The 57,326-nt window shown below is 59.5% G+C and carries 51 protein-coding genes and 10 pseudogenes; 24 read left to right on the plus strand and 37 right to left on the minus strand.

Annotation, left to right across the window (positions count from 1 at the left end):
- The first annotated feature begins 138 nt into the window (after nt 1-138).
- Both AC1D3C_RS04625 and AC1D3C_RS04630 read left to right on the plus strand, forming a co-directional pair.
- Nucleotides 139-321 carry a hypothetical protein gene (locus tag AC1D3C_RS04625; protein WP_477482089.1) on the plus strand — a complete coding sequence of 61 codons (183 nt, stop codon included), beginning with the start codon at nt 139-141 and terminating at the stop codon, nt 319-321.
- Nucleotides 322-585: 264 nt separating this feature from the next.
- Nucleotides 586-744 (plus strand): hypothetical protein, encoded by a 159-nt coding sequence (locus tag AC1D3C_RS04630; RefSeq protein WP_477482090.1) that lies wholly within the window; start codon nt 586-588, stop codon nt 742-744.
- A 540-nt stretch (nt 745-1,284) separates the two neighbouring features.
- On the opposite strand, the gene AC1D3C_RS04635 is transcribed toward AC1D3C_RS04630, so the two are convergent.
- The 6 genes and pseudogenes from AC1D3C_RS04635 to istA form a co-directional block, all read right to left on the minus strand.
- A complete protein-coding gene (locus AC1D3C_RS04635) occupies nt 1,285-2,115 on the minus strand; it encodes an NmrA family NAD(P)-binding protein (protein WP_477482091.1) in 831 nt (276 codons plus the stop codon).
- Between the two features lie 595 nt (nt 2,116-2,710).
- Nucleotides 2,711-3,154, minus strand: a complete 444-nt coding sequence (locus tag AC1D3C_RS04640; RefSeq protein WP_477482092.1) for a YybH family protein — start codon at nt 3,152-3,154, stop codon at nt 2,711-2,713.
- A gap of 12 nt (nt 3,155-3,166) precedes the next feature.
- Nucleotides 3,167-4,135: an alpha/beta fold hydrolase gene (locus tag AC1D3C_RS04645; RefSeq protein ID WP_477482093.1), complete on the minus strand. Its 969-nt coding sequence runs from the start codon at nt 4,133-4,135 to the stop codon at nt 3,167-3,169.
- A gap of 140 nt (nt 4,136-4,275) precedes the next feature.
- Entirely contained in the window at nt 4,276-4,767 is a 492-nt protein-coding gene (locus AC1D3C_RS04650; protein ID WP_477482094.1) for a DUF305 domain-containing protein, read from the minus strand.
- A 415-nt stretch (nt 4,768-5,182) separates the two neighbouring features.
- A pseudogene (locus AC1D3C_RS04655) lies at nt 5,183-5,432 on the minus strand (ATP-binding protein); the annotation flags it as partial.
- A pseudogene (gene istA, locus AC1D3C_RS04660) lies at nt 5,422-6,955 on the minus strand (IS21 family transposase). The pseudogenes AC1D3C_RS04655 and istA, both read right to left, overlap by 11 nt.
- 59 nt (nt 6,956-7,014) lie before the next feature.
- Between istA and AC1D3C_RS04665 the strand changes: the two are divergent.
- Nucleotides 7,015-8,013, plus strand: a complete 999-nt coding sequence (locus tag AC1D3C_RS04665) for an ABC transporter ATP-binding protein (RefSeq protein ID WP_477482358.1) — start codon at nt 7,015-7,017, stop codon at nt 8,011-8,013.
- Between the two features lie 198 nt (nt 8,014-8,211).
- Here AC1D3C_RS04665 and AC1D3C_RS04670 read toward each other — a convergent pair whose 3' ends face one another.
- Nucleotides 8,212-9,132 (minus strand): LysR family transcriptional regulator, encoded by a 921-nt coding sequence (locus AC1D3C_RS04670; RefSeq protein ID WP_477482095.1) that lies wholly within the window; start codon nt 9,130-9,132, stop codon nt 8,212-8,214.
- Between the two features lie 278 nt (nt 9,133-9,410).
- On the opposite strand from AC1D3C_RS04670, the gene AC1D3C_RS04675 reads away from it, so the two are divergent.
- The 9 genes and pseudogenes from AC1D3C_RS04675 to AC1D3C_RS04715 form a co-directional block, all read left to right on the plus strand.
- A complete protein-coding gene (locus AC1D3C_RS04675; protein ID WP_477482096.1) occupies nt 9,411-10,814 on the plus strand; it encodes an MmgE/PrpD family protein in 1,404 nt (467 codons plus the stop codon).
- A 56-nt stretch (nt 10,815-10,870) separates the two neighbouring features.
- Nucleotides 10,871-12,451, plus strand: coding sequence for an ABC transporter substrate-binding protein (locus tag AC1D3C_RS04680; RefSeq protein WP_477482097.1), 1,581 nt, complete (start codon nt 10,871-10,873; stop codon nt 12,449-12,451).
- A 63-nt stretch (nt 12,452-12,514) separates the two neighbouring features.
- On the plus strand, nt 12,515-13,489 hold the full coding sequence (locus AC1D3C_RS04685; RefSeq protein ID WP_040125273.1) for an ABC transporter permease: 975 nt from the start codon (nt 12,515-12,517) through the stop codon (nt 13,487-13,489).
- Nucleotides 13,489-14,403 carry an ABC transporter permease gene (locus AC1D3C_RS04690; RefSeq protein ID WP_040125271.1) on the plus strand — a complete coding sequence of 305 codons (915 nt, stop codon included), beginning with the start codon at nt 13,489-13,491 and terminating at the stop codon, nt 14,401-14,403. The genes AC1D3C_RS04685 and AC1D3C_RS04690 overlap by 1 nt, the downstream gene beginning before the upstream one ends.
- Nucleotides 14,403-15,404, plus strand: a complete 1,002-nt coding sequence (locus AC1D3C_RS04695) for an ABC transporter ATP-binding protein (RefSeq protein ID WP_477482359.1) — start codon at nt 14,403-14,405, stop codon at nt 15,402-15,404. Before AC1D3C_RS04690 ends, AC1D3C_RS04695 begins: the two co-directional genes overlap by 1 nt.
- An 8-nt stretch (nt 15,405-15,412) precedes the next feature.
- A complete protein-coding gene (locus tag AC1D3C_RS04700; protein WP_040125863.1) occupies nt 15,413-16,429 on the plus strand; it encodes an ABC transporter ATP-binding protein in 1,017 nt (338 codons plus the stop codon).
- A 2-nt stretch (nt 16,430-16,431) separates the two neighbouring features.
- Nucleotides 16,432-17,679, plus strand: coding sequence for a M20/M25/M40 family metallo-hydrolase (locus tag AC1D3C_RS04705; RefSeq protein WP_040125270.1), 1,248 nt, complete (start codon nt 16,432-16,434; stop codon nt 17,677-17,679).
- A gap of 16 nt (nt 17,680-17,695) precedes the next feature.
- A complete protein-coding gene (locus AC1D3C_RS04710; protein WP_051900579.1) occupies nt 17,696-19,156 on the plus strand; it encodes a M20 family metallopeptidase in 1,461 nt (486 codons plus the stop codon).
- Nucleotides 19,157-19,862: 706 nt separating this feature from the next.
- A pseudogene (locus tag AC1D3C_RS04715) lies at nt 19,863-20,151 on the plus strand (IS6 family transposase); the annotation flags it as partial.
- Here the strand turns inward: AC1D3C_RS04715 and AC1D3C_RS04720 are convergent.
- From AC1D3C_RS04720 to AC1D3C_RS04745, 6 genes and pseudogenes are all read right to left on the minus strand, one after another.
- A pseudogene (locus AC1D3C_RS04720) lies at nt 20,148-20,985 on the minus strand (IS110 family RNA-guided transposase); the annotation flags it as partial. The pseudogenes AC1D3C_RS04715 and AC1D3C_RS04720 overlap by 4 nt on opposite strands.
- A 270-nt stretch (nt 20,986-21,255) precedes the next feature.
- Nucleotides 21,256-22,440: a M20 aminoacylase family protein gene (locus AC1D3C_RS04725; protein WP_040125267.1), complete on the minus strand. Its 1,185-nt coding sequence runs from the start codon at nt 22,438-22,440 to the stop codon at nt 21,256-21,258.
- Between the two features lie 69 nt (nt 22,441-22,509).
- Complete coding sequence (locus tag AC1D3C_RS04730; RefSeq protein ID WP_477482098.1) at nt 22,510-23,289, minus strand: amino acid ABC transporter ATP-binding protein; 780 nt, start codon at nt 23,287-23,289, stop codon at nt 22,510-22,512.
- The gene (locus AC1D3C_RS04735; RefSeq protein ID WP_040125263.1) at nt 23,286-24,212 is read right to left on the minus strand and encodes an amino acid ABC transporter permease; all 927 of its coding nucleotides are present in this window, start codon (nt 24,210-24,212) and stop codon (nt 23,286-23,288) included. The genes AC1D3C_RS04730 and AC1D3C_RS04735 overlap by 4 nt, the downstream gene beginning before the upstream one ends.
- The gene (locus tag AC1D3C_RS04740) at nt 24,209-25,096 is read right to left on the minus strand and encodes an ABC transporter substrate-binding protein (RefSeq protein ID WP_046606595.1); all 888 of its coding nucleotides are present in this window, start codon (nt 25,094-25,096) and stop codon (nt 24,209-24,211) included. Before AC1D3C_RS04740 ends, AC1D3C_RS04735 begins: the two co-directional genes overlap by 4 nt.
- Before the next feature lie 59 nt (nt 25,097-25,155).
- Nucleotides 25,156-26,124 (minus strand): substrate-binding domain-containing protein, encoded by a 969-nt coding sequence (locus AC1D3C_RS04745; protein WP_477482099.1) that lies wholly within the window; start codon nt 26,122-26,124, stop codon nt 25,156-25,158.
- Nucleotides 26,125-26,227: 103 nt separating this feature from the next.
- Between AC1D3C_RS04745 and AC1D3C_RS04750 the strand changes: the two genes are divergently transcribed.
- Nucleotides 26,228-27,553, plus strand: a complete 1,326-nt coding sequence (locus tag AC1D3C_RS04750) for an aminotransferase-like domain-containing protein (protein WP_040125260.1) — start codon at nt 26,228-26,230, stop codon at nt 27,551-27,553.
- A gap of 207 nt (nt 27,554-27,760) precedes the next feature.
- Here the strand turns inward: AC1D3C_RS04750 and AC1D3C_RS04755 are convergent, their stop codons facing one another.
- The 5 genes from AC1D3C_RS04755 to AC1D3C_RS04775 all read right to left on the minus strand — a co-directional run bounded on the left by AC1D3C_RS04755 (nt 27,761) and on the right by AC1D3C_RS04775 (nt 30,517).
- Nucleotides 27,761-28,357: a hypothetical protein gene (locus tag AC1D3C_RS04755; RefSeq protein WP_477482100.1), complete on the minus strand. Its 597-nt coding sequence runs from the start codon at nt 28,355-28,357 to the stop codon at nt 27,761-27,763.
- A gap of 347 nt (nt 28,358-28,704) precedes the next feature.
- Nucleotides 28,705-29,079 (minus strand): periplasmic heavy metal sensor, encoded by a 375-nt coding sequence (locus tag AC1D3C_RS04760; protein WP_477482101.1) that lies wholly within the window; start codon nt 29,077-29,079, stop codon nt 28,705-28,707.
- 32 nt (nt 29,080-29,111) lie between these two features.
- Nucleotides 29,112-29,531, minus strand: a complete 420-nt coding sequence (locus tag AC1D3C_RS04765; RefSeq protein ID WP_477482102.1) for a hypothetical protein — start codon at nt 29,529-29,531, stop codon at nt 29,112-29,114.
- The gene (locus AC1D3C_RS04770) at nt 29,528-30,070 is read right to left on the minus strand and encodes an RNA polymerase sigma factor (protein WP_477482103.1); all 543 of its coding nucleotides are present in this window, start codon (nt 30,068-30,070) and stop codon (nt 29,528-29,530) included. The genes AC1D3C_RS04765 and AC1D3C_RS04770 overlap by 4 nt, the downstream gene beginning before the upstream one ends.
- A gap of 63 nt (nt 30,071-30,133) precedes the next feature.
- A complete protein-coding gene (locus AC1D3C_RS04775; RefSeq protein WP_477482104.1) occupies nt 30,134-30,517 on the minus strand; it encodes a hypothetical protein in 384 nt (127 codons plus the stop codon).
- A gap of 227 nt (nt 30,518-30,744) precedes the next feature.
- Here AC1D3C_RS04775 and AC1D3C_RS04780 point away from each other — a divergent pair.
- From AC1D3C_RS04780 to AC1D3C_RS04790, 3 genes and pseudogenes are all read left to right on the plus strand, one after another.
- Nucleotides 30,745-30,921: pseudogene (locus AC1D3C_RS04780) on the plus strand (cysteine rich repeat-containing protein); the annotation flags it as partial.
- 144 nt (nt 30,922-31,065) lie between these two features.
- On the plus strand, nt 31,066-31,773 hold the full coding sequence (locus tag AC1D3C_RS04785) for an alpha/beta hydrolase (protein ID WP_157885327.1): 708 nt from the start codon (nt 31,066-31,068) through the stop codon (nt 31,771-31,773).
- Between the two features lie 39 nt (nt 31,774-31,812).
- Nucleotides 31,813-31,908: pseudogene (locus AC1D3C_RS04790) on the plus strand (transposase); the annotation flags it as partial.
- An 804-nt stretch (nt 31,909-32,712) separates the two neighbouring features.
- Here the strand turns inward: AC1D3C_RS04790 and AC1D3C_RS04795 are convergent.
- Nucleotides 32,713-33,378, minus strand: coding sequence for a CBS domain-containing protein (locus tag AC1D3C_RS04795; RefSeq protein ID WP_040125247.1), 666 nt, complete (start codon nt 33,376-33,378; stop codon nt 32,713-32,715).
- A gap of 163 nt (nt 33,379-33,541) precedes the next feature.
- Here AC1D3C_RS04795 and AC1D3C_RS04800 point away from each other — a divergent pair.
- Nucleotides 33,542-33,692 (plus strand): annotated as a pseudogene (locus AC1D3C_RS04800) (IS66 family transposase); the annotation flags it as partial.
- A gap of 63 nt (nt 33,693-33,755) precedes the next feature.
- Here AC1D3C_RS04800 and AC1D3C_RS04805 read toward each other — a convergent pair.
- The 8 genes and pseudogenes from AC1D3C_RS04805 to AC1D3C_RS04840 all read right to left on the minus strand — a co-directional run bounded on the left by AC1D3C_RS04805 (nt 33,756) and on the right by AC1D3C_RS04840 (nt 41,110).
- Nucleotides 33,756-35,072, minus strand: a complete 1,317-nt coding sequence (locus AC1D3C_RS04805; protein ID WP_040125245.1) for a sensor histidine kinase — start codon at nt 35,070-35,072, stop codon at nt 33,756-33,758.
- Entirely contained in the window at nt 35,069-35,746 is a 678-nt protein-coding gene (locus tag AC1D3C_RS04810; protein ID WP_040125243.1) for a response regulator, read from the minus strand. Before AC1D3C_RS04810 ends, AC1D3C_RS04805 begins: the two co-directional genes overlap by 4 nt.
- On the minus strand, nt 35,743-36,309 hold the full coding sequence (locus AC1D3C_RS04815; RefSeq protein ID WP_040125241.1) for a cytochrome b/b6 domain-containing protein: 567 nt from the start codon (nt 36,307-36,309) through the stop codon (nt 35,743-35,745). Before AC1D3C_RS04815 ends, AC1D3C_RS04810 begins: the two co-directional genes overlap by 4 nt.
- A 3-nt stretch (nt 36,310-36,312) precedes the next feature.
- Entirely contained in the window at nt 36,313-36,579 is a 267-nt protein-coding gene (locus AC1D3C_RS04820; RefSeq protein ID WP_040125860.1) for a PepSY domain-containing protein, read from the minus strand.
- Between the two features lie 156 nt (nt 36,580-36,735).
- Entirely contained in the window at nt 36,736-37,230 is a 495-nt protein-coding gene (locus tag AC1D3C_RS04825) for an SRPBCC family protein (RefSeq protein WP_040125239.1), read from the minus strand.
- Nucleotides 37,227-37,412, minus strand: a complete 186-nt coding sequence (locus AC1D3C_RS04830) for a DUF2933 domain-containing protein (RefSeq protein WP_080719367.1) — start codon at nt 37,410-37,412, stop codon at nt 37,227-37,229. Before AC1D3C_RS04830 ends, AC1D3C_RS04825 begins: the two co-directional genes overlap by 4 nt.
- Nucleotides 37,409-39,630 (minus strand): annotated as a pseudogene (locus AC1D3C_RS04835) (copper-transporting P-type ATPase). The gene AC1D3C_RS04830 and the pseudogene AC1D3C_RS04835 overlap by 4 nt, the downstream one beginning before the upstream one ends.
- Nucleotides 39,631-39,640: 10 nt before the next feature.
- Nucleotides 39,641-41,110 carry a multicopper oxidase family protein gene (locus tag AC1D3C_RS04840; RefSeq protein WP_040125238.1) on the minus strand — a complete coding sequence of 490 codons (1,470 nt, stop codon included), beginning with the start codon at nt 41,108-41,110 and terminating at the stop codon, nt 39,641-39,643.
- Nucleotides 41,111-41,387: 277 nt separating this feature from the next.
- On the opposite strand from AC1D3C_RS04840, the gene AC1D3C_RS04845 reads away from it, so the two are divergent.
- From AC1D3C_RS04845 to AC1D3C_RS04860, 4 genes and pseudogenes are all read left to right on the plus strand, one after another.
- Nucleotides 41,388-41,627, plus strand: a complete 240-nt coding sequence (locus AC1D3C_RS04845; protein WP_157885326.1) for a hypothetical protein — start codon at nt 41,388-41,390, stop codon at nt 41,625-41,627.
- 104 nt (nt 41,628-41,731) lie between these two features.
- Nucleotides 41,732-43,240: pseudogene (locus tag AC1D3C_RS04850) on the plus strand (methyl-accepting chemotaxis protein).
- A 21-nt stretch (nt 43,241-43,261) separates the two neighbouring features.
- Nucleotides 43,262-43,822, plus strand: a pseudogene (locus tag AC1D3C_RS04855) (IS6 family transposase); the annotation flags it as partial.
- An 87-nt stretch (nt 43,823-43,909) separates the two neighbouring features.
- Complete coding sequence (locus AC1D3C_RS04860) at nt 43,910-44,665, plus strand: FadR/GntR family transcriptional regulator (protein WP_065814815.1); 756 nt, start codon at nt 43,910-43,912, stop codon at nt 44,663-44,665.
- Nucleotides 44,666-44,716: 51 nt separating this feature from the next.
- Here the strand turns inward: AC1D3C_RS04860 and AC1D3C_RS04865 are convergent, their stop codons facing one another.
- The 7 genes from AC1D3C_RS04865 to AC1D3C_RS04895 are packed head-to-tail and all read right to left on the minus strand — an operon-like array spanning nt 44,717 to nt 50,701.
- Nucleotides 44,717-45,481, minus strand: coding sequence for an amino acid ABC transporter ATP-binding protein (locus AC1D3C_RS04865; protein ID WP_040125857.1), 765 nt, complete (start codon nt 45,479-45,481; stop codon nt 44,717-44,719).
- Nucleotides 45,482-45,500: 19 nt separating this feature from the next.
- The gene (fba, locus tag AC1D3C_RS04870) at nt 45,501-46,523 is read right to left on the minus strand and encodes a class II fructose-bisphosphate aldolase (RefSeq protein ID WP_040125234.1); all 1,023 of its coding nucleotides are present in this window, start codon (nt 46,521-46,523) and stop codon (nt 45,501-45,503) included.
- 58 nt (nt 46,524-46,581) lie between these two features.
- A complete protein-coding gene (locus tag AC1D3C_RS04875; RefSeq protein ID WP_051900578.1) occupies nt 46,582-47,376 on the minus strand; it encodes a transporter substrate-binding domain-containing protein in 795 nt (264 codons plus the stop codon).
- A gap of 22 nt (nt 47,377-47,398) precedes the next feature.
- The gene (locus AC1D3C_RS04880; RefSeq protein ID WP_040125232.1) at nt 47,399-48,043 is read right to left on the minus strand and encodes an amino acid ABC transporter permease; all 645 of its coding nucleotides are present in this window, start codon (nt 48,041-48,043) and stop codon (nt 47,399-47,401) included.
- Nucleotide 48,044: 1 nt separating this feature from the next.
- Complete coding sequence (locus AC1D3C_RS04885; protein WP_051900577.1) at nt 48,045-48,716, minus strand: amino acid ABC transporter permease; 672 nt, start codon at nt 48,714-48,716, stop codon at nt 48,045-48,047.
- Between the two features lie 24 nt (nt 48,717-48,740).
- Nucleotides 48,741-49,865: a tagatose 1,6-diphosphate aldolase gene (locus tag AC1D3C_RS04890; protein ID WP_477482105.1), complete on the minus strand. Its 1,125-nt coding sequence runs from the start codon at nt 49,863-49,865 to the stop codon at nt 48,741-48,743.
- Complete coding sequence (locus AC1D3C_RS04895) at nt 49,790-50,701, minus strand: PfkB family carbohydrate kinase (RefSeq protein ID WP_477482106.1); 912 nt, start codon at nt 50,699-50,701, stop codon at nt 49,790-49,792. Before AC1D3C_RS04895 ends, AC1D3C_RS04890 begins: the two co-directional genes overlap by 76 nt.
- A 354-nt stretch (nt 50,702-51,055) precedes the next feature.
- On the opposite strand from AC1D3C_RS04895, the gene edd reads away from it, so the two are divergent.
- Together edd and AC1D3C_RS04905 are read left to right on the plus strand one after the other, a co-directional pair.
- Complete coding sequence (gene edd / locus AC1D3C_RS04900) at nt 51,056-52,870, plus strand: phosphogluconate dehydratase (RefSeq protein ID WP_040125226.1); 1,815 nt, start codon at nt 51,056-51,058, stop codon at nt 52,868-52,870.
- Between the two features lie 23 nt (nt 52,871-52,893).
- A complete protein-coding gene (locus tag AC1D3C_RS04905) occupies nt 52,894-53,901 on the plus strand; it encodes a Gfo/Idh/MocA family protein (protein WP_040125224.1) in 1,008 nt (335 codons plus the stop codon).
- A 353-nt stretch (nt 53,902-54,254) separates the two neighbouring features.
- On the opposite strand, the gene AC1D3C_RS04910 is transcribed toward AC1D3C_RS04905, so the two are convergent.
- Complete coding sequence (locus AC1D3C_RS04910) at nt 54,255-54,998, minus strand: SDR family NAD(P)-dependent oxidoreductase (RefSeq protein ID WP_040125223.1); 744 nt, start codon at nt 54,996-54,998, stop codon at nt 54,255-54,257.
- A 91-nt stretch (nt 54,999-55,089) separates the two neighbouring features.
- On the opposite strand from AC1D3C_RS04910, the gene AC1D3C_RS04915 reads away from it, so the two are divergent.
- Nucleotides 55,090-55,659, plus strand: coding sequence for a TetR/AcrR family transcriptional regulator (locus tag AC1D3C_RS04915; RefSeq protein ID WP_040125220.1), 570 nt, complete (start codon nt 55,090-55,092; stop codon nt 55,657-55,659).
- 381 nt (nt 55,660-56,040) lie between these two features.
- Here AC1D3C_RS04915 and AC1D3C_RS04920 read toward each other — a convergent pair whose 3' ends face one another.
- Together AC1D3C_RS04920 and AC1D3C_RS04925 are read right to left on the minus strand one after the other, a co-directional pair.
- Nucleotides 56,041-56,856, minus strand: a complete 816-nt coding sequence (locus AC1D3C_RS04920; protein WP_477482107.1) for an NAD-dependent epimerase/dehydratase family protein — start codon at nt 56,854-56,856, stop codon at nt 56,041-56,043.
- Between the two features lie 4 nt (nt 56,857-56,860).
- Entirely contained in the window at nt 56,861-57,310 is a 450-nt protein-coding gene (locus AC1D3C_RS04925; protein WP_040125216.1) for a MarR family winged helix-turn-helix transcriptional regulator, read from the minus strand.
- Nucleotides 57,311-57,326: the final 16 nt, after the last annotated feature.

Raw genomic sequence — 57,326 nt, forward strand, 5'->3', positions numbered from 1 at the left:
CTTTGTCGCTCGCGCTCCCGACATCCGACGACGTTTCTGCAGAACGAGACCGGCAGCTGAGAGCAGGCTTGCCTATGATTTCAGGGATGATCGCGGCGAGCATCAGATCGGCATCTGGGATGCCGATATCGGAGATGGATGGATGAGGTATGCGCGATCGCGCAAGCCTGCGTCAAGGTCGGCCAACCAAGCGCGACGACCGGCATATCGACAAAGACCGGCTGCGTTGACATCACGGCCATTGAGTGGCCGATGATCTTGCTTGCGGCCGGCGAAGATCGCCTGCCGCTCTATCAGGCGTGTTCGGTCTGCAGGCAATGAACTCGATCCTCGCGGACTTCGCGACCAATCCAGCTTAATGGCCGTAACTCGACAGTATGCGCTAATCCGCTCGGAAAATTTCGGTTTGTGCGAGGGCCTGCGCCGGTCCGCCAGGATGCAGGCCCTCAACCCGACGCAAGACCAACAGGTTCAAAAAGAAGAGGGCTCGCCCGTTTTTCCCGTCCGAGCCCTCAACAGTCTCTTGGCGAGTGGGAATATCTCACAACCTCTAGCTTAGTGCATCACCCAAACGGAGTACATCTTTTGGCCTATGCGGGGCGGACGCTGGGGCATCAATTGCCAGCCCCCATTCTTATCAGCCTTTCAGGCGTAAGCGGCTTCTCCGGAGCCTTTGTCTCAAAAATGATCCTGGCGGGTATCATCAGCAATGCGGCGAAAAACGCGACGAACGTATGCATGTGATCCTCCCTGAGCGGGCACCTCACGGCCCGATGCGGCGAGCATATGCTCGGCACCACAAATCAAGGTGAGCGAAGGCTGTTCCAGCGCCGGAAAACCAAAATCGATTAGAGTGGGCCATCTACGCCTAAAGGATGCGTTCCTCCAATCTCAAAGGACGTCACTCACGAAACTCGTAGCCGACTGGCGTCGGGTGCTTAAGCGCGCGTGGTCGATCCGGCCGATGATCCCCGCCGGCATCCTGTCCGGCTTTCAAGTGATCTTCTCGCTCCCTGACGTCGCCGACCGCCTCGGCTATCCGCCCTCCTCGGGATCGGTCTTTGCGCGTTTCCATATCTTGGTTTGATCCCTGGCGCTTTCAATCATGAGAAAATGCTCAAGAGCAAAAACGGATCGCTGCAACCTCTGCCATGAAGTCGGGAAAGGTCAAAGCTGTTCCGGACGTGCTCCCCCCCGATCCACCCTGCCGGGCAATTGGAGCAAATCGATCAGCCGACCGTAAATCATAGCGAGCCTTGATATCTTGCATCCTTCCGTCAGATACTACCCAGTGCCTGCGGCAAGCTCTTCGAAAAAGGCCCTTAGCGAACGCGGTTCGCGGCCGAGTATCGCGCGTAGGGTCAGCGGATTCCCGAGCAGGTCATGGTGGTCGTAATGCTCGAACATAGTCTTTTGACCTGGACCAACCTCGCCGAGCACACCTGGATCGCGGCGCTCCTTGATCTCCCGCCCGAGCACTTCACCCATCAAGGCGGTCACTTCGTGACGATTGTGCCAGCCAGGCGCGCACAGCTCGAACGTGCCGTAAAGCAAGCGATCCTCGGTCAGGGCGATGGCTGCGACCTCCGCGATGTCACGATAGTCCACGAGAGAGAACCGGGTCTCGGCCGACCAGGGCTCGGCCAGCACGCCGGTTTCGATGACTTTGTGCCAGAAAGCGTGATAGTTCTGATAAAAGCGGGACGGATGAAGAAAGGTATATTCCAGCTTCGAAGTTAGAATCGCTTCCTCGACCGGTGTCTTGGCAATGTGGTTGACCAGCACGGAAAGGATCGGGTGGATGACGGACGAGAAGACAAGCCGCCGAACTCCTGCACGGATCGCGGCATCGACCAAGCCTTTGCCGACTTCCGCTTCGTCCGGCATGAACGCCGGTGCGATGTAAAACACGACCTCGACATCCTTCAGCGCCGCATCCAGGCTCGCCCGGTCCCGAAGGTCGCCTACAACGGCTTCCGCGGCGCCATGCTCCCGCACTTGGGCGATTTCTTCAGGCTTCCGAACAAGGCCGCGCACACGAGCGTTGCGCTGCGCAAGCGCGGGAATGACATTGCCGGCAAATCGGCCGGCGGCGCCAACAGCAAGAATCGTCATTACCATCTCCTATGGTTTTCTCGTGTCCTGTGGTTTTCGCGGCCCTGTTCCAGTAGATTGTTGTGCGCCTTGAGCCGATCAAGATGATGGCTGCCGTTGCGGCAGACCGGCGCGGTAGATCGAGCGCCTGGCGTGACCGGACGTGACAGAACCTCCTCGCCGTTCGCTGCACGATCACCTTGGCAGCTGATTGCAATAGTTCGAGAACCTCTGTCGGTGCGTCAGTTGCTTCCATGCTGTGCGATAATGCCCGCAGCAATTTCTCGACAACGCCGGGATCGCGGCGAAGTTCAGTGAACAGAGCCTTGCCCATGTTGTTGATCAGCCGCCGCTGGCGAAGTACTTCAAGCCAGCGATCGAGCGTGTCCTTCATCAGGCGATGCACACGGCAATGTTCCGTACGCCCGAGACCGCTGCGCCGCCACGCCTTCGGCCGACGTCCTCAACGGCATAAAGACGGCCTTTGTCCACTACGAGCAAAAGAACGAGAGCACGTGGCGTTGAAGCCGCCAGCCCGGCTCACCTAGAGGTGTCGCTCGAAATGCGGAATAGGCATCTGCAATATCACATGCCCACTCGGCGGCCTTCCGAGATGTCACGGGGCAAGGCTCATGACTACATTTCCACCCTGTTTGTTGAACTCAAACGGCCACGAAATATGTTCGTGCGTAATCAGCCATTGCTGATCCGACCGTTGGAAGCACACAGTGGAGCGCACCCACATTTCCCCAAGTCCGGCCTTCGACAGGTGAATATTTCCCTTGTCCAGGTGAAGCATGTGGGCAAAGGCGACATCCCCGTCCATTGCAATCTCCAGGTCTCGGGTTTCCAGCCCGATCGGGCCCTCATATTCGTGAAACCACCGTAGAAAATTGCGCCGGACAGCATCGGTTCCGATAAAGCCTTGGAGAGGTGGCACGACATCAAAATACGTGACGTCAGGGGAATAAAGCAACATAAGCCTGTCAATGTCCTTCGTCTGACATGCTTCTTGTCGAGCGTCCAGAAGCGCTTTGATCTCATCTTGCTTGGAAGCCATTGCATCCTCCGATTAGCTGTGTTTGCCGAGGAAATCGATAAGTTGCTGCGATAGGAACTCGGGGTTTTCGTCGGGAAGCCAGTGCCCTGTATCAGGGGCGGTGCCGCCAATGACATTGGTGGCGAGGCCGCGCGCCATGGTCAGCTCGACCATGCCATTGCTCTTGTCGCCGGCAAGCGCCAGCACCGGCATTGGTAGCTTAGTCTTCTGAAACGAGGCGAAGCGGCGCTCGTCCGCGGGAAACGCGCGGTACAGCTCAAACCCGGCTCGCAAGCCGCCGGGCGCGGCATAGGCATCGGCGTAGACGCGAACGTCTTGGTCGGCGATCGGGCGGAATTCGCGGTCGTGAATAAAATCGCGAATGAACGCGAACTCGTGCCCCGTCATCAGCAACTCGGGAATATCTCTCTGCTGAAAGAAGGCGAAGTGCCAGAGTTCGGGGTCCGGCTTGTGTTTGGCTTCGTCCCATGCCTGGGTAGCGGGGATCGGCACGTCGAGCATTGTGAGCGTCCCGACTTCGTCCGGCCACTGCGCGGCGTAGGCATAGGCAATCATCACCCCGATATCGCGGCCGACAAGGTTAACCCTGGTGGCGCCGAGTTGCTGCACGAGCGCATGAATGTCCGCGGCCATGGTCGTTTTGTCATAGCCGCCTTGCGGCTTCTCGGAATCGCCGGCGCCACGATAATCGACCGCCACGACGCGATAACCTCGTTTGGCAAGTGCTGGCATAACGTTGCGCCAAGTGTACCAGGTCTGCGGCCAGCCATGGAGCAGCACTACCAGTGGTCCGTCAGCCGCGCCGCCAATCACGTAGTGCAACCTGACGCCTTTGGCCCGAGCGTAGTGATGCGAGAACTGCGTTTCGAAGTTGACGGGGACACCGCTTTGTCGCGCCAAGGTAGGCTGCGCCTCGATTGCAGTTTGCGCTGCAGCCGGCATGGCAGCGAGCGACGCGATGATAATCAATATACGGAGCATGGCATTCTCCTCAGCGATCATTGAATAGGTCAACTCAGCGATGAGCCGGCGGAGCGGCGTTGCCGGTCGCGATCACATTCTTGCCGGGAACGGCGCGGCAGTGTATTCGAGGCATCAGGCCGCGGCGGTGAGGAAGGCGATCAGTCGCGATCGTTAAGTCGAGCTTGGATCGCATTCATCTGTTCGATCTCCTCGCGCTGGCCGCGCGAAATTTCCGAGCATAGAGCAACGAGTTCCTGATCCTTGAGATCCGCATCCGCGCACATGAGGATCGCGCCTGAATGGTGAGGGATCATGGAGGCGATGAACTGCTTGTCTCCTATGAAGGCCTGGATGCGGGTCGCCGCGAAGGCGGCCGCGAACAGGATTACCAAGCCGATATGTATGAGAGCGTTCAGCCTCTTGTTCCGGTACATGCTGCCCATGGTCGCAAGCATGATGATGCCCATCGGCGCAACCATCGTCAGCGCCATATAGAGCATGTTGAGGTTATTCCGGAAGTCGCTCCATCCGTCGATCATCGAGAACATCACGAAGTACATGATAACGAGGCTAAGGAGCATGCTGACGGCGAACATCGCGTAGGGATGCCTGCTCATGCCCTGGTGCTCACTATGGTCGTGATGTTGCATACTGGCTCTCTTTGGCCCTCAGATGCTGGATGAGGGAAAATTTCTCGCTGGCGGTGCCTGGAAAAGGAATGTCTCCTAACCTTGCAGGCGCGGTTTGGTTCCCCGTCGCCGGAGCTGGCCCTCGGCAAACCTCAAGAGACTGCTTCCGATCGCAGCAAGTCCCACTCCATCGCCTTTTTTCGTCGGTTAACAAGCCGCGAAGGCGGGCACCAGATAACAGTATCCGTTCCACTCGAATGTCCCGCGCACCCAAACTGCGACGGCCTATCCGCTCACTGCACTTCGGGTCGGCTCGAGAATGGCCGCCGGTTCAGCATCCTCTCATGACCGCCGCAGGATACCTGCCGCATTTGGAGTGATCAGAATCCAGAGGAGCCGCTTAAGGCCGCTGTTCAAGTGCGCGAATTCGTGCCGGGCTGGCGGCGAAGTCGTATCCGGAGATGTCTTTGTAGGCCGGGAAAACGGGCAGCCTTCATGTGATAAGCGATGGAGCGAACCTCACGCTCGGCCATCTCGGCTTTCAGCAACTGGGAGAGGATCGGCACGGCTGCATCGAAGGCCGGAGCGCCTTGCTCGATGAGGTCCGTGACGGCTTGGGCCATGCCATACATCTTCAGGCTGCGCAGCATGATGACCACGGCAGCGCTGGCGGGATCATGACGCATGGCGACCTCCCGCGATCCGAACGCGCAGACCATCGTAGCGTTCGACATTGGCCTTGGGTTCGCGCAGCAAGGTCAGCGCCTGGGGCGTATCCACGTCGGGACCGTCGGTCGTCTTGCCGTCGATCAACAGATGCAACAGGTTCAGCACATGCGTCTTGATCGCCACGCCTTGATCCAGAGCCAGTTCCACAGCTCTGACGACGACCTGTTCGTCGTGATGAAGGACAAGAGCGAGTATGTCCGCCATCTCACGATCACCGCCGGGGCGGCGGAGCATCTGGTCCTGCAGTTGTCGAAAGGCCCGCGGCAATTCCAGGAAAGGCGCACCATTACCCAGAGCTCCGGGCTTCCGCTGGATGACCGCAAGATAATGCCGCCAGTCGTAAATCGTCTTCGGCGGTTTGTCGTGGCTGCGTTCTATGATCCGCGGATGTTCGCAGAGGATATTGCCTTCGGCTGCAACAACCAGTCTCTCGGGATAAATCCGCAGGCTGACGGGCCGGTTGGCAAAAGACGCAGGCACGCTGTAACGATTACGCTCGAAGGTGATCAGGCATGTCGGCGAGACGCGTTTGCTCTGCTCGACGAAACCGTCAAATGCAGTCGGCAACGCCATCAATGCTGCCCGCTCATCAGCCCAAACATCCGCGATCGTGCCTGACAAGGTGCCATGCGGCGTCTCCCGCCACAGGTCCTGGCAATGCTGTTCCAACCAGATATTCAACGCCAGCAAATCCGGGAAGTCCGGCATCTGCTGCCACAGCCGCGGTCGGGCATCTTGGACGTTCTTCTCGACCTGCCCCTTTTCCCATCCTGCCGCTGGGTTGCAGAACTCGGGCGCAAAGACGTAGTGGTTCGTCATCGCGAGGAACCGGATGTTGACCTGTCGCTCCTTGCCGCGGCCAACACGATCGACTGCAGTGCGCATATTGTCATAGATGCCACGACCAGGCACACCGCCGAAGACCCGGAAGCCGTGCCAATGGGCGTCGAAGAGCATCTCGTGCGTTTGCAGCAAGTAGGCCCTGACCAGAAACGCGCGACTGTGCGATAGCTTGATATAGGGCGACCTGCAGCTTCGTCCGCTCGCTGCCGATCACGGCATAGTCCTCACTCCAATCGAATTGGAATGCTTCGCCTGGCCGGAAAGACAGCGGAACGAATATGCCTCGGCCCGTCGTCTGCTGCTCACGTTGTCGATCCGCCCGCCAATCACGGGCGAAAGCGGCAACCCGGCCATAGGAACCAGTAAAGCCGAACGCCAGCAGATCGGCATGAACCTGCTTCAATGTTCGCCGCTGCTTGCGCGACTTCCCGGCCTCTGTCTTCAGCCACGCCGCTAGTTTGTCGGCAAAAGGATCAAGCTTGCTCGGCCGTTCCGGTACCATGAACGTCGGTTCGATCGTACCCGCGTTCAAATACTTCGCGATCGTGTTCCGCGACAGCCCCGTGCGCCGGCTGATCTCGCGCACCGATTGCTTCTCGCGCAGCGCCATCCGACGGATGATGTTTAAAAGTCCCATGTGGATCACTCCGTTGCCCCCGTCGCTCTCCGCGTTGGGGGGAAGGTTCACATGGCTCAATTCTCAATGGAAATTATGCGCCTAACCGGCTCAGTTCTGAGTGGAAACCAACAATTCCGGACGTTTCCCTGCACATCCCCGACGGATCGTTCACCGTCTTCGTCGGACCATCCGGCTGCGGAAAATCGACGCTCCTTCGGCTGACGGCACGGCTTGAGGAAACGACCGACGGCCATCTCTTCATCGACGGCTGCGACGTTACGGACGATCGGCCGACGGAGCGCGGCATCGCCATGGTCTTCCAGTCCTACGCGCTTTATCCGCACATGGACGTAGAGAGTAATATCGGCTTCGCGCTGAAGATGGCAAGGGTGTCGACCGCCGAGATCAAGCGGAAGGTCGCCGCCGCCGCCGACCTCCTGCAATTGACCCCGCTTTTGAAGCGCAAACCGGCAGAGCTTTCCGGCGGCCAGCGTCAGCGCGTGGCCATCGGCCGGGCGATCGTGCGGGAACCGAAGGTTTTCCTGTTCGACGAACCGCTTTCGAACCTCGACGCCGCCCCGCGTACCCAGATGCGCGTCGAGCTCGCCCAGCTTCACCAGCGTCTGGGCGCGACGATGATCTATGTGACACACGACCAGGTGGAAGCCATGACGCTTGCCGACCAGATCGTCGTGCTCAACAAGGGTCGTATTGAACAGGTCGGCGCACCGATCGACCTCTACAATCGCCCGCAGACCCTGTTTGTCGCCGGTTTCATCGGCTCGCCGAAAATGAACTTCTTTACCGGCGCTGTAGCCGAGGTCGCGGGAGCACAGACGCTCGGTGTCAGGCCCGAGCATATAACCGTGAGCCGGGAGAGTGGCGCCTTGCAGGGCCAAGTTCAGTTCACGGAGCGTCTTGGGAGTGACACGTTTTTACATGTTTTGGTTGAGCGCTTGGGAACCGTGATCGCACGCACTATCGGAGACGCAAATTTGTCTGCGGGGGAGCAGGTCTGGTTGTCCTATGAACCTGCCGTGACGCATCTTTTCGATGCTAACGGCAACCGTATCTGAGTGAGTTATCTAGACGTGAAGAGATCTGAGACGAAAAGCGGCCTCGCCAGGAGGCCGCACCGGCGTCGTGGCAGCGAGAAGATCGCCAGGCAGGGCGCAGTGATCGATGGAGTTTTCGAGTTTGTGAAAATGAATGCATGATCAGTCGTTTCTGTAGATTCAGTCGACACAATAAGCGAGTCGTCGGTTCGATTCCCTTCAGGATGAACGATAATCCTGGCCTGGTGATTTTGCGCAAAGTGCTTCCAGTTCCTTGGCGAATGACATCACCACGGGCCGCAAGACGCTCCGGCGTCGGTAGGCTATACCGATATTGCGGGTCCACGTCCGGCCATCGAGCTTCAGGGCCACAAACTGCGCATCGCGTCCCTGCACGAACACGCTCGTGCGAGTGAGATAACTGAGCCATTTTGAGCCGGCGATCATCGACATCTGGAAGGTCGACGACGTTGTTTCACAGATTGCAAGAGGGCGGGGAAGCTGCGCGGTAGCAAACAGGGCCTCGAGCGCCAACCGGTCCGGTTCAGGCCGGGCAGGGATCACCCAGCGATATTCTATCAGGTCGGCAATGCTGACTTTGGGAAGCTTCACCAACTCATGATCGCGATCAGCGACGATGTCGACTGGAATTTCAAGCAAATTGAGAAATTCGATCTCTTCGGAAATATCTTTTGGCCGGGCCATCACGGCAATGTCGATGGCGCCATTGAGCAGAGAGGCATAAAGCGCTGAGCTGAGCTCCTCGTTAAGTGAAACATCGACTTCCGGTTGGGCTTTGAGAAATCGCTTGATGGCAGTCGGTACGATTTCCCGCATTGCCGTTGTGACCGCACCGATGCGTAACCGGCCTCGGCGGGCACCGCGCATGGCGTCTAATTCGTTCCGCGCCTCGTCCGTCAGGGAGAGCACGAGCTCTCCATATTCGATCAGCCGCAGACCATAATCAGTTGGTTTGACGCCCCAGGGTCCACGATCCAGGAGCCGAACACCCAAGGACTCTTCCAGCGCGCGAATGCTCTTGCTGAGCGCGGGCTGTGTCACATTCAATCTCTCGGCTGCGACCCCGAAGCTGGCGTAACGCGCCACCAGAACCAGATTCCTCAGCTGTCTCAGATCCACTGTTTCTCCGATCGCATGTCCAATAACTTCCGGTTATCCAGCAAGCTTCTGCCATCGCCTCTGCACTCTCAGGCGGCAGCTTTTTGTCTCTGTCCGGTCCCGCGACGCGAGGGTAGAAGCCCGTCCGCGGCTATCCTATTATAACTAAAATTCATCATGGGCGACTAGTTAGTTTCTTGCCGATGCCTGTCCCTTTGGCCATCATCGACCGCAATAACCGGCAACAATGTCGGGTGGGAACGACGATGCACTCGGTGACGGCGCAAAGAGCCTCTCAAATGGGCGACGAAGGAAAACCAGCATTTCGGGCATTGTCCGAATGGGCCGCCGGCGCTTGCCATTTCGGTTCGTCTGCCCACCTTCGCGGTGAAGACGCGTTCGCGGATATCACTGCGTGTATGATCGCCGGGATGAATGACGTTTCCACTGTTTCGGTCATCAACGCGGCGGCCGAAGGTGGCTTGGGGCAATGCTTCGCGTTCGGAGCGCCTGCCCGGGTGAGCGCGCCCTGGGCGGCCCTGATCAACGGAACCGCGGCGCATGCGCTCGATTTCGACGACAATTTCGCGCCCGCTTTTACTCATGCGACGGCGGTCCTCGCTCCCGCGCTTTTATCTCTGGTGAATGGTCGCAGGATCGACGGGACCGCGCTTATCGACGCATTCATCGTCGGGCTGGAACTCCAGGGGCGCATTGGCCGTCTCATGCAGCCTGCCCACTATGAGCGTGGCTGGCATTCCACCTCGACGATCGGAGCTATCGGCACTGCCGGGGCTTGCGCCCGGCTACTTGGCGCCACTCCGGACCAGGTGCTTGCTGCAATGAGCGCGGCAACCAGCATGGCAGCCGGTTCGAAGCTGCAATTCGGGTCCATGATGAAGCCGATCCATGCCGGGCTCGCCGCGAAAAACGCCGTTCTTGCGGCTCGGTTCGCCATGGCCGGTATCGGTGCCAATGAGGACCCTCTTGCCGGCGACTGGGGTTTCGCGGCGCTGACCGGGGCGGGCAACATCGATGCCGAAGTCATGATCGAGGGTCTCGGTGAGGCGCTGGAAATCGAGGCGAGCGGATTGCTCGCAAAGCGATTCCCCTGCTGCGGGGCAGCCCATCGTAGCGTCGATGCCTTGGAAATCCTGCAGAGAGAGCCGGGGTTTTCGCTGGAGGCGATCGACCGGATCGAGACGTCTCTGCCCGAGATGGCAAAACGGAACCTTCGCTTCGACCGTCCCGCCGATGAAATGGAAGCGCGGTTCAGCGGCACCTATTGCATGGCGCGAATGCTGGTCGACGGAGCGCTGGAACTCAAGCACTTCACGCCGGAAAGCGTCAGGGATGAGCGGATTGTCGCGTGGCTGCCTCGCATCCGCCTGATCGCTTACGACAATGCTCTGATGGTCGATGGCGCGAATTTCGAGGCGACCACACGGGTCTATCTGAAGGACGGCGGGGTCATGGAGGCGACGGTCAGCCATCCGAAAGGTTCGCCGGAGAACCCGCTGAACGAGGACGATCTGCTGGCAAAATTTCAGACCTGCTGCGCCTGGAGTGGTCACGCGGCAGCGGCGGAACCGCTTTTCAAACTTACGAGATCGGTGAGAGCGGCAATCGACGTCGGCGAAGTCATGACGGGCGTCGAAACGACCCTGCGGATCCAAAAACCGGCCCATCCGGGCCATCGGTAAAAGGGAACGTCTTCGAAGAAATAAAAAAACCGAAGACAGAAAATGGAGTGGAAATCATGAATTTCGTGACAACCAGGCTGGCCACTTCGGCAGCTTTCCTGTTGGCGGGCGCATTGTCTCTTTCTGCGGCGGATCTGAAGATCGGTGTCAAATCGGAACCGTCTTCGCTCGATCCGCAGTTCCACGTTCTCGTGCCGAACGTGCAAGTGACCTTCGCCATGTTCGATCCGCTTGTGATGATGGACGCGAAACTGGTGCCGCAGCCTGCACTGGCCGAGAGCTGGAAGCCGACCAGCGACACGGTTTGGGAATTCGCGTTGCGGAAGGATGCAAAGTTCTCCGACGGCTCGCCGCTGACCGCCGATGACGTGGTTTTCACGTTCGACCGGATCCCGAAGGTTCCGAACAGCCCGACGGCTTTCACGCTGTTCACCCGCCAGATCGCCAAGGTGGAAGCAGCGGATGCGCACACGGTGCGCATTACTACCAAACAGCCCTATCCGCTGCTGGTCACCGACATTGCCAACCTGCCGATCCTTTCGAAGGCAGCTGCATCCGGCCCGGCTCCGGAAGGCAAAACGACCGTCGAGTTCAACCGCGGCGAAGGACTTGTCGGCACCGGCCCGTTCAAGTTCGTTTCCTGGCAAAAGGGCGCGGATCTGGTTCTGGAGCGCAATCCGAATTATTGGGGCAAGCCGGCAACATGGGACAGGGTGATCTATCGCCCGATGACCAATCCGGCGGCCCGCGCTGCGGCCCTCCTGTCCGGCGACATTGACATGATGGAAGACCCGCCGACGACGGACCTGGAGCAGTTCAAGGCGAACCCCAGGCTCTCGGTCGCGGAAGCTCCCGGTACCCGTATCGTCTATATCGCTCTCGACCAGAAGGGCGAACCAAGCCCCGGCATCCCCGGCCAGGGCAACAAGAACCCGTTGATGGACAAGCGGGTCCGCGAAGCGCTTTCGCTTTCCATCGATCGCAAGGCGATCGCCGAACGGGTGATGGGCGGCGTCGCCGTCGCAACAGGCGACCTGCTGCCCGAGCCGATGTTCGGCGCGGTCAAGGCGCGGCAGGCCGCACCGGTAGTCGACACTGCCAAGGCCAAGGCCCTGCTCGCCGAAGCAGGCTATCCAAACGGCTTCCAGATCACGCTTGGCACTCCGAACGGCCGCTACGTCAACGACGCCCGCGTCGCCCAGACGATTGCCGCCATGTGGACGCGTGCCGRCGTCAAAGCCGAAGTTGCAGCCGCCGCTCCGCCGGTGTTCTTCAAGAGCCGCGACAATTTCGAATACAGCGCCTATCTCGCCGCCTGGGGAAATTCCACTGGGGAGATGTCCACGACGCTGCGGTCACTGGTCGGAACCCGTGAGCCGTCCAAGGGGTCGGGCACGTCGAACGGCGGGCGTTATTCCAATCCGGACCTCGATGCGCTTCTCGACAAGGCATCCGCCACGATGGACGACAAAGCCCGCAAAGAGCTGCTGCAGAAGGCCGACGAGATGGTTCTGTCCGACTACGGCATCATTCCGGTACATTTCGAAGTGCCGGTCTGGGCGCTGCGCAAGGGCCTGAGCTACGCTGCTCGCGCCGATCAGTATACCCTGCCTCAGGACGTCACGTCCGCGAAGTAATCAAGTTTCCGGCCTGCTTCGCGATGCGCAGCAGACCGGAACACGCGAAAGAAGGACAGGCGAGTGCCCGTTTTTATCATCAACCGACTGTTTCAGGCGCTCGGCGTGATCCTTGTCATGTCGGTCCTGGTCTTCGTCGGCCTTTACCTGATCGGTGATCCGACTTCGATGCTGGTCAGCCCCGAGGCAACGGAGATCGAACGGCAGGCGCTGCGCAAGGCGCTTGGCCTCGATCAATCGATATGGGTTCAATACCTGACGTTTCTTGGAAATGCCGCGCAGGGTGATTTCGGTCGCAGCTTTCTCACCGGTCAGCCGGCGCTGCAACTGATCATCGAGCGCATGCCCGCCACCGTCGAACTCGTGATCGTTGCCATGACATTTTCCGTCGTCGTCGGCGTTCCCCTGGGAATACTGGCCGGGTTGCGGCCGAAGGCGCCGTCCAGCAAGGCGATCATGACGGGCTCGATTCTCGGCTTCAGCCTGCCGAATTTCTGGATCGGCCTCATGCTGATCATGCTGTTTGCGGTCTATCTCGGTGTCCTGCCGGCCTCGGCACGTGGAGAAACCGTCAATGTCGGTCCGGTCGCACTCAGCATATTGACGATCGATGGCTGGCAGCATCTGGCGCTGCCGGCGCTCACGCTCGGCTTGGCCAAGGCCGCGCTGATGATCCGCGTCACTCGAGCGGCCACCCGCGAAATCCTGCCGATGGATTACATCAAATTCGCCCGCGCCAAAGGTCTGCGCCCCTCTCGCATTCTCAACGTCCACCTGCTGAAGAACATCCTCATCCCGATCATCACTGTCGCAGGTTTGGAATTCGGCCAGGCGATCGCGTTTGCGGTCGTCACCGAGAGCGTCTTCTCCTGGCCCGGAATGGGCAAGCTGCTGATCGATTCCATCATCACCCTCGATCGCCCCGTGGTCGTCGCCTACCTCATCATGATGGTGTTTTTCCTGGTGATCCTGAACCTCGTCGTCGACATTCTCTACATGGCGATCGATCCGAGTGCCCGCGAAAAGGTGCGCGACTGATGAGCACGCCAACCACCGTTTTACCCACGACAACCGTCGAGGATTCGCCTTTCCACCGCTTTGTGGTCCAGTTCAGGGAAAACAAACTAGCTGTGGCCGGACTGATCCTGATGATCCTGCTTGCCATTCCAGCCTTTGCGGCGCCGTGGATCGCGCCTCAAAACCCTTACGATATCGGTGCGCTTGATATTCTGGATTCGCAGATGTCGCCCGGCAGCGTCGCCGAGGTCAGCGGCATCACCTACTGGCTGGGTACGGACAGCCAGGCCCGTGACGTGCTCTCCGCCGTTCTCTACGGCATGCGGACGAGCCTGCTGGTTGCCTTCCTGTCCGTCACGGTTTCACTTCTGATCGGCTCGACGGTCGGCCTTTGCGCTGCCTATTTCGGCGGCTGGCTGGACGCCCTGTTGATGCGCATCGTCGATATCCAGCTTTCCTTTCCGGCGATCCTCGTGGCGCTGGTGATGCTTTCGGTCCTCGGCCAGGGGCTGGACAAGGTGATCATCGCGCTCATCATCGTGCAATGGGCTTATTTTGCCCGGACCGTGCGCGGCACCGCCCTTGTGGAGCGCAATCGCGAATACATTCTCGCGGCCCGCTGTCTTTCCCTCGGTTGGCGGCGCATCATCGCCCGGCACCTGTTGCCGAACTGTCTTCCGCCACTGATCGTCATCGCAACGATCGATCTTGCGAACGCCATTGCGCTGGAGGCGACCCTTTCCTTCCTCGGCGTCGGTGTTCCGGTCACGCAGCCGTCGCTCGGCATGCTGATCGCCAACGGTTTCGAATTCATGCTGTCCGGTCAGTATTGGATTTCGTTCTTTCCGGGTATCGCGCTCGCTCTCGGGATCGTCGGTATCAATCTCGTGGGCGATCACCTTCGCGACATTCTCAATCCGAGGAATGCCCTGTGATGGACGTTAACGGCATGCAAGCAGCGCTGACGGCCAAACAGAAGCCGCTGCTCTCGATCAAGGGGCTGAAAACTCATTTCGCCACGAGGGCAGGCGTCGTGAAAGCGGTCGACGGGGTCGATATCGAACTCGGTCGCGGTGAAATCCTCGGGCTTGTCGGCGAGTCCGGTTCCGGCAAGTCGATCACCGGTTTCTCCATTCTGGGTCTGATCGATCCGCCCGGCCGTATCGTAGACGGGAGCATCGACTATGACGGTTCCGATCTGGTCTTGATGGGCGAGGAGGCACGCCGGCAACTGCGCGGCAACGACATCGCGATGATCTTCCAGGATCCGTCGATGACGCTCAATCCGGTCCTGCGCATCGACACGCAGCTGATCGAAACGGTCCAGGCGCATGCGCAGGTCAGCACGGCCGAAGCCCGGCGGCGGGCCAGGGATGTGCTCGTGCAGGTCGGCATTCCATCTCCCGATGAACGCCTGAAAGCCTATCCATACGAGCTTTCCGGCGGCATGCGGCAGCGTATCGCCATTGCCATCGCGCTCATCAACAAGCCGAAGCTCATCATCGCGGATGAGCCGACGACCGCGCTCGACGTGTCGATCCAGGGCCAGATCATCTATGAGGTGAAGCAGCTTTGCCGCAAGACTGGCACCGCGCTTATCTGGATCACCCACGACCTCGCTGTCGTTGCCGGTCTCGCCGACCGTATCTCGGTCATGTATGCCGGCCGCATCGTCGAGACGGGTACGACTGCCGACGTAATCAAGAGGCCTTTGCACCCCTACACGCAAGGGCTGATCGATTCCGTCCCATCGCATGCCACGCGTGGCCACCGACTTCACCAGATCAAGGGCATGACCCCGTCGCTGCTCAACCTGCCACAGGGCTGCGCCTTTCGCGAACGATGCGAAAGGGCGACACCCGAATGTCTGGTCGCACCCGAACCGACGCTGTTGCCGGGCGGAAAATCGGTGCGTTGCTGGAACCCAGCCTTATGAGACAGGACATGACGACAGAAAAAAACCAGCAGGAACCGATGCTGGAACTACGTTCCCTCGCCAAGACGTTCACGAAGCCGGTCGGCGTGGCCGGGCATATCGCCAACCTCTTTGGCGCCAGGGTCAAGAGGATCGACGTGCGCGCCGTCGCAGGCATCGATCTTTTCATCGGAAGGGGAGAGGTCGTCGGGATCGTCGGCGAGTCAGGCTGTGGCAAGTCCACCGTGGCCCGGATGATCGCCGGCATCAGCAGTATCAGCGCCGGCACCATCAGCTACAAAGGGGTTTCGTCCTCGGCGATGACGCCCGAGCAGCGTCGGGATTTTGCGCTCAGCGTCCAGATGATCTTTCAGGACCCGTTCGCCTCGCTCAATCCGCGCATGCGCGTGGTCGATATCATCGGTGAAGCACCAGTCGCCCACGGGTTGATCCGCAAGGCCGAGCAGCGGGCCTACGTCGTCGACCTGATGGAGAAGGTCGGACTTTCCGGCGCCTATGCCAGCCGTTACCCGCACCAGTTTTCCGGCGGGCAGCGGCAGCGCATCGGCATTGCCCGTGCTCTTGCGGTCAAGCCATCGTTGATTATCTGCGATGAGGCGGTCGCCGCGCTCGACGTATCGATCCAGGCGCAGGTGCTGAACCTCTTCATGGATCTGCGCGACGAGCTAGACCTGACCTATCTGTTCATTTCGCACAATCTGGGCGTCGTCGAACATATCTCCGACCGGGTGGTCATCATGTATCTCGGCCGCGTGGTGGAAATCGCGCCGACCGAGGCGCTGTTTTCCACGCCCAATCATCCCTATACGCGGCTGCTGCTGGAACAGTTGCCGGTGCTCGAAGCCGCCGAGCGCGACTACAAACCGATCCAGGGCGAGCTGCCGTCGCCGCTCGATCCTCCGTCGGGTTGTCCGTTCCATCCGCGCTGCCCGAGCGCGACGGATCGCTGCAGGCGAGATGTTCCCGAACTCAAAGCGATTGGCCCTAGACGCCTTTCGGCCTGTCATCTCAACCAAGCGGCCTGACCATGCAAACCTTTAAAACCACCTCGCTCGCCGGACACACTGCGATCCCGACGCTCCTCGCCAGCGCGTCTTTCAGGGCTGCAACGAACTCTCTCTCACAGACGCATGAGCGTTTCATCAGCGAGCTCGTGACGCTCACCGAAATTCCGGCGCCTCCCTTCAAGGAAGAGGTCCGCGGGCAGGCATACCGGGGCATGCTGGAAGCGGCCGGTCTGGAGGACGTCGCGATCGATTCCATCGGCAATGTCACGGGACTTCGCCGGGGCAAGGCTTTCGGAGGGCGCATGATCGCGGTTTCGGCTCATCTCGATACCGTGTTTCCCGAGGGGACGGATGTTACCGTCCGGCGCGAAGGCTTTCGTCTGTCCGCCCCGGGCGTCGGCGACAACACCCGTGGCCTCGCCACTATCCTGGCCTATCTCCGCGCACTCGATGCTGCCGGAATAGAGACTCGGGACGACATTCTCGTCTTGGCGAGTGTTGGCGAGGAAGGCGAGGGCGATCTGCGTGGCATGCGGCACTTCTTTGCCAACAGCAGCTATCGCAACCGCATTGCGGCTCTCATATGCCTCGACGGCCCGACGCCCGCCAATACCGTCGTTTCCGCAGGAACGGGATCGAAGCGCTACCGGGTGACGTTCCGAGGGCCAGGTGGCCATAGCTTTGCTGACCATGGCATCGTCAATCCGATGATTGCGGCCGCCCGCGCGGTTGTCGAACTGGGGCGTCTTTCCCTGCCGGATGATCCGAAGACGACGTGCAGTTCCACCGTGATCAAAGGCGGCAGTTCCGTCAATGCAATCCCCTCGGAAGTTTCGCTGATGGTGGATCTGCGTTCCAATTCGGCGTCGCAGCTGGCGGATCTTGATACCCGCTTTCGCGATATCGTGCTGCAGTCGTGTCACGTCGAGAACGACAGCCGCTCGATCGACAAGGGCGCAATTGCAGTCGAGATCGTCTTGATTGGTGATCGGCCTGCCGGCGTCACCGCCGAGGGTGAGTTGACACAGTCCGCGGCCGCCGCCATCGCAGCGATTGGGCAGACGCCGGTGTTCAGCTCGTTTTCGACGGATGCCAATGTCGCCATGAGCCTCGGCGTTCCAGCCGTTACCTTTTCGTGGGGAGGGAAGGGTGGCGACGCCCATACGCTGAACGAGTGGACGGACGTGGATCCGGCGACGACCCTTCCGGAAATGTCTGTGGGACTGGCCGTGATGCTCGCCTGCGCAGGCGCCGATATTCTGAAGTGATCAGGGAATAACCGATATGCGGGACGACAAGGCTGAAGCGACATGGCGCAATGACGTTCTCGACGCCGACCATATTTCACGCTGCGCCGACGCCAAGGCTCAGGCCTTCATCGATCTCAGCGATCGCGTCTGGGGTACGCCGGAGCTGCGTTTCGAGGAATTCCGCTCGGTCGAGGAGCATATTGCCGCCATGGAAGCTGAAGGCTTCCGCGTCACCCGCGGCATTGCGGGAATGAAGACCGCCTTCGTGGCCGAGGCTGGTCAAGGTGAGGTCGCGATCGGGTTCCTTGGAGAGTTCGATGCTCTGGCCGGGCTTTCCCAGGAAGCCGGCATCACGGAGCAGCGGGCTGCCGAGCCGGGCGCCAATGGCCACGGATGCCATCACAATCTCCTGGGGGCGGCTTCCCTTCTTGCGGCGGTCGCCCTGCGTGACGCCTTGGCCGAAAGCGGTGTGAAGGCACGGGTCCGGTATTATGGCTGCCCTGCCGAAGAGGGGGGATCGGGCAAGACATACATGGTGCGCGCAGGCGCATTTGATGATCTTGATGCCGCCGTCTGCTGGCACCCTTGCGTCTACAACGCCGTCATGTCCTCTTCAACTCTTGCCAATATCCAGGCCTATTTCCGCTTCAGCGGTCGTGCGGCGCATGCTGCGATGAGCCCGCAGGTCGGTCGCAGCGCTCTCGACGCGGTCGAGCTGATGAATGTCGGCATCAACTATATGCGCGAGCACATGCCCTCGGATGCCCGTGTGCATTATGCGATTACCCAGACCGGCGGCATTTCTCCCAATGTCGTCCAGGCTTCCGCAGAAGGTCTCTACCTGGTCCGTGCGCCAAGGCTAAGCGATGTCCGCAACCTTTTCGAGCGGGTGCGCAAGATCGCCGAGGGTGCTGCGCTCATGACCGAGACGAAGGTCGAGATGGTGTTCGACCGCGCCACTTCAAATATCCTCCCCAACCGTACCCTGGAGGAGGCGATGCATGAGCAGTTTACGAGGCTGGGTGCCCCCGATTTCGATAATACAGACTTCGATTTTGCTGACAGGTTACGCGCCGCCGCATTGACGGATGACGACGTCCGAGCGAGCGCTGAAGCCTTCGGCGGGCCGACCGACTATCCGAAATCCCTGCATGATGGTATTCTGCCGCTGCCGGCACAGCCCGGCCTGCTCTTTGGTTCGACGGATGTGGGTGATGTGAGCTGGGTCGTCCCCACCGCGCAGTGCCTGACGGCGACCGCGGCGATCGGCACGCCGTTCCATGCCTGGCAGACCGTGACGCAAGGCAAGCTGCCAGCTGCCCATAAGGCCATGGTCACGGCCGCCAAGGTGATGGCGGCAACCGGTGCAAGGGCGATTGCCGATCCGGAATTGCTGTCGCGCGCCAAGAAAGAATTGCACGGACGGCGCGGTGGCCGGGCGTATCAGAGCCCGCTCCCGGAAGGCAGCGAGCCGCCAACCGGAGCCGGGAGATAGCCAGTTCGAACAAAGACGGGGCTCACCCGGGGGCTCGGCAGCTGGTCGATCTCAAGCCTTGCCGAGCGCAAGGCCATTCAGGCCGCCGACCGGCCGCGGCGACGAGTTCGCGCACGTTCACCGGGACTCCGGATCCCCACGAACGGCTGAGTGTCCGCGCTTCGGCGGCAGACAAGAAGATGCGTTCGACCTCGTCATCCCTTCGCTGCCCGGCTATGGAACGTACCGTGCGTGGGGCTGTAGTTGATGTCGGGTTTTCCTTGCCAAGCTGCGAGGCTGGGAGCACGTCAATCTTGTAGTGGCCTTTTGGTGCGCTTGGGCGAAGCGGGAGGTGTCAGCCGCAGCCTAAAATGTTGAAAGCAACGCTATGACTGTTGCCAGCGTGACGATGCTGAAAAGGTGCTTGCTATGACCATCGATCCGGTTGCCGCGTAGTCAAGGCGATAATGCACGCTAAAGAGAATGCCGAAAAAAAACTACGGCACAGCGGAGATCAGGATGGTAATCTTCGCCGTCTCGGGGGAGATCGACAACGCAAACATGACTGCCGCAGCCAAGATGGGTCGACCAATATCGGCAAGCCCCGTCGCGGCGGCCACCTTCCAAGGGTGATGTCAGGTTAACTGCAGCTGAAAGATATAGCGGCTATCTGGCTGTCATGAACCAGAACCCTGTCAGCTACTAACGGCATCGTTTTCCACCTGCTGTGATCGCCCATGTGGGTCTGGCTCTACTTCCGATTTCCGTTAAGCCTGCGCCTGGTGGAGGAAATGCTATTGGAGCGCGGCGTCATCGTTTCCTATGAGACAGTCCGTTGTTGGGCGAAGAAATTCGGCTCGAACTATGCCGGTCGCTTGCGTCGGAAGCCGCCAAGCCCGAGCGACATCTGGCATCTGGACGAGGTGGTTGTGACGATCGGTGGCCGGAAACACTGGCTCTGGCGCCTGGTTGATCAGGACGGCTACGTTCTCGACGAGATCGTCCAGACCCGCCGCACGCTCACATCGCCGATCTTCGAGATGCGGCTGCTATAGTCGGTCTCACCCGATTGATACTTCTTCGGCGTCAATCCGAAATGCGGCCCCACCGCTCGGGATGATCGGAAACGCTCGGGAGCGTCGACGGCCGACACGAATGTCAGTGCTACCAGGACACCAACGCCGGGTGTCATCATCAGCCGCCGTGCGTTATCGTCTTGACGGGCGATGGCACGCAGCTTGCGCTCAACCCTGCAAATTCGTCCGCGAGCGCATCGCGCACCTTCAACAGCGACGCGGCAATCGCCTCCAGTGTCGGATGACCTTCAACAAGCTCGCGGATCCGTGCCGCATAGGTGCGCCGCGTCGCCGGCCCGGCTTGAGGCCAAAGCCGCGAAGAATGCCCCGGATGCTCATCTCGATGTCGTGGAGCTTGCCCCGGATGAGCATGCGGGCGGTCAGCAGGGCACGCACCTCCTGGGCCGGAACAGATTTGCAGTGGACCGATCTGAACCAACCAAGCCGCATCAACTGCGCGATGCCCCGTGCATCCTTCTTGTCGGTCTTCACAGGCATCGTCTTGAAGGCCGCACGCACGTGTCGTGTCTCGATCAGTTCGACCGCCAGACCCCTTCGCCATCCCGGCATGGAGCCATTGCGACAAGGGACCGGCCTCCAGACCGATTCGTTCCATTGCCACGCCGTGATTGGCAAACCAGGCGATCAGCGCATCGGGCTCGCTCAGCACCTTTGCTTCACGCACGGTGCGTCACGCACGATGCGGCCATCCGCATCCACCACGCACACACTTGAATATTCCAACGGGACATCGATTCCGGCATGCTGTTTCATGGTCGCCTCTCCGTGATGTTATGCAGCAGGCCAATCCTGACTCCGCGACGCCATCATTGTGAGGGACCACCAAACCTTCAAACCCGGCTGGCTGGGCACCGCCCGTTACACCATCTATGGTTCCGGCGCGGTCGTCTTGTCATGGTATCTCCTGTTTCCGGCATCTAAGCCAAAGTCAGGCAGAAATTCCATTTATCCCCGCTGTGCAGATTTTCCCGAGCCAGTTTTGTTCGATTCTTTTCAAGCCGAAACTCTATTTTTCAGACGGCCTCATACGTTGAGATAACGCTCGGCCAGGCGTGCCCACATCGCAGCGCCAGTGGTCAGGCTGCCATCGTTGAAGTCGTATTTTGATGAATGCAGGATCTGCGAATTTTTGCCGTTGCCAAGCCGCAGGAAGCTGCCGGGACGATGGTGAAGGAAATAGGCAAAGTCTTCGCTGCCGGGCAGAGGCGGGCAGGTCGAGACATGGTCGGTGCCAACCAGTTCCTCGGCGACCTCGCGTGCGAAGGCCGTCTCCTCCTCGGAATTTACTACAACGGGATAACCGTATTCGTATTCGATCTCGGCGGTGGCGCCGTGCCCTTCGGCAACGCTTGCCGTCAATTTGCGAATGCGCTCCTCGAGGAAAACGCGGATCGCCGGATCGAAACAGCGCACGCTCATCGAAATCCTGGCATTATTAGGGATGACGTTCGATGCCTCTCCGGCATGAATGGTGCTTACCGTGACGACCGCCGTCTGGGTCGGATCGACATTGCGCGAGACGATCGATTGCAACGTCATCACGAGATTGCAGGCGACAAGGACCGGATCGACGGTCAGGTGCGGACGCGAGGCATGTCCGCCCTTGCCGGTGACGGTGATCTTGACGGTGTCGCCGGCGGCCATCATCGGGCCGGCTCGGGTGAGCAGCGTGCCGGCCGGCATGCCGGGATGGTTGTGCAGGCCAAAAATAGCGTCGATCGGAAAGCGTTCGAACAGGCCGTCAGCGATCATCCGCTGCGCACCGCTGAATTGGCCTGCTTCCTCAGCAGGCTGGAAGATCAGCGTCACTGTGCCGTTGAAGCGCTTGGTGCGCGCCAAATATTCAGCGGCCCCGAGCAGAACCGTGGTGTGGCCGTCGTGGCCACACGCATGCATCTTGCCGGGCACGGTGCTGGCATAGGCGACGCCAGTCTCTTCTTCGATCGGCAACGCATCCATGTCGGCGCGGATACCGATGCTCCGGGTGCCTTCGCCATTCTTGAGCGTCGCCACAACCCCATGACCGCCGACATTGCGAGTTACCGTGTAACCCCAGCTTTCGAGTTTTTCGGCTACGTATCGGGCAGTTTCGGCCTCTTCGAAAGAGAGTTCCGGATGAGCATGGAGATGCTGGCGGGTCGCCTTCAGCTCGGCTTCCATAGAGTCGAAATCGGCGATGCGGGCGTAGAGATTGTCTTGGCTAGGCATGGAATATCCAGACTTTCAGATTTTGAACAAAAGACCCCGGCCTTTCGGCCGGGGTTAGTCGGGGAGGATTTACAGGAAGCGCGACAGAAAAGCCTGTGTGCGCGTATGCTGCGGGTTGCCGATCACGTCTTCCGGTTTTCCCTGTTCGACGACCACCCCCCCGTCCATGAACACCACCCGGTCGGCCGCTTCACGCGCAAAGCTGATCTCGTGGGTGACGACGATCATGGTAAGACCCTGCTTTGCCAGGTCCCGCATCGTCGCCAGCACTTCGCCGACCAGTTCCGGATCGAGCGCCGAGGTTGGCTCATCGAACAGCATCAGCTTTGGCTTGATCGCCAGCGCGCGGGCAATTGCGACGCGTTGTTGCTGGCCGCCGGAAAGCTGCCGCGGGTAGGCATGTGCCTTCTCCGACAGACCGACCCGCTCCAAAAGGCGCTTGGCGTTCTCGATGGCATCCTTGCGGCTCTGACCGTGAACGCCGACCGGCGCCTCGATAATGTTCTGCAAGACCGTCATGTGCGGGTAGAGATTGAACTGCTGGAACACCATGCCGATCTTTCGACGCTGTCTGGCAATGCCGTTGGGCGACAGCCTTTCCAGCCGGTCGTTCTTGACGCGGTAACCGATCTGCTCGCCATCCACCTCGATATACCCCTTCTGGATATCTTCGAGGTGATTGATACAGCGCAGGAAGGTGGATTTGCCCGAGCCGGACGGCCCCAGAACGGCCACGACTTCCCCCGGCATAATGTCGAGGTCGATGCCCTTCAACACTTCGAGCCGGTCGAAGGACTTGTGGACATTACGAGCCTGGACGAGGGGCCTGGTGGTATCGACGATGGTCAATGGCTTGCCTCCTCTGTGACAGCTGCTGGCTTGGGCGTGGCGCCATTGCGGCGGTCGCTGCGACCATAATAGGCTTCGATATAGCCCTGACCGATATTCAGCACCGAGGTGATGAGCAGGTACCAGAGGACCGCGACCAGCAGCATCGGGATGATCTCGAAGGTGCGGTTATAGATCGATTGCACCGAGTAAAGCAGATCGGCCATGGCGATGACGCTGACGATCGACGTCGCCTTGATCATGCTGATCAGCTGATTGCCGGTCGGGGGCACAATCGAACGCATCGCCTGCGGAATAATGATCCGCCGCAGGGCTCGCGCCTTGGTCATGCCGAAGGCTTCCGCCGTTTCGGTCTGACCGCGGTCAACCGACAGAAGGCCGCCGCGGATGACTTCTGCCATATAAGCAGCCTCGTTGAGTGCGAGGCCGACAATCGCCGCCGTCATCGGGGTAATCACCGAGTTGGTGTCCCAACTGATGAGTGTCGGACCGAAGGGAATGGAAATCGAAATCGCCGGAAACAACGTCGACATGTTGTACCAGAAAATCAGCTGGACAAGGAGCGGCGTGCCGCGGAAGAACCAGATGAACAGCGACGCGAACGAGCTTGCCAGCTTGTCGGACGACATACGCGCGATCGCGATCACCAAGCCGAGCGCGACGCCGAGGATCATGGCGATCACGGTGAGGCCAAGACTGACGTAAAGACCGTTCAAAACCGTCGGATCGAAGAAATACTGGGCAACAACCGGCCAGCCGAAGTTTTCATTAGCGGCAACGATCCAGCCGAAGTCGATGACGACCAGCGCAATCACGATCCGGAGGGCAAGAGGGCCCGCCCGGAAAGGCGTGTGAGCCGTCGCCACATCGCGGAAGTCCGCGGCGCCCGAAGGCGCTGCGTTGTTGTTGTTGGTGGTGCTCATTTGGGAAGTTGCCCACCAAGGTTGAGGCCAGGCTGCTTGATCATGTTGTTTTCGAGGCCCCATTTCTTCATGATCGCGGCATAGGTGCCATTGTCCATGAGCACCTTGATGGCATCGACGAACAGCGGGCCGAGCGGTGAGCCCTTCGGCACGACGGCGCCCTGGAAGATGTCTTCAAAGCCGTTTTTCTGGCCGACGCCGGTCAGTTCCAGCTGGCCGTTCGCCTGGGAGACGAAATAGGTCAGCGGCGCCTGTGAGGAGAAGAAGGCATCTGCGCGCTTGGAACGGACGGCCAGGATCGATGCCGGCTGGTCGGTATAGGACTGGACCTCCACCGGTTCCTTGCCGTCAGCCTTGCACTTGTCCGACTGTGCCTTGATCACCCGTTCGGCGGATCCGCCGGCCATGACCGAGATGCGCTGGCCGCAGGACGTGTCCAGCGAGCCAATGCCCTTGGGATTGCCCTTGAGAGTGGCGAAGACGACGAATTCCTGAACCCAATCGACGAAGTCGCTTGCTGCTTCGCGATCCTTGTAGTCGCCGATCGGCCCGAAGGCGAACTGGTAACGACCCGCGTTAACGCCGGCCAGCAGGGCCGGCAGACCACCGACAGTCGCATGCTCGATCTTGACGCCGAGAACCTGTCCGAGCGCATCGGTCAGGTCGGCACTAGCGCCTGTCATATCGGTGCCGGTGACGATTTCGTAGGGAGGGAACGAACCGTTGTTGACGGAGATCATCTTGCCGGCGGACTTGATGTCTTCCGGCAGGCGATCGTGGAGCGCCTTGTTGACGTCCAGCTTGATGGATGCGTCCTGCGCCCTGGCGACGCCCGCAAGTGCTACGCTGACGAGAGCGAGAGCGATGAGTTTCTTATGCGACATGTTCATTCCCCTTTTTTACAAAGCGACGTTTCTTGAGAGATTAAGGTTACGACTGCCGGTCAGATCCGGCTGCCATCCGTATCGAATGCGAAAAGCTCTTCCGGCGTCATGTGGCGCTTCATGATGCCCTGCGCGTGCAATTCACCGGCAAAATCGTCGATCATCTTGCGGTTGGCGGCAAATCCGCTGGCATCCCAGCCTTTGGGCAGTTCGCGCGAGGTTTTCAGGACCTCGTCGAACATCCATGGCGTGGTTTCGGCATATTTGCGACGCTTGATGGTCCACATGCGCTGCGACTCGTCGATCAGTCTGCTGACTTCGGCAATTACCCACGGGTTCTCGGCAACGATGTCAGCCTTGATGCCGATCAGGTGCATGCCCGGAACGTATCCCACATCGTCGAAATACCGGCGCTCTTCTGCGCGGAAATCGGCCAGCACCTGACGGAACGGTGAGCCAGGCTCGAAATAGCCATCGGGCATGAAGGGCGTAAAGATCGCATCCAGCCCACCTTCGCGCAAAAGGTCTACCATCGGGCGTTCGCCGGGGCAGGCTTCAATCAGGCCGGGCTGGCCAAAGCCGTCGAGGCGATCGGTGACTGGGTGGGCCCCTGTCAGGCGGCCAGCATACCACGTCGCATCCTTGACCTCGACGCCTTGGCGGCGGATAGCCGCACGCGTCCACGTGTTGCCGCTGTCGCGCCATCCGGTGACGCCGATGCGTTTGCCGGCCAGCTGGCCGAGCGTTGTTAGATCGCTGTCGCGAGTGGTCATGATGCAGCGATGGCGGAAGCCGCGCATGATGAAGTTGGGAATGCCAACGACGCTGTCATCGCCGTCGTGGCGAAGCTGGGTATAGCGGCTGAACGAAATCTCGGCAGCCTCGTGGTCGGGGCTCTTGCCGAGATGGGACACAAGCGTTCCGATCCGGTCCACCCGTAAGTCGAGCTTGTCGGAAGCGACATCGCCGAGGATCAGCGGGGTCATGTAGTCCCAGTCACGCAGTGCAATTCGAAGGCCCAGTGTCATTCTACATACTCATGTCAGAAAGTGCTTATGAAGGGAGATTAAAATGTTCACATCGTAATGATCAAATGTTATTACGTTATTGAACATTTAATTTGGTGAGCAAATGAGCGACACCTACGATTCGATCTGGTTTGCCGAAAAATTAAGCGATCGAACAATTCGCGGAATCGCGTTGGAAACCAGTGCCTTGATCAGGGCAGGGGCGCTTCCCGTAGGCGCCAAGCTGCCTCCGATCCGTGATCTCGCTTTTTCGCTCGGTGTCAGCCCGGCGACGATTTCGGAAGCCTGGAGCGAACTCAGACGGCAAAAGATCATTTCAGGAAGGGGCCGAAACGGCACCTGGGTCAGTGGTGACCGCTTCATCGCAAAGCCAGAGCGCCTTGCGAGTTCCGGCCACTACGGTGCAGATGTGCTCGACCTGACGATGGCCGTTCCCGACCCAAGGCTGCTGCCGCCTTTGGAGAAGGCGCTGGCATACGGGTCTTCCGCAGAGAACCTCAACAGCTATGAGCGCAGCCGTATTCTGCCGGAACTGGAGGCCGAAGTACGCAAGACATGGCCCTATGACCCGGAAGCGATGCTTGCGACCAACGGCGGTTATAATGCTGTGTATACCGCCATTCATGCGCTGGTGACGCCCGGCGCGCCTGTCGCCATCGAAGAACCGACGGCGATGCGGCTCCTCGATATTCTTGAGCATCAGGGTGCACGTATACTACCTGTGAAATGTGACGAGTACGGCCCGCTGCCCTCATCGCTCCAGGATGCGATGCGCTACAAACCGGTCGTTTTCCTGTTTCAGCCGCGGCTGCATTCAGTGACTGGCCGGACAGTGACGCCGCAACGTCTGGGCGAACTGACTGAAGTACTACGTGACAGCGACACCCTCATAATTGAGGATGATGGCATGTCCGATATTTCGGGGGTTGAGCGTCATTCGCTTGGCACCCAGTTTCCCGATAGGGTCATTCACATTACCTCGTTTTCCAAGACGCTCGGCCCCGATCTCCGTTTGGCCGTATTGTCAGGCACAGCGGCAATCGTTGAACAGATCCAGTCTTATCGTAGTTTTAGTGCCGCCTGGACCAGCCGCGTTCTTCAAGCCGCCGGTGCATGGTTGTTGCGCCAACCGGAAACTTGGGAAGGCATCGCATCTGCCCGGGCTATCTATAAAAAACGACGCGATATGCTTGCTAGCGCTCTGCGCGTGCGCGGCCTAACCATCGAAGATGGAGACGGGTTATCTTTGTGGGTGCCGGTGGTCTCTGAGCCCTTTGCAATGGTTACGCTCGCTGCCCGGAATATTGCGGTCAACTCGGGAAGCAAATTCTGCATTGCTCACAGCAATAACATTCGGGTGGCAACGTCGATGTTGGATGAGCGCTCCGAGGATGTAGCTGACGCGATTGCACTCGCCCACATTATGTAGCTGCACACGCTGCGCGTTGACAGCTCTGGTGCATGCGGTGTCACAATGTTCCATTGCCGCCCCGAACGCGGTGTTTGTTGATGACGTAGGTACGCGCGGTCGTCACAACGTTCCAATGCGCCTTTGCGCGGATATCGTGGCTTTTGGCACCTAAAAGGTCTTCCACAATTCATATGGTTCGCTGGCCGGTAGCAGTAACGCAGCTTTCTAAGGTCGCTCCGGGTTGTATCTGGTGGCCGTCAGCCGCTCAGACACAGCACAGGACTTGGAGTCGCGATACCCTGCGTCGCGCAGCGCGGCCCTTATGGGCCCATCTCCATAGCGGACATTCTTTCCTTTTGGATAAATCGCCCAGACCGGAAGGTCCGGACATTTTGCCTGCGCCGCCTGAGCCGCCGCCAGATCATCGGGCCCGTCGATGCGAGCGACTATCATCGCGGCCTTAGTGACATCGTCCGTCAACACGCCTTCCAGGGCGTCAGCGAGCGCCCCATCGTCGCAAGGGCCGATCAGAAATGCCCTTGCGTCCCTTTTCAGCCCCAGTTTAGCGCGCAGGCTCGGCGGCGGAGTGGCAATCGCGTTCCTCCATTTCTCTGCCTCGATGGCGCCCATATGCAGGGAAACAGATTCGCCATTGCATGTGAAGCAAAGCGCCGACCCATCCACGTGGACATTCACAAGCCGGTCGCGCGGGAACCGTCGGCGGATGTCGCCACGCAAGATCAGTTCTGTGCTTTCGAGCAGAGCGAGGACATCACCTGCCTCGCCGCCTATCTCCACACGTGTGATTGCCTCGCGCCCCATGTCATCTCCTTCTATTGTGCGGCAGCCTTGGAATACGGTCACCGGAGACAAATCCGACGATGTGGCCAGATCGCCAGCAACTTCGAAAAGACCGATAACGCGGGAAGTTCGCTATTGGTATCTGGCTGACCCAGATGCAAAGCCGTGCTCCATCGTTCCGCAATTTTGGTCGAGGAAACCGACAATGTCATTCCCCCAAACGTCCACGCCGCGATAGGGAAACGCGTGGCCATCGCGTGAGGAATTTCCGAATGCGGGATAAATCTTGATCTCCGCCGGACGCCCAACCGCCCTCCGATGAAACCAACATCGTCGATTCCGCGCGAAGTCATTTGCGTTCCATGTGCTTATCCGGTCGTTTTTCGGTCGTCTTTTGCGGGAGGTTCTGCGTTCCTGAGCGCCATCATGAGATAGTCCTGCAATATCGATTGAAGTCCCGCGGTTTTGGTTCGGACCCGGACCATCGCGGCGCGCATGGCCACCTCATCGACCGGATGCTGCCTGGCAAGAGCCTCCTGGGCGTCACGCGCCGTCCTCAGTTCAGCCAATGCCGTGCGCACGGTCGACCTATTCTCTCGCAAAACCTCGCGGAATGCACGCTGGACCTCGGGAGAATAGCGCGCTGCGAGAGCCATAGAAAGAACATTGGGGCCGGATTGCCATCGATGCGCGAGATAGCCGATCGTAAAGAAGTTGCCGGCAAGCGACATGGCGAGCAGCACGAAAACAGCGGTTCGTAACATGCCGGAACGTGTCATAGGCTGCTCTCCGGACGATCGAATTCATCGCCAAACAGGAATGTCGTCGGCGCGCCGGCCGCAACCGCGAACAAGGACGCTTCGACGGAACGTCCCTCTACCCCGGCGAACTGGTATCCACCCATCAGCGCCGCTCCTGTCAGTATGAGCGCAGCAGTGGCCGCCAGGCGGGGCGATGCAAAAGCCGACCACAGCCATTTCGATCTCGGGTTCCGGTGCCCGCCGAGCCCGTCGAGCACCTTCCGGGCCAGAAGGTTGTCATCGACTTTATCGATGGCAGCTTCGCGGACCAGACTGTCGACCGGGTTCTCATCCAGGCGGTTCTCCGCCAACCGGCGGTATGGCGCCGGCCAGGTCGATACGTCGTCGCCGAAACGGCGTTTGAGTTTCTTGAATTCCTCGTCAGTCATTGTCATAGCCTTACTCCGCTGCCTGCCTTTGCCATATGCTCCCGCAACGCGCGTCGCGCGCGGACCAGAAGCTGTTCGACCGAGCCGCCGGTCGTTCCCATCACCTGTGCGATTTCCGCAACGTCGAGATCGGCGACCGCGCGAAGGAGCAGCGCCATGCGCTGGTGCCGCGGCAAGTCGAGTATGCCCTTGCGGGCCAGGCTCAGCTCCGACCGTCCGGAGACTCTCACCTCGGCGTCGGGCTCGTCTAAGCTCGGGTCGGCGGGCATCGCATCCAGTCCGACGAAGCGCAGCAGCGCGTTTCGTCGTCCAACATCGATACAGCGGTTCGCGGCGATCCTGTACAGCCATGTCGTGACCTGTGCCCTGTCCGGATCGAAATGGGCCGCCTTGCGCCATACGGTCCAGAATACTTCCTGGACGACATCCTCGGCATCCTCACGCGAGCTGCCCAGGTAACGCCGGGCAAAGGCCGTCAGGCCCTTGCCGTGGCGCTCGACGAGTTGTGCAAGCGCGTGCTGACGCCCCGCCGCGATCGCCAGCATGAGCGATCGATCGATATCGGCGGCGGCTTTGTCGCCTGTTCGCTTAGCGCCCTCCAAGTTTGATTAGCGTACGGTACGGCGTAGCGTCAGAAGCCGACTACCCTCCGGGCCGGTGATGCTGCTTGCCGTACGGACACGCCAGGGTCCGACCGCGGTCGCCCGCTTGCCCGTCACGGTGGTTCCTTTCGGTCCGGTTGCCGAGTAGCTCCGGGCGCAGCGGTCGACGATGCCTGAAGCACATTGGCCGCTCGATGTGTATGTCGCGCCATTGGCGCCCGTGCGGGTTGTAGTTCCCGAATATCGGCCGTCCTCACCGCTGACGGTGCGGGTGATTTGCCCGCCGTGGGCCGTCGAGCGTGTCCATTCCTCGGCATTGCCAGGACCAGCGATCGCCAGCAGTGGGGCTGTGACAATCAGCATGATTGCAAGTCGTGATACATATTTCATCTTGAATCGTCCTTGGTTTCATCAGGGTAGCCGAGCGAAGCATATCGTTGCTATACGCCCAGCTATGCTGCTCATACGAACGAAGCGGCACGCTCCTACGCTGAGCACTGATTGATGGCTCGCTCCGTGGCTTTTCTTCGTCACCGCGTAGGAGGGCAGCTTGCCATACGTATAAATCGGAAAGGTCATTGTCGGCGGAGCCGGGTATGCGAAATTTAACATGGGCTATGATTGTTTTTTCTGTTGGAGCCCTTTTCGGCTTTGCTGGTCCTGAAGCGCAATCTCAGGAACTGGGTAGGGGAGAACGCCGGGCACTGGTGCAGGCCTGCCGCGCAGACGTTGCGAGAGTGTGCCCTGGGGCCAGGCCCGGCGGAGGCGCCATCGCCCAATGCCTTCGCCAAAACGTGACGCAATTATCTGACGGCTGCCGGTCGGCCATCGCCGTAGCAGCGCAGGATTCAGGGCAGCCTGCGGGTGCGCAAGCCGCGCTTCCTGCGCAAACCAGGGTCTACCGTGATATCGCCTATGGAAGTCATTCGAAGCAGCGGATGGACATCTACGTGCCGGACGGTGCCGCAAACGCTCCCGTCATATTCATGGTGCACGGCGGAGCATGGGCCATCGGTTCCAAATCGGCTTCCCGCGTTGTCGACAACAAAGTCGCCTACTGGCTTCCGAAAGGCTTCATCTTCGTCTCGGTCGACAACCGCCTGCTGCCGGAAGCTGATCCGCTCGTGCAGGCTCAGGATGTGGTCAAGGCTCTTGCCACGGCCCAGGAAAAGGTGCGGAGCCTCGGCGGCGATCCCCGCCGCTTCGTTCTGATGGGGCATTCGGCCGGCGCGCATCTGGTGATGTTGCTTTCCGCCGATCCCAATATGGCAACGCGTGTCGGTGCGCAACTATGGCGCGGTACGGTCGCGTTAGACAGCGCGGCCTACGACGTGACGGGAATCATGAAGGGTTCGCATCCGCGGCTGTACGACAGGGCATTCGGCAACGATCCGGCTTTCTGGCTGCGCGCATCCCCGAGCGCCCAACTCCGGCCCGCAGCGCGACCGATGCTGCTTGTATGTTCGTCAACACGTCGCACATCCTGTGCTCAGGCAGAAGGCTTTGAAGCCAGGGCCGGAACGGTCGGAGTTCGCACCGGAGTTTTGCCGGTGGCCAAAAGCCATTCCGCGATTAACGAGGATCTCGGCAAACCAGGGAGCTACACCCAGACAGTCGATCGGTTCATCCAGGGGTTGGTCCAATAGGCAGTCACCGTCGTCGCGGAGGGCCCGCAAGGTCGCGAGCGCCGCTGGGTCGTCGAACGGACGTTTGCGTGGCTGGGCCGATGCCGCAGGCTGGCCAAGGATTTCGAGAAATCCATCGCTTCAGCAGAAGCCTGAATAACCATCGCTCACATCCGCATGCTTATCAGACGAGCCCGACGAATATGCGCTTGCAAGTGGCCAACCACTTGCTGACCCTCCCGTCCAACGTCCCGAGGGAATCCATGAGGGAGAATTCCTGTCAGGAGGATCCGGAAACGACGCCCTCACGGGGGAGCGGGCGCCGACACCTTCATCTTCAGCATCGATAGTGACCAGGACACGATTACCGATTTCGGTACCGGGAATGCTTGCACAGCTCGCCGGCGACAGCGACGAGTATGCAGGCGACCGACAGGATAGGGCCAAGCCAACGGAACGACATTCTCTCTAGATCAAAGAGGAACCGATCAAATCGACTACGCCGCATTGCCGACCTCGTTTCTCGGATCCAGGCGAGACGTGCTGAGCCGCGCGCCCGCGTCGATGTCTTTTAAGATGATGATACTCGCTCGGTTGCCGGAATTCTCGTCCGTCTGATTTCCCCGGTCTCATCGGAGTGCCTCCGAGGGAGCATGTTCAGCGGCGATTTACCTGATGCGGCTCGGACGACGAGCATTGGCGAGCAGTTCCTGCTTGGTTGCACGAGACCCGAACAGGATTCTCAGGTCCCGGATCGCACTGGCGTCGAGGGCGTAGCGCATTCCAAATTCATCGATATCGATAAACACCCCTGCTGGTAGGCTCGCAACTGCGAGGACCTGATCTCCAGATCGGTACCGGTGTCGCGCAGGTCGGTGAAAGCGAACCGTTTGGATTTGCAGGTGATGAGCGTCAATACGCACAGTAATGCCTCCGCCCGGCCCAAATCGATGTCCAGTGTCATACGCTTGAGGTTGCATTCTCATGATCCCGGAAACTCACCCCGGCGATACCGGCCACACTCTCGGCCACCACCCGTATCGCACGCTTTTGCGCAGCAGACGGAACAGGAGCGAGAATTTCGACAATCGAATCTTTGACGTCCATTTTAAGCCGACCAGCTTCAAGGCCAAGTCCTGCTCGCAGTCGGGTCGCAACAGCCAGGCGCAGCGCATCATCCCCTTTCGCCACGACATCGCGGTCCGTTTTTATCGCTCGCAGGATATCGCGCCGGCTGATGATCCCGACGAGCTTGCCCGATTGAATCACCGGCAAACGTTTGATGTTGTGGCTTCGCGCGAGAACAGCGGCGTCGGCAAGCGGTTGTTCTGGCGATATGCAAATGAGCTCTCTTGTCATGCAATCGCCTACGGTCGTTCCATGTGTCCGAACATAATTTTCAAAGAAGGCACCGTCAGAACCTTCCGGGAGAGGCTCCGAGCCGACATTAAACGCACTCCGGCTCAATAGGTCGCCTTCGGTGAGCATGCCGACAACACGATCGTCATCGCCGACCACCGGAAGCCCGCTGACGTGGTGGTCGAGCATCAACTGAATGGCGTGGTTGATACTCGTGTCCGGCGACACGCGGATCGGTGTCAGCGTCATGAAATCCTGCACAAGCATTATGCTTTCCCTTTTTCGGAACTTGACCCAGTCTCGCAGGGTGGGCCGCCGATGCCTTGATTCAACTCAACCTAAATGATCCTCAGGATGGGAATTCTGAAACACCCGGCGAGCGGCGGCTTTGGGCTGTTGTTTATCTGTAGAGCGGGGGCATGTGAGAGCTCACCACGGTGGAGCGGAGAATTGGGCAACTATCGCTTCGCGATTGAGACTTGCAGCTTTATTCAGTCGATCTGGTTGCCGACCAGATCAACACGCTCACGGCCATCGTCAACGGTCAGGAGCAGGGCCGGATCGACGAGTTACTTCCATGGATTAGCTCGGCATCCGGCAGCCAGGCCCTCACATTAAATGCCAGGCCCGCGAAGCTCACTATTTCATCGGAAGTCCAACTCGAAGATGTGTCCGGAATTCGACCGTGATTTAGAGAATGTCGCCTGATGTATTTCTACTATGCGTTCGACAATCTTCAGTCCGATACCAAGGCTATCACTAGACCCCGATACCGTTTCGTTACGCAGCAGGATTTCGGGGGACTGATCTTCGACCGCAATGATGCCGTTGCCCACACGGACGATGACTGCTGTGCGATCAACTGTGTGCCTGACTGCGTTCTCGATCAAATTCCGAAGCGCGTCTCTTAGAAGCGAAGGCGCGCCCCTGAGCATGCTGCTTTCCACTTGGCTGAAGAACTCTAGCGAATGATTGTTTTCGTAGACCCAAGGGGCGAGCTGCGCTACCACGGACGACGATAGCTCCACGAGGTCGATCTCCTCGAACATGCCGTGATCGACGCTTTCAAGCCGAGCGAGCGCGGTGATCTGAGCGACGAAGTTCACCAGGTCCTCAAGGTCGGCTTCGGCCCTCCTCGCGCGGGGATGATCGATCTGGGCGAGTTCCAGCTTCAACGCTGCAAGTGGTGTTCGGATTTCGTGGGCGATCCCGGATGTCAGGACCTTCTGCGACCTCATCAAAGCGCCGACGCGCTCGAAGGCGCGATTGACGGCGGCCGCAAGATGGGCGACCTCCCGCGGCATTTGATCGAAGTCCAAATGCGAGCGCGAATCCATTGGATCAACCTGGTCAGCAGCGTCGGCGGCAGCTCGGACTGGCCGCAGTGCCTGGCGGACGGATAGCAAGGTTCCACCAAGTACGAGAACCAGGAGGATGCTCATGGGTACGATCAGGTGTCCGATTATCTCATTCCAGAGGACGTCGGACATGACGTCAGAGGGATCACCGATCGTCGCAATATCGACGAGGAAACGCTGGGTGCCAATAGCGAATGCTTGACCGCCGACGAGCGACAAAGGCTTTCCCGGTGCCAAAGACCTCAACCAGAAGTCTGGCGGGTTCACATCCTTAGGAAGGAAGCGATCCTCACAGGCAGCGTCGCATGATTGGAACACCAGCGTACCGTTCGCCGCACGAATGCGGGCAACGTAACCTGTGTCATCTTTTCGGTAACGCTGCTGTACAGTGTCGGGAAGGCGGTAATGCACGCTAGCACCTTCCACTGCGATCCCGGCCGCCAATCGTTCTGTTTCCTGCTCAACGAACAATCGCGACAGCTCACCAACATCCCAGTAGTAATCCGAAAAGACGAGGGCGAGTTGCAGGAGCATGGCGAAGATCGCGAAGAAAGTGATTCGGCGAGCGAGAATCGCTCCGAGCGTCGGTTGCGACTGGCTCAATCATGCACCTCGCGCATCATATAGCCCACACCTCTGATCGTCTCGATTGACGAGTGGGTATTGTGGCTCTCGAGTTTCTTCCGAAGACGGGATATCGCCAACTCAACGGCATTACTGCTTCTCTCGTCGCCAAACTCGGAGAACGCATGCTCGATCTTTGCTTTGGGGACAACCTTTCCACCGTTGCGCATCAGCAGTTCGAGCAAGCCCTTTTCTGACGGGGCGAGAGCGACTTCATTGCCCGCGCAGATCACCTGACGCGACGCTACATCGAGTTTCAGCGCGGCGTATTCCAGCACGGGCATAGAGGTGACGGGTGATCGCCGGATAAGTGCGCGTATCCGGGCCGTCAGTTCGCCATTGTGGAACGGCTTGGCCAGATAGTCGTCAGCGCCCGCATCAAGTCCGGCTATCCGCTCGTCGATCGCAGCTCTTGCAGTCAGAACGAGCACTGGCGTCTGACTGCCAGCCTCCCGGAGCGATTTGAGGACGTCGATGCCATCCTCCTCAGGAAGACCAAGGTCTAGGAGAAGCAGGTCGTACTCCCCCTCTCGAAGGGCTATACGTCCATCCTGTGCAGTCGCGAACGCGTCTATCTTCCAGCCCTCATTCCGGATGGCCTCGCAAACAAGCCCACGAAGCCGGGCGCTGTCCTCGATGAGCAGAATTCTCATGCCTTCTTTCGACCTGTAATCATCGACCAGACGAGATTCTCTCGATATCTCCAGCTTTCCACGATAGCAGCGCCAGCATGGATGAAGACGAGGATCATAATGCTGTTGGCAATCGTTCCGTGCAATCGCTCAAGCCATTTTTCGCCCCAAAAGGCATCCAATGTCGTCATCCATCCGGTCACGGCCGTTGCCGCAAGAAGAGCGATGAGCAAGAATATCATGATCGAAGCGAGCGGATTGTGTCCAAGGTATCGCTTTTCCTGGCTCTCGATGATGCCGCCAATTTGCTCCTTCAGCCTCCGCGGCGTCGGGAAGAAATCGTCGAATCGCGCATGCTTTGTACCAACGAAGCCCCAAAAAAGTCGAATTATGATCGCCCCTGCGACCACGTATCCCGTGACGCGATGCCAGTATTTCCCTTCCTCCAGGATAAAGAAGTTGAGCGCGCAAGCTGCGACAATGGTCCAATGAAAAATTCGGACGATGGGGTCCCAGACTTTGACGCTCCTTGGCGCGGCGTCGGAGGGCGATAAGCCCTCCTTCCTCGGTGAGATCGCCGTCATCGTTTAATCGCCCTTCTGGACGATGTCACCGGATACCGGATTGAAATAGACCTCGGCTCGCTTGCCGTCCTTATCCTTGCCGTAGATTTCGTAGCAGTTGCCGGTGATTTCGAAAGTCTTGACCTTATAGCCAAGGGTATCGATCTTCGCCTTCATGGCGTCCTCCGACATCCACTTCGACTTCGGCTCTTTGGTGCAACTCGGGCTGGCGAGCGCCAGCGCCGGTACGGAAGCGGCAATTGCGACTGCGGTAATCAGTTTCAGCATAATCATTTGGTCCTTTGCTCTAAGCCCAACCGGGCGACGAACCGAGCAATAAAATCCCCTAGCTGTCCGTTTGCTGTCAGGGGAAACGAAACGCGCTCCCAGCGCCTCATTCAGTCGTCAATATGTACCGTATGCATCCAGGCCGGGTGAGAAGGCCTATCAATCGGGCGCTGCCATGCGGCGAGGGGCGCCGTCTGTCATTTGGCGCACGCACCAGTTCGCATAGAGGTCACCGAGCATCCTGCCTAGTAATTTGCCGACAAAACCGTCGGGAAAGTTGTATTCGATCTTCACGGTCACCCTGCTTCCTCTAGGAAAGGGTTCGATCCTGAAGCCCATCCTGTATTGACCGATGACCAGCAGACGCGTCGCGCCAAGCGTTTCCCATGTCTTGAGAAGAGGTGGCGATCGCTCGGTTACCACCTCTTCGAGACTTAGCCCGATCCCCAGGATCGAGCCACTCATTTTGATGACGGAGCCGACCTGCCGTCCCTCCGCATCGTCGAGTTCATATGTCATCACCGAGCCCAGCATCATGATCGACCGCTTATCCATGTGGCTTCCGAGCGCCCTCGGATCGTCCAGGAACGCAAATACTTGCTGTGCTGGCGCTGGAATTTCAACGGTACTCGAAGCTGAGCGGCGGTAGATCATTGCGGGTGATCTCCATGATCATGCCCACCGTGCCCATGGAACAGGTGCAGGAGCGGGCAAGCGAGAAGCAGCAGATATGGAGCGAGCCCGAGCGCGTGGGCCCAATGCTCCCGAAGCACGAAGAAAATGACGATGACGGCTAGTGACGCTCCGACCAGGAGCCACGTGCGGGACGTGCTCATAGGTTGATGCTCCTCAGTCTGAGGGAATTGCCGATCACGCTTACGGATGACAGAGCCATCGCGGCTGCGGCGATGATCGGGGAAAGCAGGATGCCGAAGGTCGGGTACAGCAAACCGGCGGCAACCGGGATGCCTGCGGCATTGTAGATGAATGCGAAGAACAGGTTTTGCCGGATGTTGGCCATCGTCGCCCGGCTGAGCTGCCGAGCTCGTACGATGCCCTGAAGGTCGCCCTTCAATAGGGTGACGCCGGCGCTTTCGATGGCGACATCCGTGCCGGTGCCCATTGCGATGCCGACGTCGGCGGCCGCAAGCGCAGGGGCATCGTTGACGCCGTCGCCAGCCATGGCGACGATCTTGCCTTCGCTGCGAAGCCTTGACACGATCTTGCTCTTGTCCTCCGGAAGCACCTCGGCTTCGACCTCCGAAATACCGAGCCGCCGCGCGACGGCATGCGCAGTGGTTTTGTTGTCGCCCGTCAGCATCACGACCCTGATGCCTTCGGAAACGAGCGCCTTCACAGCCGGCGGCGTCGTCGCCTTGACCGGGTCTGCAATGGCGAACAACCCGGCGACCTGCCCATCCGAAGCCATGAAGATGACCGTCGCCCCTTCGTTTCTGAGCTCCTCGGCTTTGACCGTCATCGCAGATACGTCGATCCCGCTTTCCTCCATGATCCGATGGCTTCCCAGGATGAGCTTCCTGCCGTCGACCATTCCGGTCACGCCCTTGCCGACGGGGCTGTCGAAGTCCCGGGCGTCGCCGACCTGGAGGTTGCGTTCGGTGGCGGCGTTGACGATAGCGAGAGCGAGCGGGTGCTCGCTCGAACGTTCAAGTGTCGCCGCGGCCTGCAGCAGTTCGGTCTCCGAAAGGCCTTCCATCGGTAAAATCGCGGTGACCTTCGGCCGCCCTTCGGTAAGGGTGCCCGTTTTGTCGACAACGAGGGTGTCGACCCTTTCGAAGCGTTCCAGGGCCTCCGCGTTCTTGATCAGGACGCCAAGTCTTGCACCACGGCCCACGCCGACCATGATGGACATTGGCGTTGCAAGGCCGAGGGCGCAGGGGCAGGCAATAATGAGAACGGCGACGGCGGCGACTAGCCCATGCGCGAAGCGTGGTACAGGTCCGATGAGCAGCCAGACGAAGAACGCAACAATGGCCACGGCGATGACCACCGGTACAAACCACCGGAGACCTGGTCGGCCAGGCGCTGAATCGGAGCGCGGGAACGCTGGGCTTCAGCGACCATTTTCACGATCTGCGAGAGCATGGTATCTTTGCCGACCTTGCCGGCTTCCATGACAAAGCCGCCGGTCTTGTTCATCGTGCCGCCGATCAGCTTCGAACCGACGTCTTTCGTCACGGGCATGGATTCGCCGGTGATCATCGACTCGTCAATCGAACTGCGCCCTTCAAGGAGTGTCCCGTCGACCGGGACTTTCTCGCCGGGACGAACACGCAGCCGGTCTCCGACGGCGACGGCATCAAGACCGATGTCCTCGTCGGTACCATCGGCCTTCACACGGCGCGCGATCTTTGGTGCAAGGTCGAGCAAGGCTCTTATCGCGCCGCCCGTCTGCTCGCGTGCCCGGAGTTCCAGGACCTGGCCAAGAAGAACGAGGACGATGATCACGGCTGCCGCTTCGAAATAGACCGCGACCGCGCCTTCGCCGGATCGCAGCGTTTCCGGGAAGGTGCCAGGCACGACGGTGGCAACCACGCTGTAGATCCAGGCGACACCGGTGCCCATCGCAATCAGCGTGAACATGTTGAGACTGCGGGTAACCAGTGATCGCCAACCACGTTCGAAGAACGGCCAGCCCGCCCAAAGGACCACGGGAGTCGCCAGCGCCATCTGGATCCAGTTCGAAGCCTGCGGTCCGATCATCATATGCAGGTTCGTCAGGTGCCCGCCCATCTCCAGCGCCAGGACGGGAAGGGACAGCACGAGGCCGATCCAGAAGCGGCGGGTCATATCGACCAGCTCTGCGCTTGGCCCTTCTGCGATCACGGGAGTTTCGGGCTCCAGCGTCATTCCGCAAATCGGGCAGTTGCCAGGGGCTATCTGCCGGATCTGCGGATGCATCGGGCAGGTATAGAAAACAGTTTGCCCTTCGGCGACGGGCGCTGTTTCCTGCGGCGGCACGGCATTGCTGCTGTGATCGTGATGGTGGTGATCATTGCGATGATGAGCGTGTCCGTGATGTTCGTCAGTCATGTCAGCCCCTTCAGATCGCGCCGTCGTAGGTGATGAAGGACATCATCCCCGCGGCCATATGATAGAGATGGTGGCAATGAAGCGGCCACCGGCCCGGATTTTCGGCGTCGAACTCCACCGCGACCTCTGCCATTGGCGGTAAAAGAACGGTGTCCCGCACTGCGCCCGCGAATGTTCTCCCATTGACGGCGACCACCTGGAAATGATGCCCATGCAAGTGCATCGGATGGGCCATCATCGACATGTTGCGCATCAGTATCCGGACACGCTGCCCCCGAGAGACGTTCAAGGCCTCTGCCGCTTCGATCGCCCATGTGTATCCGGCCATGCCGCCGGTCAGTGCAAGGTCATAGCGATGGTCGGGTGAGCGGGCCGGAAGCGGCTCGACACCTCGCAACTGCTGCTCAAGCGCGAGGTCGAGGACCGGCCCCCGTTCCGGCGCAACCGAGGCGAGCCTGGTCACGGGAGCCCCCGTCGTCGCAAGAATGATGCCCGTCCTTTCCCCAGCTCCCTCGCGCAGTGCCAGGATCGGTAACGTGCCTGATCCGGAAGGAAGCTGCAGCCGGATATCGAGCCGCTGTCCCATGGATATCGGGAAACGTTTGCCGGCGACTGGCACCACCTCCATGCCGTCAACTGCAATCAGGCTGCCGGTTACGCTACCAGTGTCGATGGTGAATGCGGTTGCGGTTGCTCCGTTGATAATCCGCAGGCGGACCCTGCCACCTTTCTCAACAGTGACGATTTCCGGGTCGTCCAGGGTGCGATCGTTGGCAAGATAGGCGTCATATTCGATGTCGTTCAGGTCCATGCCCTGCATGCCCGTCATCGACGCAGCCGTGCTTGAACCGCCGCTCATCGGCATCTGATGCTGGGCGTGCATCTTCGACATCATCGGCGTCATGCTCTGACCGCCCATCGGCATGTTGCCGTGTCCGGACCCGCCCGCCTTGAGTTCCGCCAGCAGTTCTTCAGGCGACTTGAAGGAAAAGTCATGAAGAAGGACGACGATCTCCTGCTCGTCGCGAGAGCGATCCTCGGCCGTGCGCACGATGAGCGGGGCCGCTAGGAGAGCCTGTTCCTGCAAGGTGTGGGCGTGCATCCAGTGTGTGCCGCCTCTGCCGATCGGAAAGTCGTAGTCCCTGATCTCCTTGGCCTTCAGCAGTGCAGCCGGATTGCCGGGAACGCCGTCCATGGCCCAAGGAGGCGTCAATCCGTGCCAGTGGATCAGCGTGTCTTCCGGCGTATCGTTGCCAAGCCGGAGATTGAACTGCGTCTGCGCATCCCAGACAAGTCCGGGCCGACCTTTTCGGTCTGTCAGGCCGAACACGGTTGCCGGCCTGCCTTTTACCTCAAGGGTCCGTTTCCCGATCACGAGGTCAGAGGACGATGCATCCGCTCTGCCGGTGGAGGCGCTTAATAGAGGTGAGACTGCTGCCGCGCCGACGGCGAGCGTCTTGAGGAATTCTCGACGGTACATGATAGTTCTCTCGATCCTGGCCGGCATTCCGACCGTGCTGATGATGATTTACCCGCACGGGGCGGGTGTCTCGTCACGCGAAGGATCGGGGCGGCTCCAGTCCCGGCGAAGGGTCTGTCCCGGCAAGATCTGTCGGCATGTCGGCAACCGGGCCAAGCGGGGTCAGCGAAAGAACCGGCTGGCTCGCATCGGAAACTACCGCCAGGCAAGCGGCGCAAGTGGCGCTGCAGCAGGCCTTGTCGTCCAAACTAGATGTCGTCCTCGGATGATCGTGGCCATGACCGCCATGGCTGTCGGACGCGCTCTGCTCGGTTGGGCAGAAATGAGGGGCGACGTGAGAAACTGGCGCAGCGAAAAGAACGACGGCGGCAAAAACGACCGCTATCATCCTCCAGATCACGCTTTTCCGCTCGCGCAGGTTCATGTTCAGCTCGCTTCGTCCGGAACGAGGAATACCGGATGCGGGTTTATCGGCCTTGATCTCCGTCAACCTTCCAACGGCGGCGTCGATATATAGTATGCCATAATACTAAATTAAGCATGATCTGAAATTATGGCGCTCTCTGCACCCGCGTTGCTACCCATTCCCCTGCAACCTTTCGACATTTCTTCGAGGTCCTCATGACAGGCACAAGCAAGACCACCGATCTCCAGGACAGACTTCAGTTCGTAGGCCTCGACGCAGCCCAGCTGCGCAGCCTGTCAGGGATCCACACGATTATACGAGGTACTATCGGTGAGACCCTTGATGCCTTCTACCGGAAGATCACTTAGCATCCGCAGACCGCGCGATTCTTCTCCAATGAGGCCCATGTTGCGCACGCGAAAGATCGGCAAGCGAAGCATTGGGACATCATCGCCTCCGGACAATACAACGAGAATTACGTCGAAGGCGTCACAACTGTAGGCCGTGTGCATGCTCGGATCGGGCTTGAGCCTCGCTGGTATATCGGTGGCTATGCGATGATCCTGGAGGGGATCATCCGGGCAGTGATCAAGGAGGAGTTGAAGGGTTTCCTTCATGGGCGAAAGGCTGAGAAGCTCTCGAACGATCTTGTCGCGGTCACCAAAGCTGCCCTGATCGATATGGATTATGCCATTTCCGTTTATCTCGATACCTTGGCCGAGGAACGAGCGCGCCTTGAAACACAGCGTGCAGTGGAGAAGGCAGAACAGGATGCTGCGTTGTCCGCATTGGCCGGTGGGCTTTCGCGCCTCGCAGAAGGAGATCTAACTGCCCAACTTCGCGAGCCCCTTGCGCCGAGCTTCGATGCACTGAAGCAGAACTTCAATTCATCGGTGGCGGCACTGGACGGTGCCATGCTGGAAATACACCGATCGGTCGAAGATGTCCGTGCGGAAGTGGAGGGCATCGCATCCGCAGCCAATGACATGGCCAAACGCACCGAACATCAGGCCTCTGCGTTGGAAGAAAGTGCTGCGGCCCTGGAAGAGATCACCACGATTTCGGGACAATCCGCGAACCGGGTGCGAGACGTTCAGACAGTTGTTCAGGAATCTGCTGCAGAGACTGCCAAGTCGGGCCAGATCGTCGACCAGGCGATTGCTGCGATGGGCGACATCGAAACGTCTTCGCAGAAAATGAACCAGATCATCGGCGTCATCGATGAAATCGCTTTCCAGACGAACCTCCTGGCGCTCAATGCCGGAGTTGAAGCCGCGCGCGCTGGCGAACAGGGCAAAGGCTTTGCTGTCGTGGCACAGGAGGTTCGCGAACTGGCGCAACGATCTGCCGCGGCAGCGAAGGAGATCAAGGAGCTGATCTCTCGTTCATCGGCCGACGTAAGGAGGGGCGTAGAACTTGTGAACCTTACAGGTGAATCCTTGAACACCATCGGAGACAGGGTTGGCTCCATCAAGGAGAATATCAACTCCGTTGCACAATCAGCGCAGGAGCAGGCTTCCGGCATTCAGGAGATCAATACTGCTGTGCGCAACATGGACCAGATCACGCAGCAGAATGCCGCGCTGATGGAGGAGACTAACGCCTCAACGCAGAGCCTCTCGCAGATCAGTCAGCGGCTTGCATCCCTGATCGGGCGTTTCCGGATTGGAGGTTCAGCAAGCCCCATGTCGGCAAACCCGCAACCCAAGCGCACTGCGGCGTAGCTTTTCACTGGCAAGCTACTTCAGACGATCCGGCGCTGGGGATGCAAATTTGGCTCGGCATATGCGAAGCGGTTGCGCAGAAAGGAGCCTTCCCGAAAGGATATCTGGCATCTGGACGAAGTGGTGATCTCCATCGGCGGTCGACAACACTGGCTTTGGCGCGCCGTCGACCAGGACGGCTATGTTCTTGACGAAATCGTACAGACCCGTCGCGACACCAAGGCTGCCAAGCGATTGCTGGTCAGGCTACAGAAGCAGCAAGGCCTCACGCCGAAGCGGATCATCACCGACAAACTGCGCTCATGTGGAGCGGCAAAGCGGGATGTGATGCCTACCGTCGAACACCGATCGCACAAGGGGCTGAACAATCGCGCGGAGAATTCACACCTGCCACTGCGAAAACGAGAGCGGGTGATGCAAGGCTTCCGATCCGCCGGCGGCTTGCGACGATTTATCTCGGTGTTTTCAGCGGTCAGAAATCTTTTCGTCCCGCCGCACCAGACGCACTCCGCCCTCGCCATTCACCTTCATCGGATCCAGGCAATCGCGCAGTGGAAGGCCGTAACCGGCACAGCTACCTGAGATCAACGGCAAGCGCTTCGTCCGGCTTCAGCCAAACAACGTGACATCACCGTTTCTCCAAATACAAAACTCGGCTAAGGTACGGGCATGTCTCAGATCACCGTAACACCCGCCAGAAAAGAGAAACTCGCTGATACCGTGTATGGACAAATCCTTTCTGAGATTACGTCCGGAAAATTCACGGAGGGCGACAAGCTTCCTTCAGAAGCGGAACTGTCGCTCGCCTTCGATGTGTCGCGACCCGTGGTCCGCGAGGCGCTTTTACGCCTATCTACAGATGGGTTGGTCCAATCGCGGCGGGGTATCGGCACGTTCGTTTCGACGAAGCCGTCCATGAGGCTGACGGAGTTGGCCGATGCGGCTAGCCTATCCAGTTATGTACGTTCTTTCGAGCCGAGAATCGTCATTGAAGTCGAGGCTGCGCGGCTTGCGGCGCTGCGACGTTCGCGCGGACATCTTGAGGCAATCCGGCAGACGATCGACGATCTGAACGAAGCGATCATGCGGGGTGAACTGGGCCAGTCACAGGACATTGCCTTTCACGACGCAATCGCGATTGCCGCCGGCAATGAATATTTTCCCGTCTTGCTGAGAGACCTTCGCCGGCCAGTTCTGGAAACCATGAATATCGGGCTAGAGCTTGCAAGGGAACGCGCACCGGCGCGGCGTCTGCGTGTCGTAGAAGAGCATACGCGGATATTCAACGCGATCAGCATCGAAGATAGTGATTCCGCGGCGAGCTACATGAAATATCACCTGCTCCAGGCGCGGGCAGCTATACTCGATGCGCAACATCTGGAGGCCGGGCGCCTGAATGGCGCCCGGCCGAAACACGACGAATAACGGACGGCAGGAAAGGCACCCGTCATTCTTTTCGGTATAGGCCCCGGCGCTTCAGTGCAGGATCTGGGCCAGGAATTCCTGAGCTCTTGCCGTCTTCGGATTTGAGAAGAAGTCATCCGGCTTGCCTGTCTCGACGATCGCACCGGCATCCATGAAGATGATGCGATCGGCGACCTGACGCGCGAAATGCATCTCGTGCGTCACGCAGATCATCGTGCCGCCTTCCTTGGCAAGCTCGACCATCGTATCGAGCACTTCGCGGACCATTTCCGGATCCAGTGCCGATGTCGGCTCGTCGAACAACATCAGTTCGGGGCTCATGGAGAGTGCTCGTGCGATCGCGACGCGCTGCTGCTGTCCGCCCGAAAGTTGCGATGGATATTTGCCGGCCTGTTCCGGAATCCGGACCCGTTCGAGGAAACGTTGTGCGGTCGCCCGGGCTTCCTCGCCCGACGCGCCTTTTACCTTCATCGGCGCGATCATGCAGTTTTCCAGCACGGTCATATGCGGGAAAAGATTGAAATTCTGGAAGACCATGCCGGTGCGCCGCCGCACCGCATCGATCGACTGGCGTGTATCCGTTACATCGATGCCACAGACGTGCAGAGAGCCGGATTGATATTGCTCCAGCGCGTTGAGGCAGCGGATCAGGGTCGATTTACCGGATCCGGATGGACCGCAGATCACGATTGTTTCGCCGCGGCTGACGGTCAGATCGATGTTCCGCAGCGCCCGGAAGGCTCCGAAGGACTTCGACACCTGCCTCGCCTCCACGACCGCTCCATCGGATTTTCCGTTCGAATGATTTGCGCTCACAGTCTTTTCCTTGTGGCCGTCAGACAATCTTCGGGTCGAATTCGCCGGAAGCGTATCGGCCCGCCATATCCGCCAACGGGATGACCTTGATCTTCGCAGCGTGCCCAGCCGTGCCAAACTCTTCAAGCCGCTGCTTGCAGAGCTTGGTAATGGCGTCCATTCCGGGCTTCATCATGTTGCGGATGTCGAATTCTTTGGGGTCTTCGTGCATCACCCGGCGGATCTGGCCGACCAGCGCCATCCGGTTATCGGTATCGATATTGATCTTGCGGACGCCATGCTTGATGCCGCGCTGGATTTCTTCGATCGGTACGCCCCAGGTCTGCTTTATGTCCGCACCGTACTTGTTCATGATGTCCTGTAATTCCTGCGGAACCGAGGAGGAGCCGTGCATCACGAGATGGGTGTTGGGCAGGCGCCGGTGAATTTCCTCCAGCCGGTCCATGGCCAGGACTTCGCCATCCGGCTTGCGGCTGAATTTGTAGGCGCCGTGTGAAGTGCCCATCGCGATGGCGAGGGCATCGACCTTGGTCGCCTTAACAAAATTCACTGCTTCGTCCGGGTCGGTCAGCATACGTTCGTCGGTCCGCGACTGGAGCTTCCCCAGAACGCCGATCTCGCCTTCGACCGACGCACCCATGTAATGCGCGACTTCGGATACGCGCGCGGTCACGCGGGCATTGTAGTCGTAGTCGGAGGGCGTCTTGGCGTCTTCGAGCAGCGATCCGTCCATCATCACCGATGTGAACTTGTGCTGAAGGGCGGTCGCGCACGTCGCCTCGCTATTGCCGTGGTCCTGGTGCACCACCATCGGGATATCCGGGTAGATCTTTTCCAGCGCCGCAAACAGGTGCTCGATCATGATGTCGCCCGCATAGGAGCGGGCCTTGGTGCCGACCTGCAGAATGACGGGCGCATCAACCGCACTGGCGGCGTTCATGACCGCCAGCATCTGTTCCATGCAAGTGACACTGAACGCGGGCACGCCATAGTGATGTTCGGCGGCGTGGTCGAGCAATTGTCTGAGCGTTATTTTGGGCATATAGGCAGCTTTCTCGTGAGGATTGGCCTGCAGCCCGGCTGCAGGCCATGAAATGAAATTAGAAGCGCGGAACGTCTTCGTTGACGATGCCCAGCCATTGTTTCTGGGCAGCCTGCAGCTCGCCACCGCTCCACAGCATCATGATCTCGGTGTTGAGCCACTGGTGGAGGTCGTAATCGCCGCGGCGGACGCCTATACCCATCGGGGACTGGCGGACGGCGAATTTGCGCGCGAACTTGTCCGTCTGCGCGTTAATGGCATTGGCAGCAGCGGCGCCGGAAACGATCGCATCGACTTGGCCTGTGAACAGTGCCTGATTGGTCGAGGCGTCATCTTCGAAACGCTGGATGTTGGTGCCCTGCACGGCCTTCTGGGTGATGATCGTGTCGTTGGTGCTGGCGCGGGTCACGCCAACGCGCTTGCCGACCAGAGCTTCGAGGTTGTCGAGCTTGGAGGCGGTCGGCGCGATGACCATCTGCTCGTCGACATAGATCGAGTTGCTGTACATGATGGCCTTAGCGCGTTCCGCCGTGATGCCGAGAGAGGAGATGACGATATCGACCTTGCCGGTCGTCAGGTTGGGGATTCGGGCCTGCGAAACCTGGTCGACGATTTCAAGCTTCACACCGAGATCCCGGGAGATCAGGTTTGCRATTGCAACGTCGAAACCGGACGGCTTCATGCTGGTGTCCGTCATGCCGTAAGGCGGCGTCGACAGCGAGATGCCGACGACGATCTTGCCACGCTTGATGATCTCGTCGAAGGTATTCGTGGTTTGCTGTGCGACAGCGACGGATGAAAGGCAAGCCGCGGCAACTACGCCGACGACAGCTTTCCTTATAAATGCGAGCATCGTTTTCTCCTCCGTTACGATGTTAGGATTTCAGACGTTTCTCGAGGCTGCGGCTGAACAGCGTCAGCGGGAAGCAGACAAGGAAATAGAAAGCCGCGGCGGTCAGATAAACCTCAAGCGGCTTGAACGTGGCGTTGCTGACGATCTGGGACGTGCGCGTCAGCTCGACGATGCCGACGACGGAAGCCAGCGAGGTGTTCTTTATGAGCTGGACGAAAAAGCCGACTGTAGGCGGAATGGCGATCCGGATTGCTTGCGGCACAATGATGTGGATCATCGCGTCGGCGCGACCAAGGCCGAGCGCATGCGCGCCTTCCCGTTGTCCCTTCGGGACGGACTGGATGGCGCCGCGCCAGATTTCTCCAAGAAATGCCGCTGCGTAGAGCGAAAAGGCGACGGCGATCGCGACGATCGGCTGCACCGAAATGCCGATATAGGTGACGCCGAAATAGGCGATGAACAGGGTTACGAGCAGCGGTGTGCCCTGCACCACGAAAATGTAGAACTGTGCGAGCCGACCGACGACAGGATTGGCTGAAATGCGCATCAGGGCTATCGCGGACCCGGCAATCGAACCGCCGACCAGCGCGATGAGCGCCAGACCGATGGTCCAGCCGAGACCGGTCAGCATGAACTGGACATGGGTGAGGCTGAATTGCTGAAACATCTTATCGCCCCAGGAACTTGAATGGAAACAGGACGCGTTCAAGGACCGTCATCACGCCTTTCAGCACAGCGACGAGAACGACGTACACGACCGCGATGACGAGGTAGATTTCCATGTTTCGCAGTGTGATGCCCTGAATGTCATTGCCGATGCCGGTAAGCTCGGGGACCGAGATCGCGGAGACGACGCTGGACGACAGAAGAAGCAGAATGAACTGCGCAGCGAGTGACGGAAAAACGGCCGCAAGCGCGGGCTTGAAGATCACATGCTTGAAAATGGTCAGCGGAGACATGCCGAGCGCGCGGCCGGCTTCGATCTGCCCCTTGGTGATGCTCTGGATACCGGCACGAATGACTTCGCTGCAATAGGCGCCTCCATAGATCGACATAGCGAGGATGGCGGCGACCGTGGGGTCGAGCCGGATGCCGAAGCTTGGCAGGCCGAAATAGATCAGGAAGACCTGCACGATGAACGGCGTATTGCGGATCGCCTCCACATAGACGACGGCCGGCAGCCGGACGAACCGACTGCTGCTGAGGGAGACACTTGCGACCAGAACGGCAATCATCAGCGCGAACACCATCGAGATGACCGAAATCTGTGCGGTCAGCAACATGCCCTTCAGCAGAAGGTCGCTGCGTGATAGCACTCCGGTAAAATCGAGATATCCCACTAAAAGTCTCCAGATGGCTGCGGATCAGGCTACGAGGTTGCCCGTTCTTGCAAAATCGGCATAGCGCGGTGCGAAATCCTCGCCCGCAGGCGATGCAGTGACGCTGTTTTCCCAGTTGCGGTTCTCGCGCCACGGGGTCGCCATCCTGTCGGTCAGTGCGTTCAGGTCATCCATGATGCGCGGGGCCTGATCTGCCAAGGCCTTTTCCATAGCCGCCATATCGGGGAAGTTCGAAAAGGCCTTGGACCATATGGCGCGGCCGGCGAGGTATCCGCTTGCGCCTGCGCGGTATGCATAGGTGAGGAGCCTCAGGAAGTCTTCTGGTGTGGAGCCTGCGCTTAGAAGCACCCACGGGCGACCCAGACCCTTCGCCATGTCATCGAACCGCTTCTGGATGCGGGCTGCATCGGGGGCGTCCGGATCGGGCACATCGACGGTTTCGGTCGGCGGTTCGAGCTTGTAGACGTCCACGCCTTCCGGATTCATGATGTCCGTGTCTGCAAGTGAACCGGCCACGAGTTCGACACGACGCGCATTGAACGCTTCCTGTGTCTCATCCGGGAAGGGGTATACGAGGAACTCGAGGATGAAAGGAATATCGTTCTCGCGGCAATCCCGCTTTACGCTGTTGAGATAGGCGAGTTGATGTTCCTTCACGTCATCGCTGACATCGGCGCGAAACCAGAGGTTCACCTTGACCCCGTCGCCGCCGATCTTGCGGATGACGCCCGGATTCCATCCGGGAATGTTTTGTGACTTGCGCCCGTTCTTCGTCACTTCCCAGGTCGCCCATTCCGTTGCAACCAGCAGCCCTTTGCGCGCGGAAATGCCATGGACCGTGGCCGAATAGCCGAGTGGCGGATCGATCAGCACCGCCGAAGCCTTCGGCGCCAGGTAGGTCCCGAGCAGCCGCTTCACCGCAGCAATATGATGGTAAGGTGCGTGAGCGACATTGAGGGCGGCCTTGATCGGGTTGACGATCGGCCCGGTCTGATCCATCGCCAGCATCTTGAAGCGGCCGTTTTCGTCCGCCAGCCGGCGCAGACCCCAAAGTTTGCCGGGGGTAATATTCATCACGCACTCCTCTTGAGAAAATCTTCGACGGCGCTGCGATCGGGGATGCTTTCCCAGCCGCTGCCCTTGGCGCATTTCAGCGCGGCAGTGGCGCTCGCAAAACGGGCTGCATTTTCGACATCGAGGTCTTCCGCGACGGCCAGCGTATAGGCGCCGTGGAAAATGTCGCCCGCACCATTGGTATCGATCGCCTYGATGGGAAAGGCCGGCACATTTCGGACGCCCGAGTCATCCAGCCAGAAGAAACCATGCTCGCCATCCGTGACGGCAACCACGCCCCGACACAGGCCGCGCGCGTGGCGAAGACCGGTTTCGATGTCGTCGCTACCAGAAAGGCGGCGAAGGCAGGCCGCAGAGAAGACGACGTGGTCGGGGAGATGCAGGAGCTTGTGAACCGCATCCATGTCGCCGACATCGGCATCGAGGACGCTGACGATGTTGCGCTTGCGGGCAGCCTCGAACATTGCCGCAGCGCCTTCCCACCAACTGTAGTCGGCAAGCACGCCGGTCACGCCATCAAGCTGGCTCAAAGGAAGCCATTCTGCCTCATTGCCAAGGTTCCGGCCGATGAAACCGAATGCCATGCGGTCGCCATCCGGAGATACGAGGATCGTACCTATCGGGCTGACCCCGCCATCCACACGCCGGACCGAGCGGGTATCAACACCGACGGCCGCGAGGCGGGCCAAAATCTGGTCGCCGGTCTCGTCATTGCCGAGGCGGCCCCAATAGACGGTCTCTGCGCCCAATAGCGCCGTGGTATAGGCAGCCGTCGCGGCAATTCCGCCGCCGGTCTTCAACACGTCAAGCGCCCGGATCTTGCTCGGCTGCGTCGGCAGCGTCGGCAGATAGACGATCGTGTCGAGAAACGCGTTTCCCAGATGCACGATCCGCTGCTTGCTTAAACCCACCCGGAACCTCCAATTCAAAACGACAGGGGGCGTTCTTGCCTTGCTGCAAGCCTTTCGCCTCCCATTGCCGGCACCATAAAAATTCGCGGACATGTAGTCAATAAAATTTACATGATGGCATGATTTTTTCATGCGTAACGTAAGGAGAGCCCTCGAAGGTTAGGGTAAATATTTTTTAAACGTAGATATATCGTTAAAATTCAGATGTTTGCAGATATTGCGAGGAAAATCAGATCCGGTGCGAACGGGAAGACAAGGTCGTTCCCTTGACATGTCGTTGTCAAATTTTACAAGTGATCTCAATGCCATCATGGCCAACACGGTCTTCGCACCGCCAAGCTCCGGAACACTCTAGTGAAACCGATCGACACGATACTCCACGTCACCGACAGAATCCGAAACCGCTCCGCGCAGACCCGCGCGGAATATGAGGCCATGGTCGAAGAAGCGCTCAATCGCGACGGGCCGCGGCGAAACACGATGCCCTGCGCGAATGCGGCGCATGTCGCCGCAGCCTGTCCCATTGCAGACAAGACTGCGCTGCTGGCTGCGAAAGCGTCAAATCTGGCGATCGTGACGGCCTATAACGACATGGTGTCGGCTCACCAGCCGTTCGAGCGCTTTCCTGACATCATCCGCCGCGAGGCAAACTGTCTCGGCGCGATCGCGCAGGTGGCCGGAGGCGTGCCGGCCATGTGCGACGGCATCACGCAGGGTAGGGAGGGCATGGAACTGTCCCTGTTCTCGCGGGACGTCATTGCCATGTCCACGGCGATCGCGCTCAGCCATGACGCTTTCGATGCGGCGCTCTATCTGGGGGTCTGCGACAAGATCGTACCAGGGCTTGTCATGGGTGCACTGGCCTTCGGCCATCTTCCGGCAGTCTTCGTTCCCGGAGGACCGATGCCGACCGGTCTGTCGAACTCGGAAAAGGTCAGGGTCCGGCAGTTGCATGCGGAAGGCAAGGTGGGGCAGCAAGAACTGCTGGAATCCGAAGCTCGCTCCTATCACGCGCCCGGAACCTGCACATTCTACGGCACGGCAAATTCCAACCAGATGCTCATGGAGATCATGGGGCTGCATCTTCCCGGCTCCAGTTTCGTCAATCCGAACACGCCGCTGCGAGATGCGCTGACGCGGGCTGCGGTCAGATGCGCGCTGGAAATCTCCAGGCCCGGCCCAAAGTTTACGCCGATATCGCGGATCGTCGGTGTGGAGACGATCGTCAACGGCATCATTGGCCTGCTTGCAACGGGCGGATCCACAAACCATACGATCCATTTGGTTGCCATGGCTCGTGTGGCCGGCATCATCATCACCTGGGACGACTTCTCCAACCTCTCGGAGGTGATACCGCTTGTCGCGCGGGCCTATCCGAACGGGCCTGCCGACATCAACCTGTTTCATGCGGCCGGCGGCATGCGATCGCTGATCGCGACGTTGCTCGATCATGGGCTTCTTCATGCGGATGTGAATACGATCGCCGGCGAAGGTCTAGACCGATACCGGCAGGTACCGGTACTTGTGAATGATGCCGTCGAATGGTGCGATCACCACGGTACTTCATCGGATGAAAGCGTTCTGCGTTCTGCCGGAAAACCGTTTCAGCCGACGGGCGGTCTCCGGGTGCTGACCGGCAATCTCGGTCGCTCCGTCATCAAGGTTTCGGCGGTGAAGGGAGGTCGCGGTGCTGTGACGGCTCCCGCGAAAATCTTCGAAACGCAGGAGCAGCTCATGCTGGCCTTCAAAGCGGGGGAGTTGGACCGAGATTTCGTCGCGGTCCTGCCCTTTCAAGGACCGAAGGCCTGCGGCATGCCGGAACTTCACAAGCTCAGTTCCGCCCTTGGCGTTCTGCAGGATCGCGGCTTCAAGGTGGCTCTGGTGACCGACGGGCGCATGTCCGGCGCTTCCGGCAAGATCCCGGCGGCCATCCATGTCTCGCCCGAGGCAGCCGATGGAGGACCGCTTGCGCTCGTGCGGGATGGTGACATGGTCAGGATCGACCCGGTGACAGGCACTCTGGAAATGCTCGTCGATGAGGCGACGATCGCCGGCCGCAAGCGGCTTGCAATGCCACACCGCGCCAAGCGCGGCATCGGCCGGGAGCTTTTCGCCAATGCCCGCCGCGCCGTCTCAAGTTCCGAAGACGGAGCGAGCTTCCTTTTTTGAAGGTTCAATCATAGGGCATCGGCATGTCGGAAAACAAAATTCGCTGGGGGCTGCTGGGCGCATCGACGATCGCGCGTGAAAGGCTCGTCAATGCGATCCGCTCAAATGGTGGTCATGTCGCCTCGGTCTATTCGTCCGACCGTGGGCGGGCCGATGCGTTTGCCGACGCCCTCGGCATATCCGCTCGCACGACGGATCTGGGCGAGTTCTTTGACCACTGCGATGCGGTTTATGTTTCGAGCGTCAACAGGCTGCACCATGCGCATGTGCTTGCAGCAGCCTCCGCCGGCAAACATGTCCTGTGCGAAAAGCCTCTTGCGACGAGCCTCGAGGAAGCCGCCGAGATGATCGAGGGCTGCCGGAGCGCGGGAGTCATCCTGGGCGTCAACCACCACTTGCGCGGCTCGACGGTCAATCGCGAGATGGCCGCGCTTGTCCAAAGCGGCGCGATCGGCCAGCCGCTTTTCGCGCGCGTTATCAATGCAGGCGTGCTGCCAAGCCATCTTTATCGTGGCCGGCTGACGGATGAACCCGGAAGCGGGATCATTTTCGACAAAGCGACGCATGATATCGATCTTCTGCGGTACCTGCTTGCGGAAACCCCGCTAGAGGTGACGGCCATGACGAGCGATGTTGCAGTCGAATCGTCGTCGATCGCCCAGGCCGTCATGAGCACGATGCGCTTTCCGTCCGGCCTCGTCGCGCAAACCTTCGATGCGTTCAACGTGCCCGGCAGCGCGACGGAGGTCGTCATTAATGGAACCGAAGGCAGCCTTTATGCCAGCGATTGCCTTTCCGGCCGGCCAGCCGGTGCGCTCAAGCTTGTAATGGCCGCAGGCGAAAGGCCGATTCCGCTTTCGCATGTCGATCCCTATACGGAGGTTATTCGATACCTACACCGGGCGATGACAACTGGCACTCGCCCGCTCGCTATCGGGGAAGATGGAAGAATCGCAATCTCTGTTGCAATTGCAATGTCGATCGCCGCACGTTCCAGCAACGTCGGACCGAAGATCGCGATATCTTTTTGAGTTCAAACATGATTTGGCGTCGCGGCTAGCAGCTATCTTATTCCACAAAGAGCGGGTCAAGGTTCGAATCCATTCAAGGCGATCGTGACGCTGCCCGTGCAGGTGATGCCGGGAATCGGAGTTCGAGTTCCTCGTTTCGGCTTCACCTGAGGAGGGATCCACTCGACGTCACCCGGGTGGGGTGTCTCAATACGGCCACCTTCCTTTTTGAGCAACACTGTGGCGGAGACAGTGACCAAGGTCTGCCCAAGCGGGTGCATGTGCCGGCCGAAACGACACCCTCGTGCCGCCGGTCTGTGCTGGGGCGCCGTTCTATAGAAGCCAGACGTCTCGACGGTCCCGGTACTCGGTTCTCACACCGCCACGAAGCCGCCGTCGACAAATAGTTCTTCGCCGCCAACGAAGCTACTATCGTTCGATGCCAGAAACAGCACCGCCTTGGCGACCTCTTCAGTCTGGGCAAGCCTGCCGAACGGAATAGCCTGCTGCATCCACTCCTCAGCGTCGGCATTGTTCTGCAGATAGGTCTGCATTGCCGGTGTCAGGACCATGCCGGGCGAAACGACGTTCACACGAATACCCTGGCTTTTCAGATCGATCGTCCAAGTTCGTGCGAACGAGCGAATCGCTGCCTTGGTGGCGCTATAGATGGATAGGTTGGCAAAGCCCTTGCTGCCCGCCCCCGATCCGGTCAACACGACAGCGCCGCCGGAAGGCATCAGCGGTAGAGCCTTCTGCACCGTAAAGACCATACCTTTGACGTTGATATTGAAGACCCGGTCGAAATGATCTTCTTCAATCGCGCCAATCGGGGCGGACTCGGACACGCCGGCATTGGCGAATACCACGTCAACGCGGCCGTGATCACGCTTTACTTCTGCATAGAGTTTGTCGAGGTCCGCGAGATCGCTGACATCGCCTTGAACGCCAATGGCGCCGTTGCCGATTTCCTCTAGGGCCTCATCTAGACGTTCCTGCCGGCGGCCGGTGACATACGTATAGGCACCTTCTGCTGCAAACAACTTGGCCGCTGCCAAGCCTATGCCGTCCGTCCCGCCCGTGATCACCACGACCTTGTCCTCAAATCGCTTCGTCATGCCATTCGCTCGCTTTTGCAGTAAGTGGAGGATTGCTCCATTTACTATATGGAGATATTCTCCACTTACAAGTCACAGTGAGGTCGATTTTTTGGCGGACGAAACTCCATTGCGAGTCGATGCGCGGCTGAACAAGGAGCGGATCCTTGCCGCAGCGGAGGAGGTCTTTCTGGAGCGAGGCGCGGGCGTTTCATTGGACGACGTCGCAAAGCGCGCCGGGGTCGGGATCGGGACGCTTTATCGCCGCTTTCCGACGAGAGAAGACCTCTTGGCCGCCACATACAGCGCCCGATTTCTGGCTTTTGCGGAGGCGAGCCGTGCCAGAGCATCCAAACTTGATCCTTTGGACGCTTTACGCGCATATTTGGAAGGCCTCGTTCAGCACACAAACGTCTATCGTGGTCTGGCAGCATCGCTCGGGATGGTTATGAGAATCGGGACGCCCGGATGTCTCGCAACCACGGCCGAAGGCGTTCGCCTGTTGAACAGTGCGCAGAAGGCAGGGGCAGTTCGATCAGACATCAGCTTCGATGATCTTGTGTGCGTAGCGACCGCAATCTCGCTCGCCACAGAGCAGGACAATTTGCCTGAAGCGCATATAGCGCATTTGGTTAGCGTCTTTACAAGTGGCGTCGCCTCACGCGGTGGATCTCCGCAATAGCCTCTTCGGCGCATCCCGGTCCAGCATTGGCTGTTTGATTGGATCTTTCTTCGGCTTGCCTATGGAGAAGTCGTTCCGACCGTAATTGCGATGGTCACTTATGATGTCAGTGCTCCCGCGCGACTATACGGGCGTGGCGCAACTTGGCCCGCCACTGCCCGGCGACTTGTGCGTCCGACCGTCAGTGGTCTTGCCGCCTCGCGTGGCCCCGCCGGTCTCGGTCCGGAAGAAAGTGTCGCCGCCAGCAGATCGAGGACGCGCGACGGGGGAACGCTCCTCAGGCCCGAACTATCAACCGGGACCGCATACGGCCAGCGCGCCAATAGAAGCGGTTGCTTCGAAGCAGCATAATCGGGCGCCTGCAGGACACGCATTATTGCCCTACAGTATTTTTTCCTGCGCAGCCTGGTACACCGTCCTCACGACCGGCCGGAAACCAAGACTCCGCGCGAGCGATGCATCAACATGGAGGTACCATGGATTTTGCATTGCCTCGGCCGAGGGTTCCATTTCTTGCCCCACGATTCCCGCCAATTCATAGACCGTCGTCGGCGCTTCATCGGATATGTTAACGATCCGGCCATCGAAGGCGCCTGCCAGCGCCAATCTCATCGCCGTTGCAATATCGCGATGGTGTATCGTGCTCATGCGATTGGCGGGATGGAAGCCGAAGGCGACCAGGTGCTTTGGCAGCATCTCCAGGTGACCGTCGCCGTCGCCATAAACAAACGGGAACCGTAAGATCGACCAGTTCAAGCCACTCTCGCGCAGCAGTTTCTCGGCTGCGACCTTGCTGGCGGGGTAGGCTTGTTCCGGCTCAACACTATCTGTCTCCCGGCCGGGCTGGGTCGAGTTCTTGTTATAGACATTCGACGTGCTCGCCATAATGAAGCGAGCATCAGGCGCATCAGCTTTTACAGCGGCGATCAAATTGCGGGTGCCCTCTAGGTTGCTCTTCCAGATCAAATCTGTATCCGAGGTGCGAAAGATGGCCGCCAGATGCACGATTGCCGAAACACCCCAAACAGCCTCCGAAAGCGTCAAAGGGTCAAGAATATCGCCGGTCACGGCCGTTGCTCCCGGGGGGCAGGTTTTCCCTGCCCGCAGCAGCAACCGGCAAGCAAGGCCTGCTTCTACCAGCCGCGGAACAAGGCGCTCGCCAACAAGGCCCGTCGCTCCAGTTATCAGTATTGTCATTAGCTCATACCTTTCGTGAGAGGGTCTGTAGCCGCTCGGTCGCCAATCGAAGGACGCGCATCGTCGTGGCCAGATCGGCCTCATCGATACCGTCAAAAGCAGCTTGGTGAATAAACGAGAGGTCTGGGATCTCCCGCCACAGGGCCTCGCCAGAACTCGTGAGTGTCAGAAGACGCTGGCGCTGGTCTTCTCCATCCGAGGTCTGCCGGACCAGCCCTTTGCGAACGAGCGTGGCGATGATCCCGCTCAAAGTCGCCCGTTCGAGCTCAAGCGCACGTCCGAGATCGCGCTGCACCATCGGACCAGCGTTTGCCAGATGCCAGAGAACGTACCACTGCGTCGAACCCAGATCGTATGGTCGCAGCGTCGCGTCCATGAGGGCCCGTCCCGCAAAATAGCATCGCTTTGTCCATGCCCCCACAGTCAGATGTTCGACGTCTCGTTCGTCCCGCATGAGGACAAGGTCCCTC

It is taken from the genome of Neorhizobium sp. P1_A6 (genome assembly GCF_056406795.1).

Bases quoted from the DNA above. Each gene is read 5' to 3' on its own strand.
- AC1D3C_RS04690 (WP_040125271.1), top strand. From the start codon at position 13,489: ATGAGCACGCCAACCACCGTTTTACCCACGACAACCGTCGAGGATTCG.
- AC1D3C_RS04775 (WP_477482104.1), bottom strand. From the start codon at position 30,517: ATGAAATATGTATCACGACTTGCAATCATGCTGATTGTCACAGCCCCA.
- AC1D3C_RS04815 (WP_040125241.1), bottom strand. From the start codon at position 36,309: ATGACGGCGATCTCACCGAGGAAGGAGGGCTTATCGCCCTCCGACGCC.
- AC1D3C_RS04910 (WP_040125223.1), bottom strand. From the start codon at position 54,998: ATGACGAAGCGATTTGAGGACAAGGTCGTGGTGATCACGGGCGGGACG.
- AC1D3C_RS04810 (WP_040125243.1), bottom strand. From the start codon at position 35,746: ATGAGAATTCTGCTCATCGAGGACAGCGCCCGGCTTCGTGGGCTTGTT.
- AC1D3C_RS04830 (WP_080719367.1), bottom strand. From the start codon at position 37,412: ATGAGCACGTCCCGCACGTGGCTCCTGGTCGGAGCGTCACTAGCCGTC.
- AC1D3C_RS04920 (WP_477482107.1), bottom strand. From the start codon at position 56,856: ATGACAATACTGATAACTGGAGCGACGGGCCTTGTTGGCGAGCGCCTT.
- AC1D3C_RS04675 (WP_477482096.1), top strand. From the start codon at position 9,411: ATGGGCGACGAAGGAAAACCAGCATTTCGGGCATTGTCCGAATGGGCC.
- AC1D3C_RS04710 (WP_051900579.1), top strand. From the start codon at position 17,696: ATGCGGGACGACAAGGCTGAAGCGACATGGCGCAATGACGTTCTCGAC.
- AC1D3C_RS04860 (WP_065814815.1), top strand. From the start codon at position 43,910: ATGTCTCAGATCACCGTAACACCCGCCAGAAAAGAGAAACTCGCTGAT.
- AC1D3C_RS04765 (WP_477482102.1), bottom strand. From the start codon at position 29,531: ATGACAATGACTGACGAGGAATTCAAGAAACTCAAACGCCGTTTCGGC.
- AC1D3C_RS04700 (WP_040125863.1), top strand. From the start codon at position 15,413: ATGACGACAGAAAAAAACCAGCAGGAACCGATGCTGGAACTACGTTCC.
- AC1D3C_RS04695 (WP_477482359.1), top strand. From the start codon at position 14,403: ATGGACGTTAACGGCATGCAAGCAGCGCTGACGGCCAAACAGAAGCCG.
- AC1D3C_RS04770 (WP_477482103.1), bottom strand. From the start codon at position 30,070: ATGCTGGCGATCGCGGCGGGGCGTCAGCACGCGCTTGCACAACTCGTC.
- AC1D3C_RS04795 (WP_040125247.1), bottom strand. From the start codon at position 33,378: ATGCTTGTGCAGGATTTCATGACGCTGACACCGATCCGCGTGTCGCCG.
- AC1D3C_RS04925 (WP_040125216.1), bottom strand. From the start codon at position 57,310: ATGCGGGACGAACGAGACGTCGAACATCTGACTGTGGGGGCATGGACA.
- AC1D3C_RS04785 (WP_157885327.1), top strand. From the start codon at position 31,066: ATGGACATCTACGTGCCGGACGGTGCCGCAAACGCTCCCGTCATATTC.
- fba (WP_040125234.1), bottom strand. From the start codon at position 46,523: ATGCCCAAAATAACGCTCAGACAATTGCTCGACCACGCCGCCGAACAT.
- AC1D3C_RS04640 (WP_477482092.1), bottom strand. From the start codon at position 3,154: ATGGCTTCCAAGCAAGATGAGATCAAAGCGCTTCTGGACGCTCGACAA.
- AC1D3C_RS04625 (WP_477482089.1), top strand. From the start codon at position 139: ATGGATGAGGTATGCGCGATCGCGCAAGCCTGCGTCAAGGTCGGCCAA.
- AC1D3C_RS04645 (WP_477482093.1), bottom strand. From the start codon at position 4,135: ATGCTCCGTATATTGATTATCATCGCGTCGCTCGCTGCCATGCCGGCT.
- AC1D3C_RS04845 (WP_157885326.1), top strand. From the start codon at position 41,388: ATGACCGCCATGGCTGTCGGACGCGCTCTGCTCGGTTGGGCAGAAATG.
- AC1D3C_RS04740 (WP_046606595.1), bottom strand. From the start codon at position 25,096: ATGTCGCATAAGAAACTCATCGCTCTCGCTCTCGTCAGCGTAGCACTT.
- AC1D3C_RS04755 (WP_477482100.1), bottom strand. From the start codon at position 28,357: ATGGGGCGCGAGGCAATCACACGTGTGGAGATAGGCGGCGAGGCAGGT.
- AC1D3C_RS04890 (WP_477482105.1), bottom strand. From the start codon at position 49,865: ATGCGCCAAGGGCAGCGGCTGGGAAAGCATCCCCGATCGCAGCGCCGT.
- AC1D3C_RS04735 (WP_040125263.1), bottom strand. From the start codon at position 24,212: ATGAGCACCACCAACAACAACAACGCAGCGCCTTCGGGCGCCGCGGAC.
- AC1D3C_RS04725 (WP_040125267.1), bottom strand. From the start codon at position 22,440: ATGCCTAGCCAAGACAATCTCTACGCCCGCATCGCCGATTTCGACTCT.
- AC1D3C_RS04635 (WP_477482091.1), bottom strand. From the start codon at position 2,115: ATGACGATTCTTGCTGTTGGCGCCGCCGGCCGATTTGCCGGCAATGTC.
- AC1D3C_RS04840 (WP_040125238.1), bottom strand. From the start codon at position 41,110: ATGTACCGTCGAGAATTCCTCAAGACGCTCGCCGTCGGCGCGGCAGCA.
- AC1D3C_RS04825 (WP_040125239.1), bottom strand. From the start codon at position 37,230: ATGATCTACCGCCGCTCAGCTTCGAGTACCGTTGAAATTCCAGCGCCA.
- AC1D3C_RS04880 (WP_040125232.1), bottom strand. From the start codon at position 48,043: ATGTTTCAGCAATTCAGCCTCACCCATGTCCAGTTCATGCTGACCGGT.
- AC1D3C_RS04745 (WP_477482099.1), bottom strand. From the start codon at position 26,124: ATGACACTGGGCCTTCGAATTGCACTGCGTGACTGGGACTACATGACC.
- AC1D3C_RS04750 (WP_040125260.1), top strand. From the start codon at position 26,228: ATGAGCGACACCTACGATTCGATCTGGTTTGCCGAAAAATTAAGCGAT.
- AC1D3C_RS04650 (WP_477482094.1), bottom strand. From the start codon at position 4,767: ATGCAACATCACGACCATAGTGAGCACCAGGGCATGAGCAGGCATCCC.
- AC1D3C_RS04905 (WP_040125224.1), top strand. From the start codon at position 52,894: ATGTCGGAAAACAAAATTCGCTGGGGGCTGCTGGGCGCATCGACGATC.
- AC1D3C_RS04705 (WP_040125270.1), top strand. From the start codon at position 16,432: ATGCAAACCTTTAAAACCACCTCGCTCGCCGGACACACTGCGATCCCG.